The organism is Pseudarthrobacter sp. BIM B-2242 (assembly GCF_014764445.1).
In the GTDB taxonomy this organism is placed as follows: domain Bacteria; phylum Actinomycetota; class Actinomycetes; order Actinomycetales; family Micrococcaceae; genus Arthrobacter; species Arthrobacter luteus_A.
Genome location: NZ_CP061721.1, coordinates 2856928 through 2912985 on the forward strand (window position 1 = coordinate 2856928; position 56058 = coordinate 2912985).

General features: G+C 64.5%; 55 protein-coding genes and 1 tRNA gene (2 of these 56 cut by a window edge). 20 read left to right on the top strand and 36 right to left on the bottom strand.

Going from position 1 to position 56058, the window contains the following annotated elements:
- Together IDT60_RS13090 and IDT60_RS13095 are read left to right on the top strand one after the other, a co-directional pair.
- Positions 1–163 carry the 3' portion of an amino acid ABC transporter permease gene (locus tag IDT60_RS13090; RefSeq protein WP_164198757.1) on the top strand. It extends 488 nt beyond the left edge of the window, so 163 of the gene's 651 nt are visible here — the last part of the coding sequence; the start codon falls outside the window, past its left edge; the stop codon is at positions 161–163.
- Positions 160–1017, top strand: a complete 858-nt coding sequence (locus IDT60_RS13095) for an amino acid ABC transporter permease (RefSeq protein ID WP_164198756.1) — start codon at positions 160–162, stop codon at positions 1015–1017. The genes IDT60_RS13090 and IDT60_RS13095 overlap by 4 nt, the downstream gene beginning before the upstream one ends.
- A gap of 75 nt (positions 1018–1092) precedes the next feature.
- On the opposite strand, the gene IDT60_RS13100 is transcribed toward IDT60_RS13095, so the two are convergent.
- The 3 genes from IDT60_RS13100 to dapE all read right to left on the bottom strand — a co-directional run bounded on the left by IDT60_RS13100 (position 1093) and on the right by dapE (position 4901).
- Positions 1093–2136: an L-idonate 5-dehydrogenase gene (locus tag IDT60_RS13100; RefSeq protein WP_191079373.1), complete on the bottom strand. Its 1044-nt coding sequence runs from the start codon at positions 2134–2136 to the stop codon at positions 1093–1095.
- A gap of 31 nt (positions 2137–2167) precedes the next feature.
- Positions 2168–3574 carry an Nramp family divalent metal transporter gene (locus IDT60_RS13105; protein WP_191079374.1) on the bottom strand — a complete coding sequence of 469 codons (1407 nt, stop codon included), beginning with the start codon at positions 3572–3574 and terminating at the stop codon, positions 2168–2170.
- A gap of 190 nt (positions 3575–3764) precedes the next feature.
- Positions 3765–4901, bottom strand: a complete 1137-nt coding sequence (gene dapE / locus IDT60_RS13110; RefSeq protein WP_191079375.1) for a succinyl-diaminopimelate desuccinylase — start codon at positions 4899–4901, stop codon at positions 3765–3767.
- Positions 4902–4952: 51 nt separating this feature from the next.
- Here dapE and dapD point away from each other — a divergent pair, with 51 nt between their 5' ends.
- Positions 4953–5981 carry a 2,3,4,5-tetrahydropyridine-2,6-dicarboxylate N-succinyltransferase gene (dapD, locus tag IDT60_RS13115; protein WP_191079376.1) on the top strand — a complete coding sequence of 343 codons (1029 nt, stop codon included), beginning with the start codon at positions 4953–4955 and terminating at the stop codon, positions 5979–5981.
- Positions 5982–6027: 46 nt separating this feature from the next.
- On the top strand, positions 6028–6846 hold the full coding sequence (locus IDT60_RS13120) for a hypothetical protein (RefSeq protein WP_191081948.1): 819 nt from the start codon (positions 6028–6030) through the stop codon (positions 6844–6846).
- Positions 6847–6878: 32 nt separating this feature from the next.
- Here IDT60_RS13120 and IDT60_RS13125 read toward each other — a convergent pair whose 3' ends face one another.
- Positions 6879–7490 (bottom strand): hypothetical protein, encoded by a 612-nt coding sequence (locus IDT60_RS13125; protein ID WP_191079377.1) that lies wholly within the window; start codon positions 7488–7490, stop codon positions 6879–6881.
- A 93-nt stretch (positions 7491–7583) separates the two neighbouring features.
- The gene (locus tag IDT60_RS13130; RefSeq protein ID WP_191079378.1) at positions 7584–8195 is read right to left on the bottom strand and encodes a TetR/AcrR family transcriptional regulator; all 612 of its coding nucleotides are present in this window, start codon (positions 8193–8195) and stop codon (positions 7584–7586) included.
- 65 nt (positions 8196–8260) lie between these two features.
- Between IDT60_RS13130 and galE the strand changes: the two genes are divergently transcribed.
- Positions 8261–9274: a UDP-glucose 4-epimerase GalE gene (gene galE / locus IDT60_RS13135; RefSeq protein WP_191079379.1), complete on the top strand. Its 1014-nt coding sequence runs from the start codon at positions 8261–8263 to the stop codon at positions 9272–9274.
- Between the two features lie 69 nt (positions 9275–9343).
- Here galE and IDT60_RS13140 read toward each other — a convergent pair whose 3' ends face one another.
- From IDT60_RS13140 to fdxA, 3 genes are all read right to left on the bottom strand, one after another.
- Positions 9344–10630 carry a citrate synthase gene (locus tag IDT60_RS13140; RefSeq protein WP_164198747.1) on the bottom strand — a complete coding sequence of 429 codons (1287 nt, stop codon included), beginning with the start codon at positions 10628–10630 and terminating at the stop codon, positions 9344–9346.
- Positions 10631–10859: 229 nt separating this feature from the next.
- Positions 10860–11996: a succinyldiaminopimelate transaminase gene (dapC, locus tag IDT60_RS13145; RefSeq protein ID WP_223883716.1), complete on the bottom strand. Its 1137-nt coding sequence runs from the start codon at positions 11994–11996 to the stop codon at positions 10860–10862.
- 13 nt (positions 11997–12009) lie between these two features.
- On the bottom strand, positions 12010–12336 hold the full coding sequence (fdxA, locus tag IDT60_RS13150; protein ID WP_013601705.1) for a ferredoxin: 327 nt from the start codon (positions 12334–12336) through the stop codon (positions 12010–12012).
- 135 nt (positions 12337–12471) lie between these two features.
- On the opposite strand from fdxA, the gene IDT60_RS13155 reads away from it, so the two are divergent.
- Positions 12472–12714, top strand: a complete 243-nt coding sequence (locus tag IDT60_RS13155) for a hypothetical protein (RefSeq protein WP_223883717.1) — start codon at positions 12472–12474, stop codon at positions 12712–12714.
- Between the two features lie 49 nt (positions 12715–12763).
- Here IDT60_RS13155 and IDT60_RS13160 read toward each other — a convergent pair whose 3' ends face one another.
- Together IDT60_RS13160 and typA are read right to left on the bottom strand one after the other, a co-directional pair.
- The gene (locus IDT60_RS13160; protein WP_191079380.1) at positions 12764–13573 is read right to left on the bottom strand and encodes a type IV toxin-antitoxin system AbiEi family antitoxin domain-containing protein; all 810 of its coding nucleotides are present in this window, start codon (positions 13571–13573) and stop codon (positions 12764–12766) included.
- 196 nt (positions 13574–13769) lie between these two features.
- Complete coding sequence (typA, locus tag IDT60_RS13165; RefSeq protein ID WP_164198746.1) at positions 13770–15698, bottom strand: translational GTPase TypA; 1929 nt, start codon at positions 15696–15698, stop codon at positions 13770–13772.
- Between the two features lie 275 nt (positions 15699–15973).
- Between typA and IDT60_RS13170 the strand changes: the two genes are divergently transcribed.
- On the top strand, positions 15974–16822 hold the full coding sequence (locus IDT60_RS13170) for an SGNH/GDSL hydrolase family protein (protein ID WP_191079381.1): 849 nt from the start codon (positions 15974–15976) through the stop codon (positions 16820–16822).
- A gap of 73 nt (positions 16823–16895) precedes the next feature.
- Here IDT60_RS13170 and IDT60_RS13175 read toward each other — a convergent pair whose 3' ends face one another.
- From IDT60_RS13175 to IDT60_RS13195, 5 genes are all read right to left on the bottom strand, one after another.
- Entirely contained in the window at positions 16896–18611 is a 1716-nt protein-coding gene (locus tag IDT60_RS13175; RefSeq protein ID WP_223883718.1) for an ABC transporter ATP-binding protein, read from the bottom strand.
- A gap of 11 nt (positions 18612–18622) precedes the next feature.
- Positions 18623–19573 (bottom strand): ABC transporter permease, encoded by a 951-nt coding sequence (locus IDT60_RS13180; RefSeq protein WP_164198743.1) that lies wholly within the window; start codon positions 19571–19573, stop codon positions 18623–18625.
- The gene (locus tag IDT60_RS13185; RefSeq protein ID WP_164198742.1) at positions 19563–20492 is read right to left on the bottom strand and encodes an ABC transporter permease; all 930 of its coding nucleotides are present in this window, start codon (positions 20490–20492) and stop codon (positions 19563–19565) included. Before IDT60_RS13185 ends, IDT60_RS13180 begins: the two co-directional genes overlap by 11 nt.
- Before the next feature lie 133 nt (positions 20493–20625).
- Positions 20626–22311, bottom strand: a complete 1686-nt coding sequence (locus tag IDT60_RS13190; RefSeq protein WP_191079383.1) for an ABC transporter substrate-binding protein — start codon at positions 22309–22311, stop codon at positions 20626–20628.
- A gap of 278 nt (positions 22312–22589) precedes the next feature.
- Entirely contained in the window at positions 22590–24353 is a 1764-nt protein-coding gene (locus IDT60_RS13195) for an ABC transporter family substrate-binding protein (RefSeq protein ID WP_191079384.1), read from the bottom strand.
- A gap of 179 nt (positions 24354–24532) precedes the next feature.
- On the opposite strand from IDT60_RS13195, the gene IDT60_RS13200 reads away from it, so the two are divergent.
- Complete coding sequence (locus IDT60_RS13200) at positions 24533–25573, top strand: LLM class flavin-dependent oxidoreductase (RefSeq protein WP_191079385.1); 1041 nt, start codon at positions 24533–24535, stop codon at positions 25571–25573.
- 261 nt (positions 25574–25834) lie between these two features.
- On the opposite strand, the gene IDT60_RS13205 is transcribed toward IDT60_RS13200, so the two are convergent.
- Both IDT60_RS13205 and ychF read right to left on the bottom strand, forming a co-directional pair.
- The gene (locus IDT60_RS13205) at positions 25835–26488 is read right to left on the bottom strand and encodes an SDR family oxidoreductase (protein ID WP_191079386.1); all 654 of its coding nucleotides are present in this window, start codon (positions 26486–26488) and stop codon (positions 25835–25837) included.
- Positions 26489–26660: 172 nt separating this feature from the next.
- Positions 26661–27746: a redox-regulated ATPase YchF gene (ychF, locus tag IDT60_RS13210; protein ID WP_191079387.1), complete on the bottom strand. Its 1086-nt coding sequence runs from the start codon at positions 27744–27746 to the stop codon at positions 26661–26663.
- Between the two features lie 152 nt (positions 27747–27898).
- Between ychF and IDT60_RS13215 the strand changes: the two genes are divergently transcribed.
- Positions 27899–29131 carry a DNA recombination protein RmuC gene (locus IDT60_RS13215; RefSeq protein ID WP_191079388.1) on the top strand — a complete coding sequence of 411 codons (1233 nt, stop codon included), beginning with the start codon at positions 27899–27901 and terminating at the stop codon, positions 29129–29131.
- 15 nt (positions 29132–29146) lie between these two features.
- On the opposite strand, the gene IDT60_RS13220 is transcribed toward IDT60_RS13215, so the two are convergent.
- Both IDT60_RS13220 and IDT60_RS13225 read right to left on the bottom strand, forming a co-directional pair.
- On the bottom strand, positions 29147–30226 hold the full coding sequence (locus IDT60_RS13220) for a 4-hydroxy-3-methylbut-2-enyl diphosphate reductase (RefSeq protein WP_191079389.1): 1080 nt from the start codon (positions 30224–30226) through the stop codon (positions 29147–29149).
- Between the two features lie 9 nt (positions 30227–30235).
- The gene (locus IDT60_RS13225) at positions 30236–31087 is read right to left on the bottom strand and encodes a hypothetical protein (protein WP_191079390.1); all 852 of its coding nucleotides are present in this window, start codon (positions 31085–31087) and stop codon (positions 30236–30238) included.
- 221 nt (positions 31088–31308) lie between these two features.
- Between IDT60_RS13225 and xseA the strand changes: the two genes are divergently transcribed.
- Both xseA and IDT60_RS13235 read left to right on the top strand, forming a co-directional pair.
- Positions 31309–32634 (top strand): exodeoxyribonuclease VII large subunit, encoded by a 1326-nt coding sequence (xseA, locus tag IDT60_RS13230; RefSeq protein ID WP_191079391.1) that lies wholly within the window; start codon positions 31309–31311, stop codon positions 32632–32634.
- On the top strand, positions 32615–32833 hold the full coding sequence (locus IDT60_RS13235) for an exodeoxyribonuclease VII small subunit (protein ID WP_191079392.1): 219 nt from the start codon (positions 32615–32617) through the stop codon (positions 32831–32833). The genes xseA and IDT60_RS13235 overlap by 20 nt, the downstream gene beginning before the upstream one ends.
- A 92-nt stretch (positions 32834–32925) precedes the next feature.
- On the opposite strand, the gene IDT60_RS13240 is transcribed toward IDT60_RS13235, so the two are convergent.
- The 6 genes from IDT60_RS13240 to IDT60_RS13265 form a co-directional block, all read right to left on the bottom strand.
- Entirely contained in the window at positions 32926–33780 is an 855-nt protein-coding gene (locus tag IDT60_RS13240; RefSeq protein ID WP_191079393.1) for a polyphosphate kinase 2 family protein, read from the bottom strand.
- Between the two features lie 49 nt (positions 33781–33829).
- Positions 33830–35050: a pyridoxal phosphate-dependent aminotransferase gene (locus IDT60_RS13245; RefSeq protein WP_191079394.1), complete on the bottom strand. Its 1221-nt coding sequence runs from the start codon at positions 35048–35050 to the stop codon at positions 33830–33832.
- A 134-nt stretch (positions 35051–35184) separates the two neighbouring features.
- Complete coding sequence (locus IDT60_RS13250) at positions 35185–36144, bottom strand: ABC transporter substrate-binding protein (protein WP_164198729.1); 960 nt, start codon at positions 36142–36144, stop codon at positions 35185–35187.
- On the bottom strand, positions 36141–36887 hold the full coding sequence (locus IDT60_RS13255; protein ID WP_191079395.1) for an ABC transporter permease: 747 nt from the start codon (positions 36885–36887) through the stop codon (positions 36141–36143). The genes IDT60_RS13250 and IDT60_RS13255 overlap by 4 nt, the downstream gene beginning before the upstream one ends.
- Entirely contained in the window at positions 36884–37594 is a 711-nt protein-coding gene (locus tag IDT60_RS13260; protein ID WP_191079396.1) for an ABC transporter permease, read from the bottom strand. The genes IDT60_RS13255 and IDT60_RS13260 overlap by 4 nt, the downstream gene beginning before the upstream one ends.
- Positions 37594–38682, bottom strand: a complete 1089-nt coding sequence (locus IDT60_RS13265) for an ABC transporter ATP-binding protein (RefSeq protein ID WP_191079397.1) — start codon at positions 38680–38682, stop codon at positions 37594–37596. Before IDT60_RS13265 ends, IDT60_RS13260 begins: the two co-directional genes overlap by 1 nt.
- Before the next feature lie 260 nt (positions 38683–38942).
- Here IDT60_RS13265 and IDT60_RS13270 point away from each other — a divergent pair, with 260 nt between their 5' ends.
- The gene (locus IDT60_RS13270) at positions 38943–39971 is read left to right on the top strand and encodes a pirin family protein (RefSeq protein WP_191079398.1); all 1029 of its coding nucleotides are present in this window, start codon (positions 38943–38945) and stop codon (positions 39969–39971) included.
- Between the two features lie 66 nt (positions 39972–40037).
- Here the strand turns inward: IDT60_RS13270 and IDT60_RS13275 are convergent, their stop codons facing one another.
- Both IDT60_RS13275 and IDT60_RS13280 read right to left on the bottom strand, forming a co-directional pair.
- Positions 40038–41012: an N-acetylglucosamine kinase gene (locus IDT60_RS13275; RefSeq protein WP_191079399.1), complete on the bottom strand. Its 975-nt coding sequence runs from the start codon at positions 41010–41012 to the stop codon at positions 40038–40040.
- 4 nt (positions 41013–41016) lie between these two features.
- The gene (locus IDT60_RS13280) at positions 41017–42039 is read right to left on the bottom strand and encodes a LysR substrate-binding domain-containing protein (RefSeq protein WP_191079400.1); all 1023 of its coding nucleotides are present in this window, start codon (positions 42037–42039) and stop codon (positions 41017–41019) included.
- A gap of 103 nt (positions 42040–42142) precedes the next feature.
- Between IDT60_RS13280 and IDT60_RS13285 the strand changes: the two genes are divergently transcribed.
- Both IDT60_RS13285 and IDT60_RS13290 read left to right on the top strand, forming a co-directional pair.
- A complete protein-coding gene (locus tag IDT60_RS13285; RefSeq protein ID WP_191079401.1) occupies positions 42143–43399 on the top strand; it encodes an MFS transporter in 1257 nt (418 codons plus the stop codon).
- A gap of 167 nt (positions 43400–43566) precedes the next feature.
- Positions 43567–44070, top strand: a complete 504-nt coding sequence (locus tag IDT60_RS13290; RefSeq protein WP_164198722.1) for an Lrp/AsnC family transcriptional regulator — start codon at positions 43567–43569, stop codon at positions 44068–44070.
- 25 nt (positions 44071–44095) lie between these two features.
- Here IDT60_RS13290 and IDT60_RS13295 read toward each other — a convergent pair whose 3' ends face one another.
- Entirely contained in the window at positions 44096–45340 is a 1245-nt protein-coding gene (locus tag IDT60_RS13295) for an MFS transporter (RefSeq protein ID WP_191079402.1), read from the bottom strand.
- A 171-nt stretch (positions 45341–45511) separates the two neighbouring features.
- On the opposite strand from IDT60_RS13295, the gene IDT60_RS13300 reads away from it, so the two are divergent.
- From IDT60_RS13300 to corA, 3 genes are read left to right on the top strand one after another with little or no spacing between them, the layout of a single operon-like run.
- Positions 45512–45997, top strand: coding sequence for an Lrp/AsnC family transcriptional regulator (locus tag IDT60_RS13300; protein WP_191079403.1), 486 nt, complete (start codon positions 45512–45514; stop codon positions 45995–45997).
- 9 nt (positions 45998–46006) lie between these two features.
- Positions 46007–46432 (top strand): DUF1761 domain-containing protein, encoded by a 426-nt coding sequence (locus tag IDT60_RS13305; RefSeq protein ID WP_191079404.1) that lies wholly within the window; start codon positions 46007–46009, stop codon positions 46430–46432.
- A 1-nt stretch (position 46433) separates the two neighbouring features.
- Positions 46434–47429 carry a magnesium/cobalt transporter CorA gene (gene corA, locus IDT60_RS13310; RefSeq protein WP_164198718.1) on the top strand — a complete coding sequence of 332 codons (996 nt, stop codon included), beginning with the start codon at positions 46434–46436 and terminating at the stop codon, positions 47427–47429.
- Positions 47430–47448: 19 nt separating this feature from the next.
- On the opposite strand, the gene IDT60_RS13315 is transcribed toward corA, so the two are convergent.
- From IDT60_RS13315 to IDT60_RS13330, 4 genes are all read right to left on the bottom strand, one after another.
- Complete coding sequence (locus tag IDT60_RS13315; protein WP_191079405.1) at positions 47449–49044, bottom strand: ABC-F family ATP-binding cassette domain-containing protein; 1596 nt, start codon at positions 49042–49044, stop codon at positions 47449–47451.
- Between the two features lie 201 nt (positions 49045–49245).
- Positions 49246–49734 (bottom strand): DUF805 domain-containing protein, encoded by a 489-nt coding sequence (locus tag IDT60_RS13320; RefSeq protein WP_191079406.1) that lies wholly within the window; start codon positions 49732–49734, stop codon positions 49246–49248.
- 149 nt (positions 49735–49883) lie between these two features.
- On the bottom strand, positions 49884–50720 hold the full coding sequence (locus tag IDT60_RS13325) for an alpha/beta fold hydrolase (protein WP_191079407.1): 837 nt from the start codon (positions 50718–50720) through the stop codon (positions 49884–49886).
- A gap of 78 nt (positions 50721–50798) precedes the next feature.
- On the bottom strand, positions 50799–51257 hold the full coding sequence (locus IDT60_RS13330; RefSeq protein WP_223883719.1) for an Lrp/AsnC family transcriptional regulator: 459 nt from the start codon (positions 51255–51257) through the stop codon (positions 50799–50801).
- 171 nt (positions 51258–51428) lie between these two features.
- Here IDT60_RS13330 and IDT60_RS13335 point away from each other — a divergent pair, with 171 nt between their 5' ends.
- The 3 genes from IDT60_RS13335 (at position 51429) to IDT60_RS13345 (ending at position 54135) form a co-directional block, all read left to right on the top strand.
- Complete coding sequence (locus IDT60_RS13335) at positions 51429–52676, top strand: FAD-binding oxidoreductase (protein ID WP_191079409.1); 1248 nt, start codon at positions 51429–51431, stop codon at positions 52674–52676.
- A 213-nt stretch (positions 52677–52889) separates the two neighbouring features.
- Complete coding sequence (locus IDT60_RS13340) at positions 52890–53276, top strand: Hpt domain-containing protein (RefSeq protein WP_191079410.1); 387 nt, start codon at positions 52890–52892, stop codon at positions 53274–53276.
- A gap of 148 nt (positions 53277–53424) precedes the next feature.
- Positions 53425–54135, top strand: coding sequence for a DUF4397 domain-containing protein (locus tag IDT60_RS13345; RefSeq protein ID WP_191079411.1), 711 nt, complete (start codon positions 53425–53427; stop codon positions 54133–54135).
- 111 nt (positions 54136–54246) lie between these two features.
- Here the strand turns inward: IDT60_RS13345 and IDT60_RS13350 are convergent.
- The 4 genes from IDT60_RS13350 to galU all read right to left on the bottom strand — a co-directional run.
- Positions 54247–54319: transfer RNA gene (locus IDT60_RS13350), tRNA-Ala, on the bottom strand.
- Positions 54320–54401: 82 nt separating this feature from the next.
- Positions 54402–55301, bottom strand: a complete 900-nt coding sequence (locus IDT60_RS13355) for a hypothetical protein (RefSeq protein ID WP_191081951.1) — start codon at positions 55299–55301, stop codon at positions 54402–54404.
- A 132-nt stretch (positions 55302–55433) separates the two neighbouring features.
- Positions 55434–56051: a GNAT family N-acetyltransferase gene (locus tag IDT60_RS13360; RefSeq protein WP_191079412.1), complete on the bottom strand. Its 618-nt coding sequence runs from the start codon at positions 56049–56051 to the stop codon at positions 55434–55436.
- Positions 56052–56056: 5 nt separating this feature from the next.
- On the bottom strand, positions 56057–56058 hold a 2-nt sliver of the coding sequence (galU, locus tag IDT60_RS13365) for a UTP--glucose-1-phosphate uridylyltransferase GalU (RefSeq protein ID WP_191079413.1). Its footprint extends 904 nt past the window's final position; just 2 of its 906 coding nucleotides fall inside the window; its start codon lies beyond the right edge, outside the window; only part of the stop codon is in view: it crosses the right edge, with 2 bases visible at positions 56057–56058.

The following is a 56058-nucleotide window of genomic DNA, read 5'->3' on the forward strand; positions in this document are numbered from 1 at the left end:
CTTCGTCCTTGAGCTGTTCGGCTACGGCCGCCAGATGGCCAATGCCAACGGCGACCAGGTCATGGCCGTACTGCTGGGCGTGGCGTTCTTCTATCTGCTCCTCACCGTTCCGCTGGGCATCCTGGCCAGCACGGTGGAACGAAAGGTGGCGATTGCCCGATGACTTCAGTCCTCTACGACGTCCCGGGTCCCAAGGCCCGCCGGGTTTCGCTGATCGGTTCCATCATTGGCACGGTAGTGATCCTCGGCCTGTTGGTATTTATCATCATGACCCTCGCCCAGCAGGGCATCTTCGAAGGCCGCCGCTGGGCCATCTTCACCCGGGGCGATGTCTGGATGCTGCTCGGAAACGGCATCGGGGCGACCCTCAGCGCCGCCGCCATCGCTGCAGTGATTGCCTTTCCGCTCGGCCTGATGCTCTGCCTCCTGCGCATCTCCCTTGTGGCCTGGATCCGGATCCCCACCCGGGTGGTCCTCGAGTTCCTGCGCGGCATGCCCGTTGTCCTGATGATGCTCTTTGTCCTGCTGGTGTTCGGCACCAGCTCGTTCGTCGCGGTGATCGCCGGGCTGGTCCTGTACAACGCCGCCATCTTCGCGGAAATCATCCGCGCGGGCATCCAGTCGCTGCCGAAGGGACAACGTGAAGCCGGCCTGACCATCGGCCTGACCAGCTTCCAGTCCCGGATGCTGATCGAACTGCCGCAGGCTGTGCGCCGGATGATGCCGTCACTGGTTGCCCAGCTGGTGGTTCTCCTGAAGGACACCTCGCTGGGTTACATCGTGGCCTACGGTGAGCTGCTTCGCGCAGTCCAGGTGATGGCGGACTTCCTGGGGAACGCGTTCCTGTTCCCCATCTTCTTCGTCGCCGCCGCGATCTACATTGCGATCAACATCTGTGTTTCACGGATCGCGGTCTGGATCGAACGCCGCGGCTCCACGAAGGCTGCCGGCGGCGTGGCCAAGGCTCCAACCGCCGTCGTTGCACCGGAGCTGCCGGAAGTCCGGGAACCCAAGTAGCACTATCCAACACACAACAAAGGGTCCGCAGCCGCAAGGCTGCGGACCCCTTGTGGTTTCCCCGCAGGCCCGGCGTCAGCCGAGGCGGATCATGACCTTCGAGGATCCGGAAGTCCGGTCCGCAGCGATCTCAAAGCCAGCCAGCGCGTCCTTGAGCGATACCTCATGTGTCATCAGTGGGGAGACATCCACACCACCGGCCATGAGCTCCAGGGCAGCGGAGATTTCGTCGACAAACCGGTACGATCCCCGGTAGTCAATCTCCCGCGTCACGATATTGCCCAGGGCAGCGTTGACCTCGCCCGCAGGGAGGTTACCCACCTGGACCAGAACGCCGCCGCGCCGGACGGCAGCGATGACGCCGCCCAGCGCGCGTGGCGCTCCGGAGGCCTCGATGGCGACGTCGACGTCGGCCGGGAGGACACCGCCATCGGCCGGGTTCACTGTGGCGTCGGCACCCATCCGGCGGGCGATCCCCAGCGCAGCGGCGGACAGGTCCGAGGCCACCACGTGGGCAGCACCACCAGCTTTGGCCGCCGCAACGGCCAGGGCACCGATAGGTCCGCACCCGTTGACCAACACTGTCCTGCCGGTCACGTCACCGGCACGCGCCAGGGCGTGCAGTGCTACACCAAACGGCTCGGCGAGGGCTGCCTGCTTGAGGCTGACGCCGTCCGGAACTACGCGCAGTTGCCCGGGGCGAACGGCGCGGTAGCGACTGAATCCGCCCTGCTCGTGCGGCGCGAACGCGGCGGAGCCAAGGTAGCGGACCTCGGGCCAGAGGTTGCTTCGGTGGGCGGTTTCGGCCGGCACCTGGTGGTGGCCCACCAAAGTTGCCGGATGCACCGTTACCGGTGCGCCGATCCCGATCCCCTGGCGGGCCAGTTCCGACGCCGCTTCTGTTCCGATGGCGGCGATCCTGCCGGCTACCTCATGGCCCAGCACTAGCGGGTCGCGCAGAACCGCAGTGCCTGAGGCGCCGTGCCTCCAATACGCGATATCGGAGCCGCAGATACCGCCCCACTCCATCGCGACGAGAACCTCGCCGGGCCCGCAGACGGGCTCCCTGATTTCTTCGACCCTCAGGTCGTCCTTGCCGTGCACTACAACTGCCTGCATGCCTGTTGTCCTCCCTGCGCCTGCCGGCGAATCAGAATATGTTGACCAGGCCCATAACGCCGACGAAGAAGATGGCCGCTGCGCTGAGGATGAGCATGACAGTGAACGGCTTTCCGTCCTTTACCCGGGGATCGGTTTGGACGCGGGAGAGGTAGATCGTGGCCGCCGCGACGCCCATCAGGAAGACGGCGTTGAGGATACCTGCGAGGACCACGAGGGCAAGGGGCGAGGAAACAACAGTTCCGAAGAGTCCCCACACAACGGGCAGGACGATCATGATCACGCGCATCCAGCGGTCACGCTGTTTCTGGTTGCTCCAGTCAAAGGCACCGAACACAGCCAGGGTGTTGCCAACCTGACGGCCAAGGCTCGGCACATTGGCAACAATGGTTTTGAACAGTGCGATGCCGGCGCCGACCAGGAACACCACGGCGCCCCACTGGCCCACAGTACTGGAGAAAATACTGCCAATGGTGCTCATGACAGCATCGCCCTTGGGCACGATGCCCTGCGGGTGCAGGACAGCCGCGCCGAGCATGTAGAAGGCAGCAGTGGAGACCGTGTAGACAACCCAGGAAACCCAGGCGTCGAGCTTCATCACGGCAATCCAGCCACGGGCACGGTTGGCCCACGCCTCGGAGCCGTCATTCTTGCCGGACCAGGCGGCGTAGCCCTTTTCAACGCACCAGTATGTGTAGGCGGTGATTTCTCCGGCACCCACGCCGGTGAGGCCGAACATGGACAGCGCAATACCCATCGAACCCAAGGCGATCTGGAAACGCATGCCGTCGCCCAGGTCGGCCATGTTCCAGCTGAATTCGGTGCCCTGCAGGGAGAACAGCATAACCACTGCAAAGGCAGTAACGAGGAACACCAGCAAGGTTGAGACGCCCTCGACGACGGTGTACCTGTTGGTCAGGTGGATCGCGATTGCGATCACCACCAGGATGGCCACCCAGCATCCGATGGAGAGGAACGAGTAGGGCTCGCCTCCGATGGGCAGCAGCGAGGAGAATGCGAAGGCCGAAGCACTGATCACGCCTGCCTGGCTGGTAAGGAACTGAACGAACATCAGCAGCACCAGCCAAGCCATCCAGCCGCGCTTGGCGATCTTGGGCGGCACCTCGTTGTAGCCGGTCACGGCCACCTTGCCAGTGGAGATGGACCAGCGGCCCAACTCAATCTGAACCCAGACCTTGATGAACGTGGAGATGAGGACCAACCACAGCAGCATGAAGCCGGCCTGGGCTCCAAGCGCGGTTGCCGTGAGGAGTTCACCGGAGCCCACCACAGCAGCCGATGTGATCATTCCGGGTCCGAGGAATTTGAAGCGGCCCCGCCATGTTGTGGGAGGCTCCTGGATATCCTTTGGATCCAGCGCGTACGGATCGGCGATCTCGCTGGTGGCGTGGGCCGGGCCGGAAGTTGTTATTGACATACGGGTCCTATGAAACGAGCCGGCTGCACCAGCCGGAAGTGGACGGCTCACCGCAGCAGAGAAGTGCCGGAGGTGGGCACCTCGTCGATGAGGAGCCCTTAAGCCTTCGTTAGTGTAATAGGACCTTTGGCAACTTTGACAACCGATTGCCACAACGTGTTGAGATTGCCGTGCCCGGAGGGCCCCCGGGTCAGGCGGCGAGCCAGCTCCGCAGGGCCCGCAGGCACTCCCGGATGGCGTCGGCGTCAACGTGTTCTTCGTCCTTGTGCGCCAGCAGCGGATCACCGGGGCCGAAGTTCACCGCCGGGATTCCCAGTTCGCTGAACCGCGCGACGTCGGTCCAGCCGTATTTCGGTTTGGGCTCGGCTCCCACGGCGGCCACGAAGGACGCGGCCGCGGGGTGGGTGAGTCCCGGGCGCGCGCCGGCCGCAGCATCCGTGCGGACGACATCAAAGCCTTCGAGCAGTTCCCGGACGTGGGCTTCGGCCTGGTCCGGGGACTTGTCCGGCGCGAAACGGTAGTTGATCTCCACCACGCAGCGGTCCGGTATGACGTTGCCGGCCGTGCCTCCATTGATCTTTACCGCGTTGAGGCTCTCCCGGTAATCGAGGCCGTCCACGTTGACGGTCCGGGGTTCGTAGGCCGCCAGCCTGGCCAGGATGGGTGCGGCGGCGTGGATGGCGTTGCTGCCCATCCACGCCCGGGCGGAATGTGCGGCCTCCCCCACGGTGGTGGCTTCGAAGCGGCTGGTGCCGTTGCAGCCGCCTTCAACGGTGCCGTGCGTCGGTTCCAGGAGAATGGCGAAGTCGCCGTCCAGCAGGTGGCCGTGGTTGCGGACCAGGCGGCCCAGCCCGCTCTTCACGGCCTCCACTTCCTCATGGTCATAAAACACGAAGGTGACGTCCCGCACCGGCGACGCGCCGTCGTCGAACATTGTGGCCGCCAGCGCGAGCTGGACTGCGACGCCGCCCTTCATGTCCGTGGCGCCGCGCCCATAGAGGACACCCTCCCCCGGCGTGCCGGACGCCCAGGTGGAAGGTACGGTGCCGCGTGCGCCTTCAGTTACGGGCAGCGGGACCGTGTCCAGGTGCCCCGCGAGGATGACGCGTTCCGCCCGCCCCAGCTCGGTGCGCGCGATGATGGAATCGCCGTCGCGGACCACCCGGAGCTGCGGGATGGCCCGAAGGGCAGCGTCAACGGCGTCCGCCAGCTCCGTCTCGTTCCCGGACACACTGTTGATGTCCATCAGCGCGGCGGTCAGCATGGCAACGTCCTGGCGCAGGTTCAACGTCGCAGCGGTTGGTTCAGGGGCGGTCTCGGCAGTCACGTTGCCAGTCTAGTTCGAACCCTGCGCCCGGCTCTCGCTAGACTGGAGGGCATGACTGAGACCGCTACTTCCGCCGTGCCCGAAGACCAGAACACAACCTCCGAAGACCGCTCCGCCTACGGCTTCGGCCTGGCCACCATCGCCGCTGCCGGAGGAGAAGGCACCGTCCTGGACGTCTGGTTCCCGGCACCGGCCCTGGGCATCGCGGCCGAAAGCCTGCGGGCCGTGGAGAACGCGGACGCAACGCTCCTCCAGCTCGCCGAAGAGGGCACCGACGCGGACCGCGGCACCGAGCAGAAGGTGGTCTTCGTCCAGATCAACCTCGACGAAGCCCCGGCAGACACCGCCGACGCCTACCTTCGCCTGCACCTCCTCTCCCACCGCCTGGCGCGGCCCAACACCATTAACCTGGACGGCATCTTCGGCAAGCTCCCCAACGTGGTCTGGACCAACTTCGGCCCTGCCGCTGTTGAAGGCTTCGAACTGACGCGCGCCAGGCTGCGCCGCCGCGGCGCCGTCACCGTTTACGGGATCGACAAGTTCCCCCGCATGGTGGACTACGTTGTGCCCTCCGGCGTCCGGATTGCCGACGCCGACCGCGTCCGGCTGGGTGCCCACCTCGCCGAAGGCACCACCGTGATGCACGAAGGTTTTGTGAACTTCAATGCCGGCACCCTGGGCACCTCCATGGTGGAAGGCCGCATCTCCGCCGGCGTCGTCACCGGCGACGGCAGCGATGTGGGCGGCGGCGCCTCCATCATGGGCACCTTGTCCGGAGGCGGCAAGGAGCGCATCGCCGTGGGTGAGCGGGTCCTGCTCGGCGCCAACTCCGGCGTCGGGATCAGCATTGGGGATGACTCCGTGGTCGAGGCCGGCCTTTACGTCACCGCCGGCACGCGCGTGCGGGTTCCCGGTCCCAAGGACGAGGTAGGCGAGGACACCACCAAAATCGTCAAGGCAGCAGAACTGTCCGGTGTGCCTAACCTCCTCTTCCGCCGCAATTCCACCACGGGAGCCGTCGAAGCCCTGCCCCGCAAGGGCCAGACCGTGGAACTCAACGACGCCCTCCACGCCAACTAGCCCGTTGGCAGCACGTGGACGTGGTTTCCGGCGCGCCACCGTGCTCCTGCTTACCCTGGCTCTTTTGGCCGGCGCCGTTTATACGGTGATGGCGTTTGTGCAGCGCTCCGAAACCCTCGTGACGGAGCGCTGCACAGCCGACGTCGGGACGCAGCACGCGGAGCTTGCAACGGACCAGGCGGCTAACGCGTCGCTGATCACGGCGGTGGCCGTTCAGCGCGGGCTTCCGCCGCGGGCCGCCAGCATCGCCCTCGCGACGGCCATGCAGGAATCCAAGCTGCGCAACATAGACCATGGAGACCTGGCCGGGCCGGATTCCCGTGGACTGTTCCAGCAGCGCCCGTCGCAGGGGTGGGGAACCACGGAACAGGTCATGGATCCGTACTACGCTGCCAACGCCTTTTACGATGCCCTGGTCAAGATTCCCGGCTATGAGACCCTGGAGATCACCGACGCCGCCCAGCGCGTTCAGCGCTCGGCGTTCCCCACCGCCTACGCCCAGCACGAGGTGATGGGCCGCGCGTTCGCTTCCGCATTGTCCGGGCAGACGCCGGAAGCAATGCAGTGCACACTGCGCGCACCGCAGGAAGCGGGCCAGGCCGGTACTGTCGGGGCGGGACTGGCCCAGGCCTACGGAGCGCTGGGGACTTTCCCGGACGGCGACTCGCTGGTTGTTGAAGCCGGCGGCAGCCAGGCCTGGTCCGTGGCGCACTGGGCCGTTGCCAACGCCAAGGATCTGGCCGTGATGCAGGTGGACGTTGCCGGCCGGAGCTGGCTCCGGGAGGACCAGGCTGGGTGGCAGGCGTCGGACGCGCCGGAGGGCCAGGTCCGGATCACCCTGGCGCCTGGGGGCACCGGGGACTGACCGGCGTCCCGGCGCGTTGTCCGGCAGACGCCTCAGGCGAGGATTTCCACCACAGGCTGGACGTAGCTGCGGAAGAGTTCCGGCTGGGACATCAGGTTGTGGCTCATGATGATCTTGTCCGGCTCCAGGTACCACGCCCGCTGTTCATTCAGCGGCAGTTCAATGATGGTCAGGCTGAAGTCCCGTGCCTCCCGGCCAATCTCCATCAGCCGGTCGTCCACCAGGTCGCCCAACAGCTGGTCCGAGCCGCTCGCGATGCGTTCAGCCTCCAGCCGCGCGTATTCGCTGCGGCGCTCCCGTGCCCACGTCAGGGCGGAACCGAAGTGCGCCTGCAGGACGCGCTGGAGGGCCGGGGAATTGCCGAAGGCTTCAAAGTCCGGCGGGGACAGCTCCGGTGACGTCTGGGGATGCGCCTTGAGCAGCTGTTCCCACCAGGCCTCCCATTCGGTTTTTAGTGCGCTGACTCCGCCGACGTCGGCAGTGAGGTGTGAATGGTCGGCCTGGCGGACCTTGGGCGCGGCATGCGAAAGTGCTGGGTGGCCCGCGCCGTCGAGACCTGCCGCGTCGCGGACGAACAGCGCGATCATCAGGGGTCCGGACGTGTCCGTGGTGATCTGCCAGCCGGAGCCACCTGTGTTGTGCATTCCATCTCCTCCTGTGGCCTGCCTGGGCCGGCTTGGTTGGCCGGTCCGATCCCCCGGTTCCCAGTCTATTCCCGTTGCCAGCGGACGGTAATGTCAGGCGGCAAGGCTCCTGAGGTGCCGGTCCAGCACATCATGGCACATCTGAGCGGTCATCCATTCAGGCTGCAGAAGTGCGTGCATGCAGAGTCCGTCCAGCGTCGCCAGCAGCCGCTCTGCTTCGACCGTCAGCGACTGCTGCCCGTCGCCGTCGTCCCTCACCAGAGCCGTAATAACCTGTCCGACGACGGCGGCCACCTCGCGGTGGCTGCGGTCGGCTTCGGCCGCGAGGAAGGGCCGGATCCTGGCGGCGTTCTTGAAGGCCATCCAGACACACGCATCCACGGCGCGCTCTTCGTCCAGCGGCAGGAATTCACCCAGGAGAGTTAAAACAGCGTTGTGCCGGGCGTCCGATCCCGTTTCGCTCGCCGCCATCTCCGGCAGGGCTGCGGTGAGCCGTGCCAGGATCCGGTCCACGACGGCGGCGAAGGAAAACCTGAGCAGCTCGTCACTGCCGGCAAAGTAGTGCCGGACGGAACCGACGGCCAGCCCGGCCTCATCGGCCACCTCGCGCAGGGACGCCCGTTCCAGCCCGTCCACGGCAATGATCCGGAAGACAGCATCAACAATCTCGGCACGGCGGGCTACGGCATCAACAATTTTGGGCACCCTTATTATTTAGCACACCCGTGCTGGAATCTATCCATCGGCGGAATTGGGATAGCGTGGGAGGCATGAAAATTCTGGTCACAGGTGGCACCGGGTACATCGGCTCGCACACTGTTTTGTCCCTGCAGGAAGCCGGTCACGACGTTGTGGTGATCGACAATCTGGTGAACTCCAGCGAAGAATCGCTGCGGCGTGTTGCCGAGCTCAGCGGCAAGACCGCCGACTTCCACAACGTGGACCTCGTGGACGAGGCCGCGGTGGAAAAAGTGTTCGCCGGTCAGTCGATCGACGCCGTCATCCACTTCGCCGGCCTCAAAGCCGTGGGCGAGTCCGTGCGCGAACCGCTCAAGTACTACTACAACAACCTCGTGGGCACGCTGAACCTGATCCGGGTCATGGACCGCCACGACGTTCGTTCCATCGTCTTCAGCTCCTCCGCCACCGTCTACGGCGAGCACAACCCCGTCCCCTATGTGGAGAAAATGGAAATCGGCGCCAACAACCCGTACGGCCGCACCAAGGAACAGATCGAGGACATCCTCGCGGACCTGGGCGCCGCGGACAGCCGCTGGCACATCGCCCTGCTGCGCTACTTCAATCCCGTGGGCGCTCACCCGTCCGGCCGCATCGGCGAGGATCCCCAGGGCGTCCCCAACAACCTGGTGCCGTTCATCGCGCAGGTGGCCGTTGGGCGCCGCGAAAAGCTGATGGTGTTCGGCGGCGACTACGACACGCCTGACGGCACGTGTCTGCGCGACTACATCCACGTCGTCGACCTCGCCGAAGGCCACGTCGCCGCACTGAACCACGTCGCGGACCGCACCGGCGTCTTCCGGTGGAACCTTGGGTCCGGCAAGGGCTCCTCCGTCCTGGAGGTCCTGCGGTCCTTCGAGAAGGCCGTGGGGCAGCCCATCCCGTACGAGATCACCGAACGCCGCGCCGGTGACCTCCCGGCCTTCTGGGCGGACGCCACCTCGGCCCTGGCAGACCTCAGCTGGTCCACCACCAAGACCGTTGACGAAATGTGCGAGGACCACTGGCGCTGGCAGAAAAACAACCCCCAGGGCTACAACGCCTGAAGCACGACAGCGGCCGGCCACCTTCGCGAAGAAGGTGACCGGCCGCCGTCGTTAGTCAGTCAGATCGGGTCAGCGGACCGGGTAGTCGCGCTCCGGCTCGCCGATGTAGAGCTGGCGCGGGCGGCCGATCTTGGTGTTGGGATCGCTGATCATTTCACGCCACTGGGCGATCCAGCCCGGCAGGCGGCCGATGGCAAACAGCACGGTGAACATCTTCTCCGGGAAGCCCATGGCCTTGTAGATCAGGCCGGTGTAGAAGTCCACATTCGGGTAGAGCTTGCGCTGGATGAAGTAGTCATCGTTCAGCGCCTTCTCTTCCAAGCGCAGGGCGATCTCCAGGAGTTCGTCGTTGCCGCCGAGCTTGCTGAGGATCTCGTGGGCCGTGGCCTTGACGATCTTGGCGCGCGGATCGTAGTTCTTGTAGACGCGGTGTCCGAAGCCCATGAGACGGACGCCGTCTTCCTTGTTCTTGACCTTCTCCATGTAATCCTCGGGCTTGGTGCCGTCGGCCTGGATCTGGCGGAGCATCTTGAGGACCGCTTCGTTGGCGCCGCCGTGGGCGGGGCCGAAGAGGGCGTTGATGCCGGCGGAGACCGAGGCGAAGAGGTTCGCGTTGGAGGAGCCCACCAGGCGCACCGTGGAGGTGGAGCAGTTCTGCTCGTGGTCCGCGTGAAGGATCAGCAGCAGGTCCAGGGCCTTGGCAATTACCGGGTCCACCTCGTACTGCTCTGCCGGCAGGCCGAAGCTGAGGCGCATGAAGTTTTCCACGAGGTTGTGGGAGTTGTCCGGGTACAGCATCGGCTGGCCGATGGACTTCTTGTGCGCATAGGCAGCGATGACCGGCATCTTGGCCATGAGGCGGATGGTGGAAACTTCCACCTGCTCGGCGTTGAACGGGTCCAGGGAGTCCTGGTAGAACGTGGACAGCGCCGACACGGCCGACGACAGCACAGGCATCGGGTGGGCGTCGCGCGGGAAGCCGCTGAAGAAGCCCTTGAGCTCTTCGTGCAGCAGGGTGTGGCGGCGGATCTTCTGGTCGAACTCTTCCAGCTCCGTGGGGCTGGGCAGGTTGCCGTAGATCAGGAGGTAGGAAACTTCGAGGAAGCTGGAGTGCTGCGCCAACTGCTCGATGGGATACCCGCGGTAGCGCAGGATGCCCGCATCGCCGTCGATGTAGGTGATCGCAGAGGTGGTTGCTGCGGTGTTCATGAAGCCGGGGTCAAAGGTGACTGCGCCCGTCTGCTTCAGGAGCTTGGAAACGTCGTAGCCTTCGTTTCCTTCAACAACCTGGATGCGCGGGAGCTTGAGCTCGCCCCCTGCATGGTGCAGGGTTGCGCTGTTGTTGGTCTCAGTCATGGAGTCCCCTTCATGAGGCGTCTGGGCCTCTGTCGAAAGCTTGATCCAACATCCGGTGAGCCGCGCACGGGTCCTGTTCCTTCAGGATTCCAACGCACGGGCTGCCTTCTTGTAGAAAGCCACCATTGATAGTCACTTAAAAAGTACCGCCCACATGGCAGGTGTCACTAATCGGCGGCCGTCGAAGTCCCCACAAAACCGGGCGTTTGTGGTACGAGTCACACGATTGTTACGGCGCTGCGGCCAGCCGGGCCACTGCCGCGTCAATCCGCTCGTCGGTTCCGGTGAGGGCGACGCGCACGTAACCGTTGCCGGTTTCGCCATAAAAGACGCCCGGTCCCACCACAATGCCAAGGTCCGCCAAGCGCGCCACGGTCTCCCACGTGCCTTCCCCGGCGGTGCACCAGAGGTACAGTCCGGCGTCGGAATCCTTGATTTCCAGCCCGAAGCGCTGCAGCGCGGGCACCAGTCGTTCACGCCGTCCCCTGTAAAGGTCCTTCTGGGCCAGGACATGGGTATCGTCACCCAGCGCAACGCGCATGGCTTCCTGGACGGGGTACGGCACAATCATGCCGGCGTGCTTGCGGCTGTTCACGAGGTTGGCCATGATGGCGGGGTCGCCGGCAACGAAGGCTGCACGGTAGCCCGCAACGTTGGACTGCTTGCTGAGCGAATAAACCGCCAGCAGGCCTTCATGGGAGCCGCCGGCAACACGGGGATCCAGGACGCTGGGAACCGGATCGCCTCCACGCTGCACGTCCCAGGCACCCCAGCCGAGCTCGGCGTAGCACTCATCCGATGCCACCACCGCGCCGAGTTCGCGTGCCTGCGCCACCAGCGTCTTGAGCGACCCAACGTCGCGTACGCTTCCGGTGGGGTTCCCCGGGGAGTTGACCCAGATGAGGCGCACCCTGGCGCGGGTGTCGGCGTCGAGCTCGTCCAGGTGGTCAGTGGCCACGGACGTGGCACCGGCCAGCGTTGCCCCGATGTCATAGGTGGGGTACGCCACCTTGGGGCGGACCACAACGTCGCCCGGCTTAAGTCCGAGCAGGAGCGGCAGCCACGCCACCAGTTCCTTGGAACCAACCGTCGGCATAACGTTCTTCGGGTCCAGGCCGGGGACACCACGGCGGCGGTCGAACCACGCCGCAATGGCTTCCCGGAGTCCGGCCGTACCGTGCACCGTAGGGTATCCGGGCGCGTCAGCGGCGGCTTTGAGGGCCTCCTGGATCAGGGCCGGCGTAGGGTCCACAGGCGTGCCGATGGAGAGGTTGACCGCCCGGCCAGGATACTCGGAAGCCTTGGCGAGGTACGGGGCCATGGCCTCCCACGGATAGTCGGGCAGGCTCAGGCCAAAAGAGGTCACCGGGTTGCCCGGCTCAGTGGTCTTGGTTCTGCGGCGGCAGGGCGGCAATCATCGGGTGGTCCTTGCCCGTGTTGCCAATCTTCGCGGCGCCGCCGGGTGAGCCCAGGTCATCGAAGAATTCGACGTTGGCCTTGTAGTAATCGGCCCATTCCTCGGGAGTGTCATCTTCGTAGTAGATGGCCTCAACCGGGCACACAGGCTCGCAGGCACCACAGTCGACGCACTCATCGGGGTGGATGTACAGCGAACGCTCACCCTCGTAGATGCAGTCGACCGGGCACTCCTCAATACATGCCTTGTCCTTGACATCTACACACGGCTGCGCGATTACGTACGTCACGTCCCTTGCCTCTCCACGTTGTTTCCGGCGACCGCCGGCACTTGAATCCGGCACATAATCCGGACTGTTGACTTCTGAGCTTATTATCCCCCAGCCCGTTCCCGCGAACCTAGCGGGCCGCCTTAGTATGAACTGGTGAGTCCCGCCCAGCCTACGCCCCGCGAATTCCTGGCCGCCGCCACGCCCGGAACCCGGGTTGTGGTCCGCTACCGGATCGACGGCGGGCTGACGGACGCGCTGGGCCATCTGGTGGCCACGGACGACGGCGAGTGCACAGTCAGGACGCGGAAGGCCGACGTCGTGATCCCCCTGGACCTCGTGGTCGCCGCGAAGGAAGTCCCACCCGCCCCCGAGCGGCGCCGGCCGTCTGCGCAGTAGCGGCGCCGGTCGCTGCGCAGGGACCTCCCGGGCACACGGAGCGGGGGTGTCAACGCGCAGAGCGGCACGTTGCAAGGGCCTGATGCACCATCCGCACGAACTCCCCCGGCTGGCTGAGCAGCATTTCGAAGGTCACCCTGAGCGTGGGGACACCCCGGACAACGGTAACGTTCCATCGCCGCCTGTCCTCCCTGTACGCTGACCGCGTGCTGTGGTGGGCGTATCCGTCCGTCTCAATACCCAGCATCCCATCAACGAGAAGGTCCAGGTGGCCCATCCCCGGAATGTTGACCTGCAGCTCGACCGTGAGCCCCGCATCTTCCAACAAATACCGGGCCATCGTCTCGATTATGGACCCGGATTGAGGCCGGATCCTTGCCACCAGGCCCAGAATGCTCTTTTCACGTAGCGCCGGAAACCGTTCCCTGAGGGCCGGAAGTTGAACCAGCCCCTTCTTCACCGCAGATTCCGCGATGGTCAAGGCCTCAAGCGGCGGCAGGCAGCGGAGCGCTTGGCACACAATATCCAGGGAAGTCAACGGAATGTTGCTTCGATGGACCACGCACCCAACTATGGGCCTGCCGTGCCGCGCGGCCAGATGCGGCAGGTGGGGAGCCCGGACAACCCACAACCCCGCTTCCGCTGCAGCCGTGACACAGCCGGGGACTGCGTAATAACGCCCGGCGTGGATGCGCCAGGGGGCGGCGTCGGGCAGCGCGTAAACGCCCCGGGCCACCCGTTGGATCGACGCATCGAGCACGCCGGCTTCAATGTTCCGGCGGGAGACTCCGGCCTGCCGCAGTGAACTTGAACTGGCGACGCCGCCCAGGGCAGCCAGCGCATCGGTAAGGGTTCGCATGGTTGCATACTGCCGTGCGCCAAGGCCCGGACGCAGCAACGGGGGCTGCTATGTGGACAACCCGTGAGTGCCACGACGCACGGCATGAGCGCGCCGGGAGCGTTCCTGCGCATCGGAACCAGGCTTCAGCTCGCAGCCGGAACGCAAGAATGCCACCGGCGCGGTGCCGGTGGCATTCTTGGGAAACTCCGGGTGGTTAGACCTTGGCGCGGGCGCGGTTGGCCTTTGCACGCTCGTTGGTGTCCAGGATGAGCTTGCGGATACGGATGGACTCCGGGGTCACCTCGACGCACTCGTCTTCGCGGGCGAATTCGAGGGATTCTTCGAGGGTCAGGTCGCGCGGCGGCGTGAGGTTCTCGAAGGTGTCCGAGGAAGCGGCACGCATGTTGGTGAGCTTCTTTTCCTTGGTGATGTTCACGTCCATGTCGTCAGCACGGGAGTTCTCGCCGACGATCATGCCCTCGTAGACCTCGGAGGTGGGCTTGACGAAGAACGAGCCACGTTCCTGCAGGTTGATCATGGCGAACGGCGTCACCACACCGGCACGGTCCGCGATCATCGAACCGTTGGTACGGTATTCGATCGGGCCGGCCCAGGGCTCGTAGCCCTCGGCGATGGATGCCGCGATACCGGCGCCACGGGTGTCCGTGAGGAACTTGGTGCGGAAACCGATCAGGCCACGGGCCGGGACGATGAATTCCATCCGGCACCAGCCGGTACCGTGGTTAGCCATGTTGGTCATGCGGCCCTTGCGGGCTGCCATCAGCTGGGTCACGGCGCCGAGGTACTCTTCGGGCACGTCGATGGTCATGTGCTCCATCGGCTCGTGGATCTTGCCGTCGATGGTCTTGGTGACCACCTGGGGCTTGCCGACGGTCAGTTCGAAGCCTTCGCGGCGCATCTGCTCCACGAGGATGGCCAGCGCGAGCTCACCGCGGCCCTGGACCTCCCAGGCGTCAGGACGCTCGGTGGGCAGGACTTTGAGGGAGACGTTACCGATCAGTTCCTTGTCCAGGCGGTCCTTCACCTGGCGGGCCGTGACCTTGGCGCCCTTGACCTTGCCGGCCAGCGGCGAGGTGTTGATACCGATGGTCATGGAGATCGCGGGATCGTCCACGGTGATCAGCGGCAGCGGCTGCGGGTTGTCGACGTCGGTGAGGGTCTCACCGATGGTGATTTCCTCGATGCCGGCGACGGCGACGATCTCGCCGGGACCGGCGGACTCGGCCGGAACGCGGTCCAGGGCCTTGGTGGCCAGCAGTTCGGTGATCTTGACGTTCTTGAGCTCGCCATTGGCGCGTGCCCAGGCAACGGTCTGGCCCTTGCGCAGGGTGCCGTTGTAGATGCGCAGCAGGGCGAGACGGCCCAGGAACGGCGAGGCGTCAAGGTTCGTCACGTGTGCCTGCAGCACGCCGTTCGGGTTGTACGTCGGGGCCGGGATGTGCTCGATGATGGTCTTGAACAGCGGCTCAAGGTCCTCGTTTTCCGGAGCGGAGCCGTCGGCGGGCTGGTCCAGGGACGCGCGGCCCACCTTGGCGGCGGCGTAAACGACGGGAACTTCGAGGATCTTGTCCAGGTCAAGGTCCGGAACTTCGTCGGCAAGGTCCGAGGCGAGGCCCAGGAGCAGGTCCATGGACTCGTGGACAACTTCCTCGATGCGCGCATCGGGACGGTCCGTCTTGTTCACCAGGAGGATGACCGGCAGGTGCGCGGCCAGGGCCTTGCGCAGCACGAAGCGGGTCTGGGGCAGCGGGCCCTCGGAAGCATCAACGAGCAGCACAACGCCGTCAACCATGGACAGGCCGCGCTCCACCTCGCCACCGAAGTCGGCGTGGCCGGGGGTGTCGATGACGTTGATGGTGATGGTCTCGCCGTTGGAGGACGGTCCGTTGTAGGCCACCGTGGTGTTCTTGGCCAGGATGGTGATGCCCTTTTCGCGCTCCAGGTCACCGGAGTCCATCACACGGTCTTCGAGGTGGTTGTGTTCGGCAAAGGAGTTGGTCTGCTTGAGCATGGCGTCGACCAGGGTGGTCTTGCCGTGGTCAACGTGGGCCACGATCGCGACGTTGCGCAGGTCACTGCGCGATGCAGTGGCTACCGCAGTGTTGGTGGTGGTTTCAGACATGCGTTATTGCTCGATTCAGTGGGTAAGCTGTACGTATCGCCGCATGTCCAACCGGAGTCCACGACGGATTGGCCCATTAACACAGGGCGCCTTCCATTAGTCTAATCGCTGCCATCTAAAAGCGCCTAAAAATCGCACAGCCATCCGGTCGGACGTTGCGTCGGATCGACGTGGCGCACCGGCTGCGACACCGATTCCCTGTGATCAAAGTCACTGGATTTTCCTGGGCTGATGCAGCATCATGGCTGTGACACTTCAAGCCCGGAGAACTACTGATGCGAAAAGCCTCGGCTCTGTCCTGCTTAGTCGCATCGGGAATCGCCGCAGGCGTCCTCCTCACCGGCTGCGGGCAGCCACCTGCGCCACCAGCGTCGTCCACCATCCAGGCTGCCGCGCCCGGGGCCGGGGCGCCGGCTGTCGTGGCCGGGCCCGGGGCGGCCGGTGGCGCGCCAGGGCGGTCCATATCTCCGGGGACGGATCCGGAGCTCCTGGCGGCAGGTTCTGTTTTTCGGAACCCGGCCAGCGGCCGGGACGAAGTGATCGTGCCGGACATGCGCCATACCGCCCTCCTGATCGGTGATTCCCAATCCGAACCCGCTGACGGGTGGCCCCGGCTCGGCCTTGCCTCCGTGGGCTACAAAGTCCACTTCTGCGGGCTCGGCGGAACCGGGTATGTGGCCGACAACGGCAAGACCGGGAATTATCTTGATGCGCTCCTCCGGGGTGACTGGAAGCTGCCCTACGGGACACCTGCGCTGATTGTCATCCAGGGCGGCGGCAACGATGCCGCCCGCGGGGCGACGGACGCACAGATCGTGGCCAACGCCGAGCGCCTGATCGGCGTGCTGAAGGAGCGGTATCCGGGCGCGAGGTTCGCCATGATCGGAACACTGGCGCGGGGAGCCAGCCATGGCGGCGGGCGCAGGACCCAGGTGGATGCACTGCTTGGTACCGTCGCCGCCAGGCAAGGCATCCCGTTCGTCGGCGTCGGCGACTGGCTGACTACATACAATCTCGCCGGGAACCTGGCAGACTCCGTCCACATGGACTCCGCCGGCCGCAAAACCCTGGGCGGACTGCTCGGGTCCCGGCTTCGGCAATTGCAGCTCGTGCCGGTTCCTTAAATGGAGGATGGAGCCGGAACCCCGCAGGGTTTGGCTCCATCCTCTGTTTAACCGGTGCCAGAACCCGGTCCTGTCAGGCCACCTCGGGCGGCAGCATCAGGCGGGCACCGGGAATAGCGTTGAGCAGTGCTTTGGTGTAGTCCTGCTGCGGGGAATCAAAGACGTCATCAGTGGAACCGGTCTCAACCAGCTTTCCCTTTTCCATGACACAGACATGGTCCGCGATCTGCCGGACCACCGCCAGGTCATGGGTAATAAAGAGATAGGTAAGGCCAAGGTTCGACTGCAGGTCCGCAAGCAGGTTCAGCACCTGGGCCTGGACCAGCACGTCAAGGGCAGAAACGGCTTCGTCGCAGATGATCACTTCCGGGTCCAGTGCCAGGGCCCGCGCAATGGCGACGCGCTGGCGCTGGCCGCCGGAAAGTTCATTGGGATACCGCCGCATTGTGGATTGCGGCAGCGCCACCTGGTCGAGCAGTTCCCGGACCTTCTTCTCCCGGCTCGCCTTGTTTCCCACCTTATGGGTGCGCAGGGGCTCTTCGATGGTCCGGAAGATGTTGTACATCGGGTCCAGCGAGCCGTACGGATCCTGGAAAATCGGCTGTACACGGCGCCGGAAGGCGAAGATCTCTTTCCTGTTCAGCGTGGACGTGTCCACGCCGTCGAAAATGATCTTGCCGGATGTGGGAGGCAGAAGGTTCAGCACCATCTGGGCAACCGTGGACTTGCCCGAACCGGACTCCCCCACAATCGCCGTGGTGGTTCCCCGCTTGACGCTGAAGGAGACCTTGTCCACGGCAGTGAAATCCGTTGCCCGTCCCACTCCGGACCGGAGTTTGAAGACCTTGGTCAGGTCCTGGATCTGCAGGACCTCGTCCGGCAGGTCTTTCTCCACGACGGCTTCAGTGGGGGCAAGGAGCTCGTCCGTTTCGATGCCGAGGTCCTTCGCCACCTGGATGCGGCGGGAAGCCAGGGACGGCGCCGAGGACACCAACCGCTGGGTGTACGGGTGGCGCGGGTTGCGCAGGAGTTCGAGTGACGGTCCCGCCTCAACCACCTGGCCGCGGTACATCACCACCACCTTGTCGGCACGTTCGGCCGCGAGGCCAAGATCGTGCGTGATCAGGAGAACGGATGTTCCCAGTTCGGCGGTCATGCTCTCCAGGTGATCGAGGATCTGCCGCTGCACCGTCACGTCCAGTGCGGATGTGGGCTCGTCGGCGATGAGCAGCCTCGGCTGGCAGGACAGGCCGATGGCGATCAGGGCGCGCTGACGCATGCCGCCGGAGAACTCGTGGGGATACTGCTTGGCGCGACGGTGGGCATCCGGCAGGCCGGCCTGAGCCAGCACCTTGGCAATGTCCTCGGGACCGCTGGGCTGGCCGTTGGCCCTCAGCGTTTCCTTGACCTGATATCCGATTTTCCACACGGGGTTCAGGTTGGACATCGGATCCTGCGGGACCATGCCGATGGTGTTGCCGCGAAGCTCGATCATCCGCTTCTCGGAGGCATTGGAGATGTCTTCGCCGTCGAGCAGGATCTGCCCGCCGGATACCCGGCCATTGCCGGGAAGGAGGCCGATGGCCGCCAGGGCTGTTGTGGATTTGCCCGAACCGGACTCACCCACAATTGCCACCGTTTCGCCCGGCATGATGGTGAGGTGTGCGTTGCGCACCGCCTTGACCTCACCGCCGCTGGTGTCAAAGGTGATGGCGAGGTCCCTGATTTCAAGCAATGGCCGGTCGGCAGGTGTTCCTGCCTCGTTGAAACTGACGTCAGACGTTGTCATGTATGCATCCTTCATCGCTGGCGGCTCTTCGGGTCAAGAGCATCGCGCAGGGCATCCCCCAGCATGATGAAGCTCAAGACTGTAACGGACAGGGCGGCAGCAGGGTAGAGCAGGATCGTCGGGTTGGTGCGGATCGAGGTCTGGGCCGCGGCGATGTCATTTCCCCAGGACATGATGCTGCCGGGCAGCCCGATCCCTAGGAAGGACAGGGTGGCTTCGGCCACGATGAACACACCGAGCTCCATGGTGGCCAGGACGATGATGGGTGCCAGTGCGTTGGGCAGGACGTGCCGGACCAGGGATCCGATCGATGAGACACCCAGCGAACGGGCTGCCATCACGAAATCCGCGTTCCGTACTTCGATCACTGCGCCGCGGGTGATGCGGGCCATTTGCGGCCAGCCGAGCACAACGATCACCATCACAACCGTCAGGACGCCACGGTTTTCCCGGAAGATCGGGAGCTGCGTGATGACCAGCGCACCAAGAATGAGCGGGAGGGCGAAGAAGATATCACCAAGGCGGGCAATCACGGCGTCAACCCAGCCGCCGTAGAATCCGGCCAGTGCACCAAGGGTCACACCAATGATCAGCACACACAGGACGGACAGGACGCCAACCGTGATGGACGCCTGGGTTCCGTGGATCATGCGGGAGTAGATGTCACAGCCCTGGAAGGTGAATCCCAGCGGGTGGCCCGCAGACGGTGCGCCGTTGGAGTTGGCCAGCTGGCAGCCGTTGTTGGGCTCCACCTGCGTGAACAGGCCCGGGAATGCAGCCACGATGATCAACAGGACGATCATGATGGAGGAAATGATAAACAGCGGACGACGGCGGAGCTTCCGCCACGCGTCGGCCCACAGGCTTAGCGGTGCTTCGTCCGTCTTGACAGCATCGGTCGCCAGGAGCGGGGTTTCCTCTACCGGGGCGACAAAATGTTCGATTGCGCGGTTACTTTTCATAGCGGATCCTCGGGTCAAGCCAGGCATAGAGCAGATCGACCAACAGGTTGGCGATCACAAAAACGAGTACCAGGACACTCACAATTGCCACGATGGTGGGGCCTTCGCTGCGGATGATGGCCTGGTAGAGCTTCTGGCCAACACCGGGCACATTGAAGATGAACTCCGTGACGATCGCGCCGCCCATCAGTCCGCCGAGGTTGGCTCCCAGGTACGTGACAACCGGAATCATCGAGTTGCGCAGAATGTGGGTGATCACCACACGCGGACGGGACAGGCCTTTGGCTGTGGCTGTCCGGACGTAGTCGGCATTCATGTTTTCGATGACGGAAGCGCGGGTCAGGCGGAGGACGTAGGCGAAGGAAACCAGGCCCAGCACCGTGGCCGGGAGGATCAGGTTTCCCCAGTCTGCGTTCGCCCCGACGGTCGGCTTGGCCCAGCCCAGCTGGACGCCCACCAACAGCTGCAGGACAAAACCAAGGACGAATGTGGGGATGGCGATAACCACGAGCGAGGCCACCAGCACAGTGGCATCGAAGATCTTGCCTTTACGGAGGCCGGCAACCAGGCCGAAGGCGATTCCGAAGACGGCCTGGATGATGAGGGCTTCCACCGCCAGCATGGCTGTCACGGGAAAGATCCGGCCAAGGGTCGCAGCGATGGGCTGGCCGGTGAAGTCGACGCCCAGATTGAAAGTGAAGAGGTTCTTCAGGAACAGCGCGTACTGGATGTAGAAAGGCTGGTCGAGGTTGTATTGCTGGCGTATCGCCGCAATAACGGCTTCGCTGGGAGGCCGGTCGCCGAAGAGCGCGCGGACGGGGTCGCCGGGAAGGGCAAAGACCATGAAGTAGACGAGCAGCGTGGTCCCCAGGAACACGGGGATGACCTGCAACAGGCGGCGGAGGATGTACTGGATCACAGCAGGTCCTCGGCGGCGGATAGGTGATGGAACGGAATCATTGCGAACAGCTTCCTGCCGGTGTCAATGCTATGGGGGCCCGGCCCATAGGCCGGACCCCCATTAGCTTTTTGAGTTGGACGGGTTCAGAGGACTACTTGGCGGTGATGTTGTAGTACTGCAGAACACCGTTCCAGCCGGAGTCCACGTTGGTGACGTTCTGGCTCCAGACCGCCTGACGTGCGGAGTACCAGAGCGGCAGGTTGGGGAGATCCTGGAACAGGATTTCCTGTGCCTCGGTGAACTTGGCGTTGGCGTCGTCCGTGGACTTGGCGGCCAGGCCTTCGTTGAGGAGCTTGTCGAACTCGGGGTTCGAGTATTCCTCGTAGTTGGCGCTGGCGCCGGTCTTCAGGAGCGGGCCCAGGAAGTTGTACAGCGAGGGGTAGTCGGCCTGCCAGCCTGCACGGGTGAAGCCGGGGAGGGTCTTGGCAGTGCGCAGGTTGAGGATTTCGGCGAACTTGGCGAATGCCTGGCCCTCAGCCTTGATACCCAGGTTGTTCTTCAGGTTGTTGGCAACGGCGTCGATCCATTCTTTGTTGCCGCCATCGGTGTTGTACGCCAGCTGAAGGGTCTTGTCGGCCGGCCACGGGCTGATGGCGTCTGCCTTGGCCCATGTTTCCTTGGCCTTGGCAGCATCGAACTTCAGGACCTCGGAGCCTTCAACGTTGTCGTTGTAGCCATCCACAGCCGGGGAGGTGAAGTCCTTGGCCGGGATGCGGGTGCCGTTGAAGATGACCTTGGTGATCTCGTCGCGGTTGATCGCCATGGAGATGGCCTGGCGGCGCAGCTTGCCGGCTTCACCGGTGAACTCCGGCAGGTAGGACGGGATGTTCAGCGTGGAGTTGCCTGCGTACGGCTTGTTCAGGTGGTTATCCGGGAAGTCCGTGGTGTAGGTCTGCAGCGCGTTGGTGGGCAGCACATCCGTGACGTCAAGGTTGTTGGCCTGGATGTCCGTGTAAGCCGGGGCAGGATCGGTGTAGAACTTGAAGGTCACGCCGCCGTTCTTGGCCTCGCGGGTGCCCTTGTAATCAGCGTTCTTGACCAGTTCGATCTGGCTGTCATGCTGCCATGCGCCTTCTTTGGCCATCTTGTACGGGCCGTTGCCCACGGGGTTTTCGCCGTAAGCCTTGGGATCCGCCAGTGCTGCGGAGGGCAGCGGCATAAAGGCGGAGTAGCCCAGGCGCAGGGGCCAGTCGGCCTCCGGCTGGCTCAGCTTGACCTCAATGGTGGTGTCGTCCTTCAGCACCAGGCCGGACAGGGTCTGGGCGGTAGGCGCGGGGGTCTCAACTTCCTTGCCGTCGGCACCGGTGCTCTTAGTGGTGGCGCTGACATCGGCGTAGCCTTCGACCGAATCGAAGAAGCTGCTGTTGCCCTGTGCGTTGGTGCTGAGTGCAGCAAAGTTCCAGGCGTCCACGAAGCTCTTGGCGGTGACTTCCTCACCGTTGGTGAACTTGGTCCCGCTCTTGACCTTGATGGTGTAGTTCTGGCCATCGGGGGATTCGATGGACTCAGCCAGCGCGTTGACCGACTTGCCGCTGGGGTCGTAGCTGGTGAGGCCCTCGAACAGGAGTTCAACCACGCGGCCGCCGTACACCTCATTGGTGTTGGCCGGCAGCAACGGGTGCTGCGGTTCGTTGCTGTACGCGGTGATGACCTTATTGGGGTCACCTGCTGATTCGCTGGCACCGTCATTGCTGCCGCCTCCAGCGCCGCAGCCGGTCAGGGCAAGGGCAGCGATCGCCACCATGCCGAGTGCTTTGGAAGTGCGCGTGAAACGCATTCCGCCTCCTATGAGTTGTGGGAGAAGTTCCGGGGAAGTCGTTTGCCCCCCCCGGCACGCCCGTCACAGGTTCAGACTGTGACGCAGCGCATATACGAGTAGCCTAGCCGCACAAAGTCCAAATACTGGTACACCGTTGCCAAACCGTAATCAGTTAATCGTCAGTAACTAGCCTGAACCCGGAAGTTGCGCAAGTCACATGCTACTCGCTAGTAGGAGCACGGCGAAATCGAGCTTCCGGCCATGTTTCATGGGCGTTTCCCCGGCCTGTCAAAGCCCTATTTAAGGCGCCACTCCCACACATTCCACCACACACCGAGGGGACCTGAACTGGGCTTGATTCCGGCGACGCGGGGGCTGAACGCGACCGCTCCTGTGGTCTGGTAAAGCGGCAGGCCGTAGGCGCTCTCCCACACCCGTTTGTCGATGTCAGCCATCAGTTCGTCCTGTTTTGCCAGGTCCGGCGTGCCGGCCAGCTGCTCCATGGCATTGTCAGCCTCGGCGTCGGAAAACGCGTTGAAGTTGCTGCCGCCGCCGGTCTTGAAGATCTGCGGGACGCGGCTGACGCCGACGCTGGGGCCGACCCAGCCGAGGATGGCAGCATCGTAGGACCCGGCGCTGAGCGCCGCCGCCCAGTCCGCATTGCCAAGACCCGCGTCTTCTACGGTGAAGCCCGCAAGGCGCGCCGAGTCCCGGATCAGCGAAAAGGCCCGCGCACGGTTCGGATTGTCCCTGTTGTACAGGACCCGGATGGTAGGGGCAGCACCGCGCAGCTGAGACCGGGCCCCCTGGATATCCACTTCTGCATATTTCGCGGAACCGTTGTCTTTCACCGTCTCCGCGTACTTGGGATGCGACGGCAGGAAGACGTGCGAGTCCAACGGCTTCACGTCCGTTGCCGGTTCCCCCACCGCGTCTTCTGCGATCTCCTGCCTTGGAACTGTCTTAAGGAAGGCTTCGCGAACGGCCTTGTCAGCGAACGGGCCGGAGAACTTCAGATCGAGATGGTCGTATCCTGACTGGCTGTACTGCTCCACAGTATTGCCCTGGGTGGCCAGTTGCTCGAAGAGGCCCTCGGCAGCGGCGGACGGCTGCGGGGCAATGATGTCCGCCCGGCCTGCGCTTAGCGCTGCGGCTGCTGCCGGGACGTCCCCGGTGAACTGGACAGTGACCTCGTCAAGGTATGGCTCGGCTCCCCATACGTAGTCCCTGTTCCGGACCAGCCTGATCGAGGTGTCCGGCACGATGTCCCTGACAATGTACGGGCCGCTGGAGAGATACATTGCCGGGTCCTGAGGCAGGGTCTTCGTGTCGAAGCCGGAGTTCCAGAAATCGCTGACGCGCTTCAGCGGGGCGTTGACTGCAGGTTCGTCGGCGTCGCCGCGCGGCGAATCCTGAATCAGCTCAATGAGGTCATCTTCGTCGTTGAGGCCGCTTTTGGTGGCCACCACGTGGGCCGGGAGTCCGACGTCGAACGCCACTTCCCAGTCCGCGTACGGGGCGGCGTACTCGAGGGTGATGGAACGGCCGTCACTTCCGGTCTCCGGGAGGCCGGTCGCGGCGAGGCCGGACGTGTCAGAAGCGGCGGAAAAATACTTTGTGCCGGTGCCCGCCCGGGCGTCGGCGTCGTCGAAGTAGCCTGAACCGGCAGCCCAGGCGAGGAGGAGGTCCCCTGTGTCGATTGCTTCGCCGTCAGACCATTTCACACCCTCGTTAACGGTGTATTTAACCTTCAGCGGCCTGTCGGAAACCTTTTCGATACGGCCGAACTTCTCATTGCGGATCACCTGTTCGGTGTTGTCCACGTAGTAGAACCCCGAATGGGTGATGTGGCCGATCTTTGTGTTGATGTCCGTGTTGCCGGCGGCACTGAACGGGTTGAAGGAGGTGAAGGCGTTCACCTCGGCCACCGTTGCGCTCCCACCGCGCTTGGTTTCCCCGACTGCAACCGGCGCCGCTCCGCCGCCGCCGGAGCATCCTGAGATGACCAGGGCCGCCGCAGCCGCCCCGGTGATGAGCTGAATCAGTCGCCTCAGCGGCATGCCGTCTCCTCCTTTGCCATTTCCGGAACCAGACCGGCGGAACCTACCCCAAATACGCGCACGACGTTGAATCTCCTTGTTTTCCTTGAATTCTAGTGGTTCCGGGATGCTTCCAAGGAGCAGGCTCCGGCCCCGCATATCATGAGGATCATCCGCTCGCCGATCCCTGAGGGAAGCCAATGCCCCACTCTTCACAGCCGTTACGCAAGCTTGGATTTCTCACCATTGGGCTGTTTGATCCGGCGGATCCGGCCGCGGGGCACGAGTCGACGCTGCAGGTCATCGAACTGGGCGAGCGGCTCGGATTCGACAGCGCCTGGCTGCGCCACCGCCACCTGCAGTTCGGAATCTCCTCCCCCGTTGCGGTTATGGCCGCAGCCAGCCAGCGCACGTCCCGGATAGAGCTTGGAACAGCCGTGACCCCGATGGGCTGGGAAAACCCATTGCGGCTCGCGGAGGATCTGGCCACTGTGGATCTGCTTGCCGGCGGACGCCTCAATCCGGGGCTGAGCGTGGGCGAACCTATGCACTATGACACAGTCAAGCACGAGTTGTACCCGGACTCCGCAGAGCTGGAGGACTTCAGCTACGCACGGGTGGATCGGCTGGCCCGTTTAATTGCCGGGGAACCGGTCCGGGAGTTTTCCGGAAAGCAAGGTGTCGTCGAAGAATTCTCCAACCGCATCGAGCCGCATTCCCCCGGCCTGCGTGATCGGCTCTGGTACGGGGCAGCGAGCTATAAATCGGCCATTTGGGCAGGGGCGAACGGATTCAATCTGCTCTCCAGCAGTGTGATCTTTCCGGAAGCCAATCAGGAACCGGCGTTTGCCGCCATCCAGCAGTCCCAGATCCGCGCCTACCGTGCAGCTGCGGCCGCCTCAGCACAAGGGAACGGAGGAGCCCGGGTCTCTCAGGGCCTGGTGGTGATCCCCACTGATTCGGCGTCAGCGACACAGCGGGAAAAGTACCAGCGATACGTCGATGAGCGCACGCCCCGCACCCGCGCGCCGCAGGGGCCCAAAAGGATGCTCTTCGCCCCTGATCTCATCGGCACCAGCGAGCAGATCGCGGAACAGCTCTACGCACACGCAGGGTTCCAGGAGGTCGACGAAGTAGCGTTCGCGCTGCCCTTCAGCTTCGACCACGATGACTACGTCCAGATCCTCACCGACATCGCCACCACATTGGGCCCTGCCCTGGGGTGGACCCCGGCGGGTTGAAAACCGCGCCCCGGCCGGGCCGAGACGCGATTTTAGAAGACGGGACTAGACGTTGAAGCGGAGCTCCACCACGTTCCGCCACGGAGCAACCTCTGCAGTTACTTCGTGACCAATTCCTCACTGCCGGGCTCAGATCCGCCAGCCGCTTCGAGTCGGTTCCGACGCAGGGCAAGGTGGCTTCGACTCCCCTGCCGTCCGCAATGAACCCACTTCGGGATCCATTAGCTTCGTTAGCGCACAATGACAGGACCTTGGCCGAGCCTAGAAGGCCGTGCTGGGTAGATCCTTCTCGCCATCGACGATCGCGGTGATAATCCGCGCTGCAACCACGTCCGGATCCAGCCCCGCTCCGAATCGCGGCGCTGACCCGGCGATCGGATGCTCGGAGAGCGCGGTACCAGTGTGACCTGGGCGGGCGTCCAGGATTCGGATGCCCGCGCGGCGATACTCGCGCGCCGCTGCGACGACGAAGGACGCAAGCCCAGCCTTCGACGCCGAGTAGGCCGCCAGACCAGCCACGGGTGCCTCGGCAACAACGCCGCTCAGTGTGACCACAAAAGGTTCCCGGCCCTCACGTGCCGAGGCCGCGAGGTAGGGCTGGCTCTGGGTAATGAGCTGGATCGGACTGATCGTGTTCACAGCGAAGAGTTCGTCCACCGTGGTGGGTTCAAGGTCAGATGCGGCGCCGAAAGCGACGACCCCGGACGCCACGACCAGCCCGTCGAGGCGTCCGTGCTGCGCATTTGTGGCTTCCAGGACTTCCCGGATCACGGAGGGTTCGCGCAGATCGTACCCAGCAGACTTTGACGACCGGGCGACGATAGCGCCGGCGCTCTCCAGTTGAGCGGCGATGCGCGAACCGAGTCCGCCAGTGGCGCCGACCACCAGAACAACCGCACCCTGAAGAGTCATCATGGGTAGATCCTAGGTCACGCGCTGCAGGCAACCCCGCGCGGCTCGGTTTCCAGAGGCTGGACGGATGCGGTACTCCTCTGCCCGGAGTTCTCCGCATCGAAAACCTCAAGCCGTCCGTAACCTGTCCTTGCGCACTTCTTGCCCTGCGCCAAAGAGATCAACAGGTCAGAAGCTATACATTAAATCTAAACTCCACCACATCGCCGTCGGCCATCACGTATTCCTTGCCTTCAATCCGCACCTTGCCGCGAGACTTGGCTTCAGCCATGGAGCCGGCCTCGATGAGGTCGTTGAAGGAAACCACTTCGGCCTTGATGAAGCCGCGCTGGAAGTCGGAGTGGATCACGCCGGCGGCCTGCGGTGCGGTGTCGCCCTGGTGGATGGTCCAGGCGCGGGTTTCCTTGGGACCTGCCGTGAGGTAGGTCTGCAGGCCCAGCGTGTGGAAGCCCACGCGGGCCAGCTGGTCGAGGCCTGACTCATCCTGGCCGTTCATTTCCAGCATCTCGCGGGCCTCTTCCTCATCCAGCTCCACGAGGTCGGACTCGAGCTTTGCGTCGAGGAAGATAGCGTCCGCCGGGGCGACCAGTGCCCGCAGTTCGTCCTGCTTCTCCGGGCTGCCCAGGATGCCTTCGTCAGCGTTGAAGACGTAGATGAACGGCTTGGCGGTCAGGAGGCTGAGCTCCTTGAGGTGCTCCATCTCCAGCTTGTCGCTCTTGACCGAAGAGAAAATGGTGTCGCCGCGTTCCAGGACCGCCTGGGCTGCCTTGATGGCTGCCAGCTCGGCGGCTTCCCGTTTCTTGATCTTGACTTCTTTTTCGATCCGGGGAATGGCATTTTCGATGGTCTGGAGGTCAGCCAGGATCAGCTCGGTGTTGATGGTCTCCATGTCCGAGCGGGGATCCACCTTGCCGTCCACGTGGATGACATCGGGGTCATCGAACACGCGGACCACCTGGGCGATGGCCTCGGCCTCGCGGATGTTGGCGAGGAACTTGTTGCCCAGGCCCTCGCCCTCGGACGCGCCCTTCACGATGCCGGCGATGTCCACGAAGGACACCGGTGCGGGCAACAGGCGCTGGGAGCCGAAGATCTCCGCGAGCTTCTGGAGCCGGGGATCCGGCAGGTTCACGACGCCGACATTGGGTTCGATGGTGGCGAACGGATAGTTCGCCGCCAGGACCTGGTTGCGGGTCAGTGCGTTGAAGAGAGTTGATTTGCCGACGTTGGGCAGTCCGACGATGCCAATAGTAAGAGCCACGGACATTGATTCTACCGGTTATGCGGCACCCGGGCCCCAACAGGTCCACCAGCAGTGTGCGGATGCCGCAGCGGACGCTGCGGCGGGCGCCGGAACACCCGGCGGATATGTCGCTTCCATAAAATGTCAGAGCGCCATGCCACAGTGAGGCTATGGATGCTTTTGCCCTGATTCTTGCCCTGTTCATGCTGCTGCTCGGCGCCCTCGCCGGTGCCGCCGCCACCTACCTGATCCTTCGCCGGCGCAGCAATGCGTTGGAAGAGGATTTCGACGCCGTCTCTGCCCGCCTTTCGGAGGTGAACGCGCACTTCGCAGCGGCCGACGCCGAGCGCCGGCTTCTCGGCGCCCAGAACCGGGAGCTTGGTGAGTCACGCAGCCAGGACGGCAGCGTGCTGCGTGCCCTCGCTCCGGTTGCGGAGAAGCTGACTGCGGTACAGCAGCAGGTGGCGCTGCTGGAGCGCGACCGCCTCGAGCAGTACGGCCAACTGGCACAGCAGCTGCAGGAGGCCCGGCACTCCGATGCCCAGCTGATCCGGTCAACCCATGCCCTTGAATCCGCCCTGCGCTCCAACAGCGCCCGCGGCCAGTGGGGCGAGGTGCAGCTGCGCCGCGTGGTCGAAGCGTCCGGAATGCTGAAGCACGTCGATTTCCTGGAGCAGGTCCACAGCGCCGGCGGCGACTCAACCATCCGGCCCGACCTCGTGGTCCAGCTGCCGGGCGAGAAGCAGCTGGTGGTTGACGCGAAGGTTCCCCTGTCCTCCTATCTCGAGGCGCAGGAACTCGGTTCAGAATCAGGTCCGGACCACACCAGCCTCAACGGTCAGGGTGCTGCCAGGAACAACGTTTCCCGGCAGGCGCTGCTCGCAGCCCACTCGAAGGCCCTGCGTGCCCACGTGGACGCGCTCAGCAACAAGAAGTACTGGGACATTCCCGGCAACTCCCCCGAGCTGGTGATCTGCTTCCTGCCCGCGGAATCCATCCTGGCTGCGGCGCTGATGGCAGATGCGACGCTCCTGGACCATGCGCTTTCACGGAACGTGGTGCTGGCCTCGCCCAGCACGCTGTTGGCTGTGCTGAAATCGGTCGCTTTCACGTGGCGCCAGGATGTGCTGACGGACAGCGCACGCGAACTGTTTGACCTCGCCCGCCAGCTGTACGAACGCATGGGGACCCTGGGCGAGAACGTGGGGAAGCTGGGTTCGTCGCTGAAGTCCTCGGTGGACCGCTATAACTCCATGGTGGGCACGCTCGAGGCACGGATCCTGCCCACTGCCCGCAAGCTCAACGCCATGGAGGAGTCAGGACTGCTGACCCCCGCAGCGCTCGAGGTGACGCCGCGTTCGCTGGCTGCCCCCGAACTGCAGCAGGACAACGAGGCCGCCTAACGGCGGGGCGGCCGGTCAGTCGCGGGACCGGCGCCCGCCGAGGGCGCGGCTGACATCGCCGGCCTCCTTCAGCGTTGCCCGCAGTTCCTTGGGCAACGAGAACAGGAGGTCCTCTTCTGCGGTCACAACTTCTTCCACCGCGCCATAGCCGTAGTCGGCCAGCAGGCGCAGGACGTCGGTGACCAGGACTTCGGGAACGGAGGCTCCGGACGTGACACCCACAGTGGCGACGCCCTCAAACCAGGCCTCGTCCACTTCGTTGGCGAAATCCACGCGGTAGGACGCCTTGGCGCCGTACTCCAGGGCAACCTCGACCAGCCGGACCGAGTTAGAGGAATTGGCTGACCCCACCACAATGACCAGATCGGCCTGCGGCGAGATCTTCTTGATGGCCACCTGACGGTTGGTGGTGGCATAGCAGATGTCGTCGCTGGGCGGATCCTGCAGCGTCGGGAAACGCTCCTTCAGCAACCGGACGGTTTCCATGGTCTCGTCCACGCTCAGCGTTGTCTGGGACAGCCAGATGACCTTTTCCGGATCCCTGACGGTGACCTTGTCCACTTCGTGGGGGCCGTTGATGATCTGGATGTGTTCCGGGGCTTCGCCGGCGGTTCCTTCGACTTCCTCGTGACCGTCGTGACCGATCAGCAGGATGTCGAAGTCGTCCTTGGCGAACCTGACCGCTTCCTTGTGGACCTTGGTCACCAGGGGGCAGGTGGCATCGATGGTGCGCAGGCCACGGTCCTCGGCGGACTGGACGACTGCGGGCGATACACCGTGGGCCGAGAAGATGACAAGGGCGCCTTCCGGTACCTCGTCCGTCTCGTCCACAAAAATGGCGCCCTGCGCCTCGAGCGAGCTGACCACGTGGACGTTATGCACGATCTGCTTGCGGACATAGACGGGCGGGCCATAGTGTTCCAATGCCTTTTCCACGGCGATCACAGCCCTGTCCACGCCGGCGCAGTAGCCGCGCGGAGCAGCGAGGAGGACTCGCTTGGGGCCCGACACCGGGGATGCTGCGAGTACTTCCTCAGGTGAGCGCCGCCTTCGCGGGACAGTTGGCATCGAAAGGGAAACTGCGGAGGAAGTCATGCCTCCATGCTACCGGTTGGGGTGTCGCTGTCCCGGCGAGGCGACCCTGGTCACAAAGCCCGCCACCAGGAGCAACCCGCCAACAACGAGGGTGCCCGTGACCCAGGATCCGAAGCTGGTGGAAGCCGCCGCCACGAATGCCTCCTTGAACATGTCCGCAATCCCGTTTCCGCTTGCTGTTCCCAGCACGGCATCGCGCGCCATGCTGGAGCTTAGGGTCCAGACTGCGGCCAGCAGCAAGGCACCAAAGCCAACACTGACCAGCACTGCCCACCGACGGCGGGCGGCCACGAGCGCAAGCGCAAACGCGATGCCTGCCCCTACGGCGAGCGGGTACCCCAGAGGAGCGTACGCTGTCACTCGCTCGATCAGCTGGCGCTGGTCCGACTGCCCGACATTGATCAGCGTCTGCTCCGGCGGATCGAGCGGGAGTCCCGTTTGGCCTGAGAGCTCTTCCGTCGCCAAGGCCACGAGGGGTGCCACATCCAGGGTCAGGGACGAGGACGTATCCGCTTCAGGAGGCAGCGACGCCGGATCGGCAAAACTAAGCCGGTGGCTCTTACGGAGCGTCTCCTCCCATGCTGCCGGGTACCCGGGCAGGCCGGTCAGCTTACCGGCAGCGGCCTCCAGCACCGGCCTGACCAGGCCGGCCAGGGCGTCGGGGATGCCACCGGTGTCGATGGTGCCCACCGTGGCCACCGCAAGCCGCTGCTGGAACCCGGCGTCCTGCCCCAGCGGTGCGGCAAGCGCCACGAAGCCGTCCTCCTGGACAATATTGCGGTCAGCCCAGATCGCCGGAATGGCCACGGCGGAAAGCAGGAGACCCAGGACGGCGGCCAGGGCAGAGACAAAGGTGCGCAAAAAAACAGGTCCTCACTGGTTGGCGTCGGCAAAGCCATCATAGGGCTGGTTACCGGACAACGGATGTCAGCCCCGGGTGGTACAGCTTATGGATAAGGTTGAATGACCGCCGCCATTCACGTGAATGAAAGCCGCCATCCTGCCCTACCCAAACGTCGTCCCTGCACCTGCCGAACAAAGGACCACCATGCCGCCAGCCACAGTTTCCGGGGGCAGCGCGCATGTCTGAACAGGCTGCCCTGCCAGGCACTGCTGCCACCACGCTGCCTGCCACCGCCGCTGAAACGACGCCCGACAATCCCTGGCCGTTGCAGCTGCTGTCCCAAAAACTCAAGGTCCATATCGACCGCGCACCGGCGGCCTGGGTGGAGGGCCAGGTCATTGAGATGAACCGCCGCGGCGGCAACGCCTACCTGACGCTCCGGGACGTGGACGCCGAGGTTTCCCTGCCTGCCTCCGTCTGGACGAAAGTCCTTGACCGCCAGAACATGCCGCTGGAGCGCGGTTCCCGCGTCGTTGCCCTGCTCAAGCCGGAGTTCTGGCTGAAGACCGGCCGCCTCAACATGCAGGTCAGGGACATCAGGCCCGTTGGCCTCGGCGACCTTCTGGCACGGATCGAACGGCTCCGGCAGGCTCTCGCCGCGGAAGGGCTTTTTGCCGACTCGCGGAAGAAGCCGTTGCCGCTCCTCCCCCATCGGATCGGTCTCATCACAGGACGGGATTCGGACGCCAAAAAGGACGTCCTTCAAAATGCTGCCCTCCGCTGGCCCGCCGTCGAGTTCGAGATCCGGGAGGTCGCCGTCCAAGGGAACACAGCCGTATCCCAGATTGTCCGCGCCCTCCGGGAGCTGGATGGCCGCCCGGACGTGGACGTCATCGTCATCGCCCGGGGCGGCGGCGCCCTGGAGGACCTGCTGCCGTTCAACAGCGAAGAACTGATCAGGGCCGTGGCGGCTGCCGCCACGCCTGTCGTCAGTGCCATTGGGCACGAGGCAGACAGGCCACTGCTCGACGACGTTGCCGACCTCCGCGCGTCCACGCCCACCGATGCTGCCAAGAGGATCGTGCCTGACGTAGCCGAGGAACTGTCGAATGTCCTTCAGGCCCGGGAACACCTGCGCCGCTGCATCGGCAGGTTGGTGGACCGGGAGACGGACCGGCTCGCCTCACTCCATACGCGGCCTGTCCTGGCCAGCCCCGAAGGTATGGTGACGGTACGTGCTGAGGAAATTGAGCGTCTCCTGAGGCGCTCCTCCGCGGCCGTCAGCTCAACGGTAGTGCGGGCTGCTGACCAGTTGGTCCACCTGCAGGCCCAGGTGCGCGCCCTGTCCCCGCAAAAAACCCTGGACCGCGGCTACGCCGTGGTGGAACTCGCGGACGGCCGGCCGGCCCGGCCCACAGAGCCTGCAGGCCATGCCGTGGTCCGCGAGCCTTCAGAGGCCCCTGCCGGAACCGCCTTGTCCGTCCGGGTGGCCCACGGCCGGTTCGGAGCAACATCCACCGGCGAACTCACACAAGGAGAAGCACATGCCCGAGTCGAAGACTGACCCCGAAATCGAAGCCCTCAGCTATGAGGAAGCCCGCGAGCAGCTGGTCCAGGTAGTGGGCAAACTCGAGGCCGGCGGTGCCAGCCTCGAAGAATCCCTGGCGCTGTGGGAACGCGGGGAAGCGCTGGCCAAGCGGTGCGAGGAATGGCTGGAGGGTGCCCGGAAACGCCTCGCCGCAGCCCGCGACCAGCCGCTCTGACCTGTTCCCCGCGGGGCCCGCTTCCCTGCTCCGCCCGGGGTCCCGCTAGGCGTGCGTCCCTGCTACGCCTGGACCGCATCCCGGATCACCGGTCAGGACCTCTGGACGAGCTCGCGCTCCACGCCGACGTCGAAGTCCGCTTTGGGCCACTGGAGGTGAAGGTCCTTAAAGGCGGCGAGCAGCAGCTGCTGGACGGCGATCCGGGCGAACCACTTCTTATTGGCGGGGATCACATGCCAGGGGGCCGCCTCGGTGTTCGTGTTGTCAATGGCGGCCTGGTAGGCCGCCATGTAGTCCGCCCAGAAGGCCCGTTCGGTCAGGTCACCGCGGCTGTACTTCCAGTGCTTGGCCGGGTCATCCAGGCGGGCAGTAAGCCGTGCTTTCTGTTCGTCCTTGCTGATGTTGAGCATCACTTTGACGATCTTGGTGCCGGAGTCCGTCATCCGGGCCTCAAATTCGTTGATGGCCACGTACCGGCGCTTCAGCTCTTCCGGAGAAGCCCAGCCATGGACACGGTGGATGAGGACGTCTTCGTAGTGGGACCGGTCAAAAACACCCACCATGCCGGCTGCCGGGACTTCCTTCTCAACGCGCCAGAGGAAGTCATAGGACTTCTCCTCCTCAGTGGGAGCTTTGAAGGCCTTGAACTGAACCCCCTGCGGATCCATCGCCGCCATGACGTGTTTGACGATCCCGCCTTTGCCGGCGGTGTCCATCGCCTGCAGGATCAGCAGGATCCGCTTGTTTCCGCCGAACCTGGACTCGGCGAACAGTTGCTCCTGAAACTGGGCCAGTTTGTCGTCCAGGTCCGCCAGGAGTGCCTGCCCGTCCACTTTGTTGCCCGCGAAGCCCGGGGTGGCATCCGGGTCAACATCTGCCAGGACAAAGCCACCCCCGGCCTTCAGCGTCAAGGACGGATGCTCTTTGAACTCAACCAGGCCGGCCATGGGATTCCTTTGTCCGCAGTGTCCGCGCCAACAGGCGCGTCACCACAGGCTAGTTCCCTTTGTACCTGCTCAGGAAGTCCCCCATGCGGTTGATGGCCTCCTCAAGGTCCTTCACCAGGGGCAGGGTGACCATCCGGAAGTGGTCGGGGCGGACCCAGTTGAAGGCCCGGCCGTGCGAGACAAGGATTTTCTGCTCACGGAGCAGATCCAGGACGAACTTCTCGTCGTCGCGGATGTGGTAAACCTCGGGATCCAGCTTCGGGAAAAGGTACATCGCACCCCTGGCCTGCTGTGTGCTGACCCCGGGAATGGCGTTGAGCATGTCGTAGGCCTTGTTGCGCTGCTCGAGCAGGCGGCCTCCCGGCAGGATCAGGTCGTTGATGCTCTGGTAGCCGCCGAGCGCAGTCTGGATGGCGTGCTGGGCCGGGACGTTTGCACACAGGCGCATATTGGCGAGCAGGCTAATGCCCTCCAAGTAGTCTGCAGCATCCTTTTTCGGCCCTGAGATGGCCATCCAGCCTGCACGGTAGCCGCAGACACGGTAGGCCTTCGAGAGTCCGCTGAAGGTTAGGCAAAGGACATCGTCGCCAGTGAGTCCGGCCAGGTTGATGTGCACGGCGTCCTCGTAGAGGATCTTCTCGTAGATCTCGTCGGCAAAGATCACCAGGCCGTGCTTTTCGGCGAGCGACACGATCTTCTTCAGGGTCTCTGCCGGGTAAACAGCACCGGTGGGGTTGTTGGGGTTGATCACCACAATGCCCTTGGTGCGGGGGGTGATCTTTGCTTCCATGTCCTCGAGGTCCGGCTGCCAGCCTGACTCCTCATCGCAGAGGTAGTGGACGGGCTTGCCGCCTGCGAGGGCAACGGATGCGGTCCACAGCGGGTAGTCAGGCGTCGGGATCAGCACTTCGTCTCCGGCGTCCAGCAGCGCCATCAGGGACATGGTGATGAGTTCACTGACGCCGTTGCCCAGGTAGATATCGTCTACGTGGATGTTCTGGATCCCGCGGGTCTGGTAGTACTGCGAGACCGCCGTGCGGGCGGAGAATATTCCGCGCGAGTCGCTGTAACCCTGGGCGTGCGGCAGGTGGCGGATCATGTCCACCAGGATGGCGTCCGGGGCTTCGAATCCGAACGGTGCCGGGTTTCCGATGTTCAGTTTGAGGATCCGGTGACCCTCCGCCTCCATTTGCTGGGCGGCCTGAAGAATCGGTCCACGGATGTCGTAAAGGACGTTGCGAAGCTTAGTGGACTGCTTGAATTCTGCCATCCATCAAATATGCCACAGGAAGGATGTACTTCAGTTGAGACCTCGGACACAGAAGAGCAGGCAACGGACGACGGCGGCTGCCGGACTTTGTGGGTCCGGCAGCCGCCGTCGTAGTCACCTAAAAAGGCCTGGCGCTACTTGACGATGCCCTTATCCTTCAGCCACGTGGCAGCAGCGTCTTTGGGGTTCTGCTTCTGGCTGCCGCTGACAGCGCGGTTGAGGTTCACCAGGTCCTCGGTGGTGAGGATCTTCGAGACTGCATTGAGGGCTTCCTTGGCCTTGTCGGTCATTTTTGCCGTGTTGTACAGCGGCAGGACCTGCTGGGCCTTGAAGTTGTTCTTTGGATCTTCCAGCACCACCAGGTCGTTGTCGGCGATGGACGGCGTGGTGGTGTAAATGTCCGCCACCTGCACATCATCGGTCAACAGGGCCTGCAGGGTCAGGTTGCCGCCGCCGTCGCTGAACGGCTTCAGGGCCTTCAGTTCACAGCCATAGTTGGCTTTGAGCCCCGGGAAGCCATAAGCCCGCGTTTCGAACGTCGCCGGCGCCGCCATGGTCAGGTCCTTGCAGACCTTGGCAAGGTCCTCGATGGACTTCAGCTGGTACTTCTCCGCTGTGGCCTTGGTGACCACCATGGCGTCCTTGGACTCTGCCTTGGATGCCTCCAGGACGGCCAGTCCCGCCGGCAGCTTTTCCGGCAGCGCCTTGTAAATGTCCTCGGCCGAGACCTCGGCAGCCTCCGGATCAACGTGCGACAGCAGGTTGCCGGAGTAATCCGGGACCAGGTCGACCGACCCGTCCTGGACAGCCTTGAAGTAGATTTCCCGGGCCCCGATATTGGGTTTGGTGGTGGCGGTGATGCCTGCGGCGCCCAGGGCGCCGGCGTAGATTTCCGCCACGATCTGGCTTTCAGGGAAGTCAGCAGAGCCGACAATCAGCGAGCCGCCCCCGGTGCCGCCGCTTGTGGCGCTGGTGCTGGGGGTGGCCAGCGGATCGCCGCCGCCGCATGCTGTCAGTGCCACGGCAAGGCCGACGCCGGCGGCCAGGCCTGCCAGTCCCCGGCGGGTCAGCGTGGTCCGGATGTTGTCTTTCATGGAGTGCCTCCTTGAACAGCAGCTGGCGCGGGCGCGGCAGCTGGGAGATCAGCGGTGGCCGTCCGGCCACCGCGGGGATCGGTTTTAAGGCCCGGGGAAAGAACTGTTCTTTGCACCGCAGCCAGGATCAGGTCAATAACGATGGCCAGCCCGGCGATAAGCAAGGACCCGGCCAGCATGCGCGGGAAGTCCTGCAGGACCAGCCCGTCAAACAGGTAGCGGCCCAGCCCGCCCAGGGGCAGGTATGCCACCACGGACACTGTGGCGATAACTTGAAGCACGGCAGTCCGGAGACCGCCGAACATGACCTGCAGGCCGTTGGGCAGCTCGACGCGGAAAAGTATCTGCAGCTCCGTCATGCCCATGGCCCGGGCCGCGTCCACCACGGCCCTGTCGACGCTGGCGATACCTGCGTATGTTCCTGCGAGGAGCGGCGGCACTGTAAGGATCACCAGTGCCCAGACCGGCGGCCACAGGCTGGTCCCGGCAAGCAGGGCGAAAAGCACCAGCAGGCCCAAAGTCGGCAGTGCGCGGAGCGCGCCCGCCACAGCAACGGCTACCACGCGGCCGCGCCCGGTGTGCCCTATATAGAGGCCCACGGGAACCGCGATGGCTGCCGCTATCACCAGGACCAGCCCGCTGTACTGGAGGTGCTCCAGCAACCGGACCGGGATGCCGGAACTGCCGGTCCAGTGGCTGGGATCGGCAAGCCAGCCGAGGGTTTCCGTGAAAACGTTGCTCATGAGCCGGCCCCCGCGTGCACGTTGGCATCGACAACATAACGTGCGCTGACGGGCACGGACGGGCCTGCCGCTTTCGCGGCGCGGGTCCACGGTGTCAGCAGCCGCTCAAGCAGGACCAGCACCGCATCCATCAGCAGCGCCAGCAGCAGGATGGCCACAATCCCCACCACCACTTCGGTCACGAAGTTCCGCTGCAGGCCGTCAGTAAACAGCATCCCGAGGTTGCCAACGCCCAGGAGCGCAGCAACGCTCACCAGGGAGATATTGCTGACGGAGACGACTCGGAGCCCGGCAAACATCACCGGGAGGGAAAGCGGCAGGTCGATCTGGACAAAGCGGAGCCAGGGTTTGTAGCCCATGGCGGTCGCGGCCTGCCGGAGGTCCTCTTCAACAGAGTCGAAGGCATCAAGGGCGGCGCGCACCAGCAGCGCCACCGCGTAGATGGTCAGCGCAACAATGACATTGAGGGGATCCAGGATCCGAGTGGCAAGGATGGAAGGCAGGATGATGAACAGCGCCAGCGACGGGATGGTGTACAGCAACGAACTGGCCGTGACCACCACTGACCGCAGCACCGGATGGACCCGTGCAAACTGGGCCAGCGGAATGGAGATCAGCAGCCCCAGGACCATGGGCACCAGTGCAAGCACAATATGCTGCCCGGCCCGTTCCAGGACCATGCCGCTGTTTGCCAGGAACCACTCCATCAGAGAGCAGCCTGCCTGACCTGGCGGGCCGCTTCAATGACGGCCAGGACTTCCTGTGCGCGGATGGCGCCCAGGACCCGGCCTTCCCCATCCACTGCTACGCCTTGGCCGGAAGGAGAGGACAACGCTGAATCAAGGGCCCGCCGCAGGGAGTCACCGGGGTGGAAAAGGGATCCACCGGGGATCAGGTCGGTGTCGGTTCCGGGCCGTGCCCAGCCCAGCGGCCGCATGTCCGCATCCACCACAAGCTGCCAGTCCGACACCGCGTCGGGATCGCCGTCGAACTGCCCGGCACGGGACACAAGTGTCGGCACCGGGTGGATTGCCACGGCGTCGGACGCGGTGAACCCGAGGTGACGGAAGCCGCGGTCCCGCCCGACGAAGGAGGCCACGAAGTCATTGGCCGGTGCACGCAGGATTTCCTCGGGTGTGGCGTACTGGGCCAGCTTGCCGCCGACGGCGAACACCGCCACCTTGTCGCCCAGAATGGTTGCTTCGTCGATATCGTGTGTCACGAAGACGATGGTCTTGGCGAGGTCCTGCTGCAGCCGCAGGAGTTCCTGCTGCAGCTCGTCGCGCACCACCGGATCCACGGCGCTGAAGGGTTCGTCCATCAGCAGGATGGGAGGGTCAGCTGCGAGCGCCCGTGCCACGCCGACGCGCTGCTGCTGGCCGCCGGAGAGCTGGGACGGGTACCGCTTGCCGAGCGCTGAAGCCAGCCCGACGACGTCGAGAAGTTCAGTTGCACGCTTGCGGGCCTCCGCCTTGGAGACACCGTTGAGCCGGGGCACCGTGGCGATGTTGTCCAGCACGGAGCGGTGCGGCATCAGTCCCGAGGACTGCATGACGTAGCCCATGGACCGGCGCAGCTCGGCGGCAGGAACGGTGGTGACGTCCCGTCCGTCCACGGTAATGACCCCGGATGTCGGCTCGACCATACGGTTGATCATCCGGAGCGACGTGGTTTTGCCGCAGCCCGAGGGCCCCACAAAAACGGTGATCGACCCTTTGTCGATTGACATGGTGAGCTGGTCCACGGCAGGATGCCCGCCCTGATACTGCTTGGTAACGCTCTGGAACTCAATCATGGCTGGGGTCCATTCCCGGACGTACCTGTTCTGTTGGACGGCATCGGACGGTGGAGATGGGGGGTCGTAAGCTCGCTGATAATTACCGTAGCGCAATCAGTTCCCAGCGTAACCAGAATCGGCCGCCATTCCGGGCAAGCGAATCCCTACTGTAACCATTCGTGGCCGGGCCCTCCCGGGATGGGTCCCGGCGCCGACCTGCATGGGCTGGCGCGGCTCCGGCGCTGACACCTCACCCGAACCGGTCCTAGAGTGGGAGGGTGACGAACTTGGAAGTGGCACCAGCAGAGGAACTATGTCCGCCCGCCGCAGCTGACGGGACGTCAGGCCCTTGCCTTCAGCTGTGGCCCCAGCGTGAAGTTCCGCTGGGCGGTGTACGGGCCATGAATGTCCAGCGCACCCTCCCGCAGCGCGGCCTGCCCACTATCGGTGCGTGGTGCTTCCTGGACAGTTTCGGACCGGACCGCACCGCCATGTCAGTACTCCCCCACCCGCACACCGGACTGCAGACGGTCACCTGGCCGCTCGCGGGGACCATCCGGCACCGGGACAGCGTGGGCAGCGACGTGGTGGTCCGGCCCGGGGAACTGAACATCATGACCGCCGGGCGCGGCGTTTCGCACTCCGAGTTTGCGGTCCTGCCGGATCCCGACGACGGCGGGCTGCTGCCGCTGCAGAGGGGACTTCAGCTCTGGGTTGCGCTGCCTGACGGTGAACGCCACCGGGAGCCCGCGTTCGAGCAGCACCGGGATCTGCCGACGGCAACAGGGCCGGGCTTCACTGCCACCGTGATGGTGGGCGAATTCGCGGGTGCCGTATCACCGGCCACCATGTATTCCCCTATCGTGGGGGCCGAGGTTTCCTGCGAGGGCCGGGTGGACCTGCCCCTGGACGCGGACTTCGAACATGCCGTCCTGGTGCTCGACGGCGGGCTGACGCTGGACGGGCAGGACGTTCCGCCAGGTCCGCTGGGCTACCTGGGCGCGGGACGGTCGGCGCTCGTCCTGGACGCCCTGCCGGGCACACGGTTCCTCCTCATCGGCGGCGAGCCGTTCCAGGAGGAGCTGCTGATGTGGTGGAACTTCGTGGGCCGCACCCATGATGAGGTGGAGCAGGCCCGCGAGGATTGGGAAGCGCAGGCGGCGCTGGCCGACGATGAGGCCCGGGGGGCCCGCTACGGGCTTGTCGAAGGACACGGACCTGATGCAGGCGCCGAAGCGGGCCGTATCCCGGCTCCCCCGATGCCGGCAGTCAGGCTCGCCCCGAGGCGGCGGTCACCCGGTCCCTGACAGGACCGCAGAACCGGACAGGCACCTTAGGAACCGGACAGGCACCTTAGGAACCGGACAGGCCCTTCACGAACCGGACGGATCCTTGACCAGTTGCAGGACGCCAAACACCGGATCCCTGTCGAGGACGCTGACGTCGGTGATGCCGGCAGCCGCGAGGTACTTCCGGAAGGCATCCTGAAGCGGGACCACATTCATGCCCAGCCCGCTGCCCAGGATGACCGGGCCCTCGATTCCCAGTTTCCGGAGTGCCTGCGAGGCGAGATCCGCGAGATCCTTGCCGGCCTGGTCGAGCAGCACCTGGCTGGCTTCGTGCCCTGCAGCGGCTGCATCCACCACCAGGCGGGCCTGCTGGGCCCAGAACCGGCGGCCGGTCTCCGGGGAGTGGAAGAGTGCGATCAGCCTGTTGGGGTGGTCAACTCCGCAGGCTGCAAGCAGCGCGGCCGTGAGCTGATCGACCGGGAGCCCCTGGTTCATACGGCGCAGGCTGTGCCTGACCGCCTCACGGCCCAGCCAGTATCCGCTCCCCTCATCACCGAGCAGGTAGCCCCAGCCTCCGGCCCGGGCCTCCTCCCCTGCACCATTCCGGCCCCAGGCCGCAGAACCCGTCCCGGCAATCACGGCAACACCGGTGCTGGCGCCGCCGGCCGCGAGCAGCAGCCTCGAATCATGGACCACCGTGACTTTTGCGCCCGGCACATGAGGCTCGATCAGCGCAGCGAGGGCGGCAGCGTCGTCGTCGGTATCGATGCCCCCCGCTCCCGCATACACCTGCGACACGCTGCCGCCGCCGATCCGGGCGAACAGGTCGGCGAGGTTCAACGCCGCTTGCTCGGGGGTTACGTTCTGGACGTTGGCGCTGCCGGCTGACTGGTCCGCCACGGCCACGCCATCCTCGAACCGGACGCCGCGCGTCTTGGTGCCGCCGATGTCCAGGCCGATGATGATGCCCGCCACGGAGGGGGAAACTGGTTTGGTCCCGCCGCCGTCGTCGGGCTGGATTCCGGAAGATGAGGCCTGGGAGTGCTCGGTATCAGTCACGTCCTCAGCCTACTGAAAGGCCGTCGCCGTGTCCCACGCGCCCGGCAACCTGCGAGCGCGCTGCCACCAGGCCTGCCAGCAGCCCGGGCCCTTCCTGCAGGACCAGCTCCCGGAAATGCCTCACGGGATCAGGTTCCGCATCCGGACCTGGCTTCCGGCGGCGCCACCCGAGCCCGATTTCGCGATACGCCAGGCCCGATTCCAAGGCAACCTCAACCCAGCCAAGATTTCCCGTCTCGGGGCTGACATGACGCCCCGGCCCGTTGCCGCCGGGTGGCAGGATGCTGACGCCAAGCCCCGCGGAAACAAGGCCGCGGGCGGTGTGGGTGTCCTGGCTTTCGAAAGCGATCCTGGGGCGGAATCCGGCTTCACGGAACAGCGCGTCGGTCAGCGAACGCATGCCGTACCCCGGCTCCAGCGCCACGAAGGGATCCCGGCGGATGTCCTGGAGCCCCGCCTTTTTCCGGCCTGCCAGGGGGTGGCCATGGTGCACCACCAGGCGGAGCGGCTCCCGGTACAGTGCCGCGGAGGCTATGGTGCCGCTGGCCGCAGGCACAGGGGCCGTCAGCACAAGGTCCGACTGTCCCGACGCAAGTTCCGCGAGGCAGGCATCCCGGGACCCCTGCCGGAGGGTGAAGCCCGCTTCCGGATGGCGGCTGCGGAACGCGCTGATGAGCAGCGGCAGGGTGGCCTCGCCGAAGGTGTGCTGAAAGGACACGGAGACCTTCCCCCGCACGACGTCCGATTCGTGCCGGACGAGGTCCAGCCCGGCCTGGAATTCCGTCAGGGCCGAGTCGATGTAAGGCAGCAGGGTCCGGGCGGCTGCAGTAAGGCGCACGCCCCGTCCGTCCCGGATGAGCAATTCAGTTCCGACGACGGCGCTTGCCCTGGACAGCGCCCGGCTCACCGTGGACTGGGGTACTCCGAGCAGTTCGGCCGTTTCCGTGACGTGCTGCGTGCGGCCCAGCTCGGCAAGGATGGGCAGCAACGGCAGGAGCCTGGCCAACTGCTGATGATCGGTGAGCATGCGTCCACCCTTCCGGCGCTCAATGCAAACGTTCCGTATCTGCTATCAATTCTACCTAAAGTATGCATTGGAAGCATGGGTTGTAACTGCCTACCCTTGAGGTATGCCACATAATGCCGCCGCGCCCGGTTCCACCGCGGTCCACCGGAATAGCTGGGAAGGCCACCCCAAAGGCTCCGCCGCCTACGGCAAGATCCTGGCCGGGCTGGCCTTCGCGGGGGTAGCGACGTTCGCCCAGTTGTACTCCACCCAGGCGGTCCTGCCACTCATTGCCACCGATCTCCACATCACGGCGGCAGAGGCAGCGCTGACCATCTCGCTCGCCACAGTAGGCCTGGCAGTCACCGTCATTCCCTGGTCCTTCCTCGCGGACAGGATAGGCCGGGTCAAAGCCATGACCTGGGGCATATCGGCAGCAACAGTTCTGGGACTCGTGGTCCCGCTGGCCCCCAGTTTCGGCATGCTGCTCGCCCTCCGGCTGCTGGAGGGAATGGCCCTGGGCGGAATCCCGGCGATCGCCATCGCCTACCTGAACGAGGAAGTGAACCGCGCGCATGCTGCCATGGCGGCCGGCAGCTACGTTGCCGGCACCACCCTGGGCGGATTGGCCGGCAGGCTCGTGGCAGGCCCGGCAGGTGAGCTGTGGGGCTGGCGGACTGCCGCCCTGGCAGTGTCCTTGCTGGCAACGGTATCTGCCGTCCTTTTCCTGATCCTGATTCCCAAGGCCAGAGGGTTCACCGCCACGAAAGCTGCCGGGCTCCGCGGCGCCTTCGCCACGCTCGGCGGCCACCTGCGCAACCCCCGGCTCTTGGCCCTCTACGTCCAGGCATTCCTGATGATGGGCGGCTTTGTGGCCGTCTATAACTACCTGGGCTTCCGCCTGTCCGCCGAACCCTTTCTGCTGCCGGCAACCCTGATCAGCCTCATCTTTCTCGCCTACCTGTCCGGAACCCTTACCTCGCGGTGGGCGGGCGGGCTGACGGCACGCTTTGGCCGGCGGACCGTCCTGCTGGCGGGCCTCGTCCTGATGGCGGCGGGTCTGGCCCTGACGCTCACGCAGTTGCTCGCCCTGATCCTGGCAGGCCTGGTGATCTTCACCGGCGGGTTCTTTGCCGCCCACAGCATCGGGTCAGGGTGGACCGGCAGCATTGCCACAACCGGCCGCGCCCAGGCGGCATCCCTGTACAACCTTGCGTACTATCTGGGCTCAAGTGTCATCGGCTGGGCCGGCGGCCTTGTTTTCCAGGCCTGGGGCTGGACGGCACTCGGCTTGGCCATCGTGGTCCTGGCAGGCATCACGGCGGTGACAGTCGCCGTCGTACATCCCCCCAGGAAAAGTGAGACGCCCGCCCCGCTCTGACGGACTCCGGCGCAGAGCCGCGGCTGTTCACGAAATGCTCACTCGCAGAACAATCCGCCAGGAAAACGGCCCTGCCCGTGGCGATTATTCGGCCAAACGGCTCGAGCGGAGGTGATGGGACGTAATCAGGCGTCTAGGATGAACTCAAGGACACTTGAGGAGATCCCATGAGCACCAACCCCAAAAACATCCGGCCGGGCAGCCACTTCGAACCGCTGGACGCCATTGATGAGCGGCTTCTGGCCGCCTTGGTGGACGATGCCAGGATCTCTAACAAACAGCTCGCTGAACTGGTGGGCATCGCCCCGTCCACCGCGCTGATGCGGACCCGCGCCCTGTCCGAGCGCGGCATCGTGCAGGGCTTTGAAGCCAAGCTCAGCCTCTCGGCAATCGGCAGGTCGGTCCAGGCCCTCGTGGCTGTCCGGCTCCGGGCCCACGACCGGGACCAGATCGATCGTTTTACCGCACGCGTGCCGCACCTGCCAGCGGTTCTCTCCACGTTCCACACATCAGGTTCCGTGGACTACCTGCTGCATATCGCCGTCGGAAGCACCGAGGACCTGAGGGACTGGGTGCTCGACAACCTCGCCACCGACCCCGTGGTGGGCCACACCGAAACCACCCTCGTCTTCGAGCACATCCAGGGCAACCACGGCCCGCTGCCGGAGTAGGCAGCCACAGCCGGGCACAACTCCGCTAGGCAGTCCGCTGGCGCCGGGCGGTCCTGAAGGTGAGGGCGGCGAGCGTCAGCGCCGCTGCACAGCACACCAGGACAAAGGCCAACACCGCTGCCTGCAGCCCGAACGCTGAGGTTGCCCATCCCAGCCCGATGACCGGTACCGCGCTGCCCAGGTACGTGATGACGTAGACCGTGCTGATGACCTGCGCATGGTGCGAAACCTCCACCTTGGCCGCCACGTCGTTGAAAACGGTGCGAAAGGCGACGCCCTGCCCCAGGCCGGCACAGACGCTGGCCGCCACCAGCAGCGGCAGGCTGCGCCACGACGCTGCTGCCGCCAGCAGCAGGACGGAGATCCCCAGGACCGCCAGACCGGCCGGAACCACGAAGCGGCCCCGCACCGCCATCAGCTGGCTCAGCGCCGAAGCCCCGAGCGTCATCCCTGCCAGGGCGCCGATCACCGGACGCGAGCCCGTATCCACGATCTGGGCAAAGTAGCCGGGTGCCAGCGACAGGCAGAAACCAAATACGGAAAAGCTCAGGAAGCCGACACCGGCTGCAAGCCAGAACGCGCCCCGGGCCTCAGTGGACACCGATGGCCGGCGTGGAGCCAGGACCAGGATGGGCCGCGGTCCGGCAGGTGGCCTGATGGCAGGCCGGGCGTTCAACAGGAACAGCGGCACAAGCATTCCGGCCAGCACCACCGAGTGAACGTAGTACGGCGCGGTGGTGGGTCCCGGCAGCAGGGAAAGCAGGCCGCCGATGACGGGGCCTGCCGCCACGCCGCCTGCCGTCGCCAGCAGCGTAAAACGGGACGCCCATTCCGGGCGGGACGGCAGCAGCTCCCGCAAGGCGGCAGCACTGGCGCCGGTGGCCAGGGCAACTGCTACACCCTGCATCGCCCGGCCGGCCGACAGCGCCAGGAGGGTCTCCGCCTGTGAGAACACCCAGCCTCCTGCCAGGCCTGCGAGGACGGCCAGGATAAGGGCGGCCCGCCTGCCGATATGATCCGACCAGTGGCCGGCCAGCATCAGCGTGGCCACCAGTGCCAGGACATAGCTGGCAAACGCCGCCGTAACCCCGAGCGGTGAGAGTCCCAGGTTTGCCTGGAGCAGCGGATAGAGGGGTGTGGCCAGGTTTGCACCCACCAGCAGCAGGGAGATGACGGCGCCGGCCATCACCAGCCGTGCGGTGGTGGATGCGTTCCAGCCCCGGCGACCGGCGGTAACCGGGCGCATGCGGAGTTCACTGAAAACTGTCATTCGCTCTGCCTTGGCATCTGCCGGAACGGGAAACTCCTTGTGGGACGCCGCTCCGAGGGTAAATAGGGATAACCAAATTCTGGGCCAATCCTGCTGGATAAAGCTGTTCCTTATGAAAGAATTGAGCAAAACAGTCAAGAAGTTAGAGCGCTGCTAGCCGAAAGCAACAATTTGAATAGTCTGGACCCCACTGATCTGAAGATCCTGCTGGAACTCATCCGCGATCCCCGCCTCCAGATCGGTGAAATCGCCGAGGCGCTGGGCATAGCCCGCAACACAGCGCAGTCGCGCGTCAGGCGCCTGCTCCGCGCCGGCGTACTCCACAGCGGCGGACGCGAGGTGGACCTCGCGGCGGTGGGCTACGACGTCGTCGCGTTCGTCACCATCGAGGTGACCCACCGGGAGCTGGACGGAGTGGTGGCGGCCCTCCGCCTGCTGCCGCAGGTTTTGGAGGTTCACGAGATTTCCGGCAGGGGCGACGTCTGGTGCCGGGTGGTGGCCACCGACACGCATAACCTGCAGTCCGCGCTCCGCCAGATCCTCCGCATCAAGGGTGTTATCCGGACCGAGACGGTGCTGGCGCTCCACACGCACATTCCCTACCGGACCGAGCCGCTCATCAGCCGCCTCGCTCAGGCTTTACCGGGCAAAGGCTAGGATTCGAGGATGGATTGGCTCTCACACATTTCACAGATCAACTGGCTCGCCGTACTTTTAGCCTTCGTTTCGACCATGCTCATCGGCTTTGTCTGGTACATGCCTGCAGTCCTGGGTAATCGGTGGATGGCAGCCATTGGCAAGACTGAAGAGGACCTCAAGAACATCGAGGGCGGCCCGGGAATCTGGGTTCCCATGATGGTGGCCGCCGCGCTGACCGCAGTCCTGCTTGCTGTGCTGATCAGCAAGCTCGGACTGGACACTGCCGTGGCAGGCGGCCTTTTCGCCCTGGTGCTGGCACTGGTGTTCCGCGCCGGCGGCCATGTCATCCACAACGGGTTCGCCGGAAGGCCAGCGGCCGTTACGTTTATTGATTCCGGGCACGACGTGCTCGCCATGACGGTGGCCGGTGCCATTATCGGAGCCATGTCCTGACGTGACCATCATCGATAACGCCGTATACGTGGATGGCGTCCGCAGTGCTGAACCGGAGAATCTCGAACAGACCTTCGAGGTGCTCGCCCACCATGGCGGGATGGCATGGATCGGGCTGTACAGGCCCACGGCGACGGAGATGGCAGCGGTCGCCGCCGAATTCGGACTGCATGACCTCGCGGTGGAGGACGCCATTTCAGCGCACCAGCGCCCCAAGCTGGAGCGCTATCCGGACCACCTGTTCACCGTTCTCCGTCCGGCCCGGTACTTGGATGCGACCGAAACCGTGGAGTTCGGGGAGCTGCACATCTTCACCGGCAAGAACTATGTCGTCACCATCCGCCATGCCGAAACGGCAGGGGTGGCCCGGGTGCGGCGCCGTCTGGAAGACCGCCCGGACCTGCTCCGGCACGGTCCCGAAGCCGTCCTGTATGCCCTGCTGGACATGGTGGTGGATGACTACGCGCCGGTTGTTGCCGGGCTGGAAAACGATATCGACGAGATTGAAGACCAACTGTTCAGCGGCGACAGCACAGTCTCACGCCGGATCTATGAACTGGCGCGTGAAGTCATCCAGTTCCAGCGCGCCATCCATCCCCTGCCGGAGATGATGCACCAACTTAAGCGCGGCTTCGAAAAGTATGGGGTGAATTCCGAGCTGCAACACAGCCTGCGGGACGTGGAGGACCACGTGGCCCGGGTCATTTCCCGTGCCGACTCCTTCCGCGACCTGCTGCAGAACGCCCTCACACTGGACGGGACGCTGACTGCCAACCGCCAGAACGAGGCCGGCGCTGAACAGAACGAACAGGTCAAGAAGATCTCGTCCTGGGCGGCGATCTTCTTCGCGCCGTCCATTGTGGCGGGGATATACGGCATGAATTTCGAACACATGCCCGAACTCCACTGGACTGCCGGCTACCCCTTCGCCATCGGCCTGATGGCAGGTACCGCCGCCCTGATGTACATCATCTTCAAGAAGAAGGGCTGGCTCTGACCCGGCTGGACTCCAGGAGTCAGCTGGCCTGCAGGGCGACGGCGCCGTGGCCCGACTCGGCAGCACTGAAAACAAGCCGGCGGTTGGCAATCTTGTCCGTGAAGAAGCGGTCGTGACTGACCACCACCACCGCGCCCGGGAAATGCAGCAGTGCGCGCTCCATAACCTGGGTGCTGGAGAGGTCGAGGTGGTTGGTGGGCTCATCAAGCAGGAGTACGGAGGCGCCCGAGAGCAGGCACTGGGCCATGGCCACCCGGGCACGCTGGCCACCCGAAAGGTTGCCGATCCGCTGCTTGAGGTCTGCTTCGGAGAACTGGAACATCGCCAGGAACCTGTTGACGGACTTTTTCGTCGCCGTCAGGGCCAGGCTGTCCGGCATCGCGTTGACCGCATGGGTGACGGTATCGGCGTCGTCCAGTTCGGCCAGGACCTGGTTGTAGGAGACCATTCCCGCACCTTTGGCCCATGCCACGGTGCCCGAGTCTGCCGGTTCCTCGCCCGTCAGCGCGCGGAGCAGTGTGGTCTTGCCGCTGCCGTTGGCCCCGATGACGGCGATCCTGTGGCCCCGCCCGATTTCGAAACTGAGGCCGCTGAACAGTGTCCTGCCGCCGTAGGCCTTACTCAGTGATTCCACGCGGCACAGGACGTCTTTGACGTAGAGGCCTCCATAGATCTCCGTGATGATCTGGTCAACGGGCCGGGGCGTCCTGCTCTTCTTGATCCTGGCAAGCTGGTTTGCCAGTCCCTTGCCGGCTGCCTTGGCTGCCTCGCGGCGGTCGGAAATGCCCTCTGCCTCGAAGGCAAGCAGTTCGGACTCATGCACAAACTGGCTCTCAAGGCTCTTGAGCCGGAACTGCTTGGCCACCACGTACTCGGCAAAATTCCCCGGGTACTCATGCAGGTGGAAGTTCTCCACCTCGATGATCCGGGTGACAACGGAGTCCAGGAACTTCCGGTCATGCGAGACGATGATCGCGGCACCCTTAAACGTCCGGAACCAGCCTTCCAGCCATTCGACGCCGGCCACGTCCAGGTAGTTCGTGGGTTCATCCAGCAGCAGCACGTCCGGGGCTTCGAGCAGGATCTTTGCCAGGGCGGCCCGGTTGCGCCAGCCGCCGGACAGTTCGTCGATGGCGCAGGTGCGGTGATGGTCGCTGAATCCCAGGGTAGTCAGGACTTTGTCGATGCTGCGTGCGTAGTCCCAGCCATCGAGCCGGTCCATGGCCTCAAAGAGCTCTGACTGGCGGTGGATCAGCTCATCCAGGCGGGCGGCGTCGGAGGAGTCAGCGGCGATGGTTTCATCTATATGGGCCAGCTCGGCTTCGATCTGCTTGACGTGGGCGAACAGTCCGTCCAGGACCTCCAGGATGGTGGATTCGCCGTTGAGCTCCGAGAACTGGGAAAAGTAGGCTGTCCTGGTTCCGAGCTCGACGGCGACTGTTCCGGCATCGGGGGCAATCTGGCCCTGGATCAGCTTGAGGATGGTGGACTTGCCGGATCCGTTCTTCCCGATCAGCCCCACCCTGTCTCCGGCCTCAAGTTTGAAGAAGGCTTCGCGGAGTACCTGGGTGTTGTCGAAGCTGACGTTGACGTCATTCAGCCGGATCAAACTCATCGGTGCTGTCCAATCCAGTCTTGGTAGTGGCGGCAGGCCAGCGATTCGGCCGCATCCACTCTCTCATGAAACCGGTGCCCGCCTTGGCCCGACCGCACGTTCCCGCAATCGGCCCTCAGGGCGCAGCACAAAGGGCCCGTCATATGACGGGCCCTCTGGCGTTGCTTAGTGGTGCCAGCTATGGCTGGACCGGAAGTGCTCTTAGTAGCCGGCGGGCCGGTCGAACCGCTGTCCGGCCGGGTTGGACGGCAGAATCATGAAAACCAGGACAGCAATCGCACCCAGGAAGGGGATCAGCAGAAGCAGGAGCAGCCAGCCACTGAAGTTTCCGTCGTGCAGCCTGCGCACTGACAGCGCCAGTGAGGGAACCAACGTGGCCAGGCCCCAGATTCCCAGCAGTACGTATCCGAAGATGGCAGCCGGGCCGAAGTCCGGGGTGCTGCTGAGGCTCGAAGTGGTTGTGCCCAATCCGATGATGATGTTCAGGACGATGCTGACGGCGACTGCGGCCAGGGTCCACCACCAGTATTCGCTCCTGCTTGCCCGGCCTGAGAACGTAGCGTACTTCGTGAAGAAGCGCTTGGCGGCTACCGGGAACGATGCACCGTAGTGCGGTGCCCAGAGAGGCGGCTCGCCGGCCGGCATGGTCTGCGGCGGCGTCTGCTGTTGCGGGTATTGCGGATAGCTCAAGGTTCCCCCAGTTAATTTGATGTATGAGACGGGCCTATCCTATGCTGCGGCACCGCCAAAATTCCATCCGATGGATAAACTCCGGCTGAATTCTTTACTGAGACCACAAGGCTTGCTTCCGGGCGGCGGAACTCCGGACCGGTCGCGCCTCACCGATCGGCCCAGCCGGTGGGCGGGGGCGCATCCAGGAACGTGATGACGACGTCGCGTACGAGGCCGGTCCGCGCAAGCCCGAAGAAGTGCGTTGTGCCCGGGAAAACTGCCAGTTGCGATGCGGGCACACCCTCGAAGTCGCCGTTCACGTCTCCGCCGCGCAGTTGGAGAAACTTTACTGCGTGGTCGAGCCTGACCATGTCACAGTCACCCACGGTGATGAGCGTCGGTGCGGCGATCCCGCGGATCTCGTCGTCGCTCCATCCGCTTTCACCCGCCCCGTAGCGGGCGAGTTTGTCGAGCAGGCCCTGCAGGTGCCCGCGATCGGGGTGCGGCGACACGGCGAGATAGCGTTCTTCCATCGGTGTGCCCGCGATCATATCCACCGTCATCTCCGCCACCGCTTCAGCATTTCCGCCGCGCTCCCCCTCCGGCCGGAACGACACGGACGACACGATGAGCTTCCGCACGAGTTCCGGGTGGTTGATCGCCAGGTCCAGAGCGACCGCACCGCCGACGCTGAAGCCGAACACGTCCACGTTGTCGACACCAAGGTGCCCAAGAAGCCCAATGACATCGGACGCCAGGTGGTGGGTTCCCAGCGGCCGATCGATGTCGTTGGTGCGTCCGTGCCCTTGGAAGTCCGTGGCGATGACCCGCCGACCCTCCGAAAGGCTCGGGATGAGAGAGCCGAACTGCTGCCCGATGTCGAAGAGCCCGCCGTGCAGGAGCAACAGCGGGGTACCGCCCTCGCCGTGCAGCTCGTAGTACATCTGGAGCCCGTTGACCCGGGCGTAGCCGGTTTCGGTTGCCGCTGCTGTCAGGTCGGTCATGTCCGGGCCTCCTTTGGCCTGCGCGTGGGCTTCAATCCTGACACTGCACGTGGTGCAGCGGCCAGCTACTCCAGGCGCTCAAGCAGTGAGGGAACTGTCGGCGCGTCGCAAGTATTCAAAGATCACGGTGGTATTCGTGCCGGCCACTTCCGGCCTGAGGCTGAGGTTGTCGGCCACCAGTGCACGGAGCACGGCTGAATCCGCGACGGCGACATGGATGAGGAAGTCCCGGTCCCCGGTGACGAAGAAGATGCTCTCCACCGCGGGGAGTCCGGCCAGGTAGTTTTCGAACCTGGTGAGGTTGGCCCGCGCGTGGGCCTGCAGCCGGATGGCGATCAGGGCCTGAAGTCCGCGCCCTACCGCCGCCGGATCCACGTCCGCATGGAAGCCACGGATGACGCCCCGCTCCTGAAGGGAGCGGATGCGGCCGTGGCATGTGGAGGGGGCGATGCCGGCTGCCGCGGCAATGGCGTTGTTCGGCGTCCGCGCGTCGGCCTGCAGCATCTGGACGATGAGGTGGTCCGTTTCGTCCAGCACGGCCGGCCGAGCGTTGTTCGGACCACGAGTCAAAACTCCGCCAGTATTTGAATCAATTGGCATAAAGCAAGCATTCCTTAGAATCATCGCCGAATCAATTGAGCTTCTTTTTATTATTCTTCACACTGGTGCCAATGCCAGGTGGCATAAGTCATGGTGAGGGAGAGTCGAATGTATTCACGCGCACAGTCGCCGCGCACCGCCGTCGTTGTCGGTGCTGGAATGGTTGGCCTGGCTACGGCCTGGCATCTGCAGGAACGCGGCATCGAGGTGACAGTCCTGGATCGCTCGGGCGTCGGCGCCGGCGCTTCGTGGGGAAACGCCGGCTGGCTCACGCCGGGCATGGCCATGCCGCTCGCGGATCCGACACTGTGGTCCTATGCCCCGAAGGCGCTGCTCGATGCCACTGCCCCGCTGCACATCCCGGCCCGACTGGATCCGAAGCTGTGGGCATTCCTGGCCCGTTTCGGCCTCCATGCCACTGCTAAGGCCTGGAGGAAGGCCATGGCAGCCCTGACGCCGATCGACCGGATGGCCCTGGACGCGTTCGATGAACTGACTTCCAGCGGCGTGGACGCATGGACCCGCAAGGGACCCTTCATCATCGGATTCGAGGGAGAAAAAGAAAGCGGGCCGTTCATCCACGAGATCCAGCAGGTGGAGAAAGCCGGCCAGAGGGTACCCCTTACACGGCTGGACAACCCGCAAGTCAAGGTGCCCCAGCTCTCGGCCGGCGTCTCAACGGTCTACGAGATGGACGAACAGCGCTTCATCGAACCCGGGCCATTCGTTCAGGCGCTGGCAGATGCCGTGCAGGCCCGGGGCGGAAAGATCCTGAGCGGGATGGACGTACGATCACTGCGTCACGGACCGAACGGGATTTCCGTCGAGAGTTACGGACAGGAACCGGTTAACGCCGACGTCGTGGTGCTGGCCACCGGTGCCTGGCTTCCGGCGCTGGCCAAACCGCTCGGAGTGAAGACCCGGATCCAGGCCGGACGTGGCTATTCCTTCAGCGTCGCGACCGACCAGCCCGCCGAGTTCCCCATTTATTTCCCGGCCCGCCGCGTAGCGTGCACGCCATATCAGGGGCGGCTTCGGATTGCCGGGACCATGGAGTTCCGCGGCCCGGACGAGCCGCTGCAGACGGGACGCATCGATGCCATCCTGGCTTCGGTACGGCCGCTGTTCACCAACATGGACCTGGAGAACCTGGAGGACATTTGGGTGGGCGCTCGCCCCGTCACACCCGACGGGCTGCCGGTTGTCGGCGCCACCCGTTCCCCCGGTGTTTACGTTGCCGGCGGTCACGGAATGTGGGGCATCGTGCTTGGTCCGGCCACCGGCAAACTGCTGGCCGAGCAGATCGCCACCGGCCACATCCCTGAGGCGATCCGCCCCTTCGACCCGCTCCGGTAACTGTCAGCCCGGTATGTCCGCTGTCCCGTCCCGGCACTGTGCCGGGACGCCGGCCAAAGCCCGGCAGCCACGCCTCCGGCTGTGCAATGAGCTGGACGCGCGGCTGCGGGAAATTCGAGTACCGGCTACTCGTGCGCTCACCCGCCCTGCCTCGTATCGTCAATAAAAAGTCCTGGGGGACGTTGACGGTGAAAACGATTCTCGGGATGGATTATGGGCGGCAATGCCTTGCCACTGCTGGACCCCGCGGTTTTGGACAGACTGCGGGAGGGGCTCGATGACGATGGCGGAGTGTGGAAGGTGTTCATCCACAACTTCATCACTCTCCTGCCAACCCGGCTCCAGAAACTCCGGCTTGCCCTGACTACCGGGGATCTGAGCGGCGCCCTGGATGCTGTGCTCAGCCTCAAGACCTCCAGCCAGATGGTCGGGGCCGAACGCCTGGCGGAGCTTGCGGCGGGGTTGGAGCGTTCCATCCGGCTCGACACCCGCCACGCTGAACCGGAGAGGCTGCTGCCCCGGCTTGCGGCGGACCATCTCCCCCGGATCACGCGATGCAGCCGCCAGACCACAGACCTGCTGCTGAAATACCTGTCATAAACGACGGCGTGATCTTCTGGTTGGCGAGCCAACAAACTCCCGCCAAAAAAGAATTCATGACGTGCATCCACAAGGGGCGCTCCGCCGGTAGTACAGGTGTCAGCACAAGCACAGCCCGTCCCCCGGGCGTCCCTATGAGGAGTTTGAAATGCGCAAAACAACCTACGCCGCCGGAGCACTGTCGCTCGCCGCCGCACTGGCCTTCGCTGCTCCAGCCCAGGCCGGCGGCTGGCACCACCACGGCGATGACCCGGCCAAGCTCTCGGTCCTGCACGGTGTGCCCGGCCTGACCGTGGACGTCTGGGTGGACGGCAACCTCACACTCAATAACTTCGAGCCCGGAGACTTGGCCGGTCCGCTGGAACTTGAAGCCGGCGACTACGAGATCGCCATCACCGCCTCGGACGCCACCAGCGCGGACAACCCGGCGATCGGACCGGTCACCGTTGAACTCGAGGAGGGCAAGAACTACACCGCGGCAGCCCACCTCGACGCTGATGGCGCTCCCACAGCCACACTCTTCACTAACGACACCAGGGCTCCCCGCAACGACAACAAAGGCAAGCTGACGGTCAGGCACATAGCCGCAGCCCCGGCAGTCGACGTCCTGGCCGGGGATACGGCAGTAATTGAGGACCTCAGCAATCCTGACGAGGCCACCCTGAGGCTGAAGGCCGGAACAGTTTCGGCCTCCGTCGCCGCAGCGGGGACCACCGCCCCGGTCATCGGGCCGGCCGACTTCACGGTTGAGGGCGGCAAAAACACGATCGTGTACGCCTGGGGAAGCCTGGCAGATGGCACCCTGGCCACCACGGTCCAAGTTGTTGACTCCGAGAAGCAAGGGCGTGGCCGCCACTAACAACGGCGTGCGCAGTAACTGGCTGCGCCGGCACTCGCCGGCATTTACAGCGGGGACACCTACGGGTGGCCCCGCTGTTTGTGCGCCACCCGGGATGACGCAAGGAATTTGTGGAGCTAAGGAGATTCGAACTCCTGACCTCTTCGATGCGAACGAAGCGCTCTACCAACTGAGCTATAGCCCCGGAACAGCCTGAGTCCCGGAAGGAACGGCAGGGCCGGTTGAACTTAGGCTACAAATATTCCCTGCCCATTACCAATTGAGAATCAGGCGCGACGGCGCTGCAGGACGTCGTCGAGGTTGCTGAGGGCGCTCTGCGCCTTCGTCAGGGGCTTGTCGGCAGGTGCGGCAGCCGGTGCGGTTGCGGGTGCGCCCTGCTTCAGGGACGGCTTGCCCGTGGCCTTCGGCGCTTCAGGCAGGTCAAGCGGCCGGGGCGCCGGACGCTCGGCCTTCGCGGCCTCGACGTAGACGGGCTTCGGCACGTCAACAGGTTCCCACGTAGTTTCAGCAGGCTTTTCGGCGGCTGCAGCGCTGGTATCCCCCGCCGCAACAGCGACAGCCAAAGCCGCTTCCCGGAGTTCCATGGCGGTCAGGGGTTTTGGCTTGGGCTGGTGCGCTTCAGCGTCGAAGAGCCGGCTTTCCGGCCGGGCGGCCGGCTGTGGCGTGGCCACGGCCGGCGTGACAGGAGACTGGCGGCGCACGGGAGCGCTCATAGCGGCGCGGAAGGCGGCGTTCATTTTGGCCTTGCGGTCACGCACAGCCAGGAAACGCAGCAACGCCACAGCAAAAACAGTAATGGCCAGCCCGGTGACGGGCAGCCATGCCGTCCCAAGTCCGAAGAGCAGCAGAACGCCCGACACAAAGGCAGTCAGCAGTGCGACAACTCCAACGAGGGCGATGCCAGTTCGGCCATATCGGATCCGGAACCCGCCTGTCGTCGCACGGCCGGCTGTTTCGGCTGCGGTTCCTGGGCTCTTCCTGATATCCATGGCTTTCTCCTGCTGGGCGGTGATGTTCATGACCGTCCCGGCTCTCGGGTCCGATGATTCAACAGCTGGGACGTCCGCGAAATACTCGCCGGCGGCCTGGGCCTGGTGCCGGCGGTTTCGCAGGACGTACGGCGCTACCCATACGATCCAGAGCACGACGGCAACCACAAGGATCACTGAGCTGCTGAGGGGGATGTCCACAATCAAAACCGTATGAGCATTCGACCGGCCGCAGCGGCATTAGCCTCGGTGTGTCGCGGGCAACGTGGCAAATCAATGGATTTATGACTCCGGAAGGGCCCTTGCAGGTCAGGACCGGGCCGCAAGCCACCGGTTCAGCAAACCCTCCGGCACTTCCTCCGCCGTCAGGGCAAAAGACCTGTGATCAGCCCATTCCCCATTGATATGAAGGAAGCGCGGCCGGTAGCCTTCATCGCGGAAGCCCAGCTTTTCAACGACCCGCAGGCTGGGACCATTCTCAGGCCGGATGTTGATCTCCATCCGGTGCAGGCCCAGCGCCTGGAAGCAATGATCCGTGGCCAGGGCCACGGCGGTAGGCGCAATGCCATGACCTGCCCGGGCCTGGTCAACCCAATACCCCAGCGTTGCCATCATGGCGGAGCCCCACACAATCGATGAGACAGTCAGCTGGCCCACGATGACCGGTGACGCCGAGCGCGGCGTGCGTTCGGCGATAAGAAACGGCAAGGCGGTGCCCTGGGCGGCCTGAATTTTTAGGGACCGAACCATTTGCCGGTAATCCGGAAGGACGCCGCCGGGGGCCGGGTTGGAAGCTTCCCATGGTGCCAGCCAGTCCCGGTTGCGTGACCGGACCTCGGTCCATTCCCTCTTGTCCCGGTACCTGATGGGACGCAGGACCAGGTCACCGCACTCCAAGGTTGTGGGCCAGATGGGTCCGGAACGCACGGCAGCT

Excerpts from the sequence above, each read along its gene's own strand:
- IDT60_RS13335 (WP_191079409.1), top strand. The coding sequence starts at position 51,429 with ATGTATTCACGCGCACAGTCGCCGCGCACCGCCGTCGTTGTCGGTGCT.
- IDT60_RS13195 (WP_191079384.1), bottom strand. The coding sequence starts at position 24,353 with ATGCCGCTGAGGCGACTGATTCAGCTCATCACCGGGGCGGCTGCGGCG.
- IDT60_RS13290 (WP_164198722.1), top strand. The coding sequence starts at position 43,567 with ATGAGCACCAACCCCAAAAACATCCGGCCGGGCAGCCACTTCGAACCG.
- galE (WP_191079379.1), top strand. The coding sequence starts at position 8,261 with ATGAAAATTCTGGTCACAGGTGGCACCGGGTACATCGGCTCGCACACT.
- IDT60_RS13255 (WP_191079395.1), bottom strand. The coding sequence starts at position 36,887 with ATGAGCAACGTTTTCACGGAAACCCTCGGCTGGCTTGCCGATCCCAGC.
- IDT60_RS13170 (WP_191079381.1), top strand. The coding sequence starts at position 15,974 with ATGCGAAAAGCCTCGGCTCTGTCCTGCTTAGTCGCATCGGGAATCGCC.
- IDT60_RS13105 (WP_191079374.1), bottom strand. The coding sequence starts at position 3,574 with ATGTCAATAACAACTTCCGGCCCGGCCCACGCCACCAGCGAGATCGCC.
- IDT60_RS13265 (WP_191079397.1), bottom strand. The coding sequence starts at position 38,682 with ATGATTGAGTTCCAGAGCGTTACCAAGCAGTATCAGGGCGGGCATCCT.
- IDT60_RS13220 (WP_191079389.1), bottom strand. The coding sequence starts at position 30,226 with ATGACTTCCTCCGCAGTTTCCCTTTCGATGCCAACTGTCCCGCGAAGG.
- dapD (WP_191079376.1), top strand. The coding sequence starts at position 4,953 with ATGACTGAGACCGCTACTTCCGCCGTGCCCGAAGACCAGAACACAACC.
- IDT60_RS13125 (WP_191079377.1), bottom strand. The coding sequence starts at position 7,490 with ATGCACAACACAGGTGGCTCCGGCTGGCAGATCACCACGGACACGTCC.
- IDT60_RS13250 (WP_164198729.1), bottom strand. The coding sequence starts at position 36,144 with ATGAAAGACAACATCCGGACCACGCTGACCCGCCGGGGACTGGCAGGC.
- IDT60_RS13215 (WP_191079388.1), top strand. The coding sequence starts at position 27,899 with ATGGATGCTTTTGCCCTGATTCTTGCCCTGTTCATGCTGCTGCTCGGC.
- IDT60_RS13140 (WP_164198747.1), bottom strand. The coding sequence starts at position 10,630 with ATGACTGAGACCAACAACAGCGCAACCCTGCACCATGCAGGGGGCGAG.
- IDT60_RS13245 (WP_191079394.1), bottom strand. The coding sequence starts at position 35,050 with ATGGCAGAATTCAAGCAGTCCACTAAGCTTCGCAACGTCCTTTACGAC.
- IDT60_RS13200 (WP_191079385.1), top strand. The coding sequence starts at position 24,533 with ATGCCCCACTCTTCACAGCCGTTACGCAAGCTTGGATTTCTCACCATT.
- IDT60_RS13180 (WP_164198743.1), bottom strand. The coding sequence starts at position 19,573 with ATGAAAAGTAACCGCGCAATCGAACATTTTGTCGCCCCGGTAGAGGAA.
- IDT60_RS13205 (WP_191079386.1), bottom strand. The coding sequence starts at position 26,488 with ATGATGACTCTTCAGGGTGCGGTTGTTCTGGTGGTCGGCGCCACTGGC.
- typA (WP_164198746.1), bottom strand. The coding sequence starts at position 15,698 with ATGTCTGAAACCACCACCAACACTGCGGTAGCCACTGCATCGCGCAGT.
- IDT60_RS13325 (WP_191079407.1), bottom strand. The coding sequence starts at position 50,720 with ATGACCGACCTGACAGCAGCGGCAACCGAAACCGGCTACGCCCGGGTC.
- IDT60_RS13100 (WP_191079373.1), bottom strand. The coding sequence starts at position 2,136 with ATGCAGGCAGTTGTAGTGCACGGCAAGGACGACCTGAGGGTCGAAGAA.
- IDT60_RS13340 (WP_191079410.1), top strand. The coding sequence starts at position 52,890 with ATGGGCGGCAATGCCTTGCCACTGCTGGACCCCGCGGTTTTGGACAGA.
- IDT60_RS13235 (WP_191079392.1), top strand. The coding sequence starts at position 32,615 with ATGCCCGAGTCGAAGACTGACCCCGAAATCGAAGCCCTCAGCTATGAG.
- IDT60_RS13285 (WP_191079401.1), top strand. The coding sequence starts at position 42,143 with ATGCCACATAATGCCGCCGCGCCCGGTTCCACCGCGGTCCACCGGAAT.
- IDT60_RS13295 (WP_191079402.1), bottom strand. The coding sequence starts at position 45,340 with ATGACAGTTTTCAGTGAACTCCGCATGCGCCCGGTTACCGCCGGTCGC.
- IDT60_RS13160 (WP_191079380.1), bottom strand. The coding sequence starts at position 13,573 with ATGCGAACCCTTACCGATGCGCTGGCTGCCCTGGGCGGCGTCGCCAGT.
- IDT60_RS13190 (WP_191079383.1), bottom strand. The coding sequence starts at position 22,311 with ATGCGTTTCACGCGCACTTCCAAAGCACTCGGCATGGTGGCGATCGCT.
- IDT60_RS13345 (WP_191079411.1), top strand. The coding sequence starts at position 53,425 with ATGCGCAAAACAACCTACGCCGCCGGAGCACTGTCGCTCGCCGCCGCA.
- IDT60_RS13095 (WP_164198756.1), top strand. The coding sequence starts at position 160 with ATGACTTCAGTCCTCTACGACGTCCCGGGTCCCAAGGCCCGCCGGGTT.
- IDT60_RS13315 (WP_191079405.1), bottom strand. The coding sequence starts at position 49,044 with ATGAGTTTGATCCGGCTGAATGACGTCAACGTCAGCTTCGACAACACC.
- IDT60_RS13305 (WP_191079404.1), top strand. The coding sequence starts at position 46,007 with ATGGATTGGCTCTCACACATTTCACAGATCAACTGGCTCGCCGTACTT.
- IDT60_RS13260 (WP_191079396.1), bottom strand. The coding sequence starts at position 37,594 with ATGGAGTGGTTCCTGGCAAACAGCGGCATGGTCCTGGAACGGGCCGGG.
- IDT60_RS13175 (WP_223883718.1), bottom strand. The coding sequence starts at position 18,611 with ATGACAACGTCTGACGTCAGTTTCAACGAGGCAGGAACACCTGCCGAC.
- xseA (WP_191079391.1), top strand. The coding sequence starts at position 31,309 with ATGTCTGAACAGGCTGCCCTGCCAGGCACTGCTGCCACCACGCTGCCT.
- IDT60_RS13280 (WP_191079400.1), bottom strand. The coding sequence starts at position 42,039 with ATGCTCACCGATCATCAGCAGTTGGCCAGGCTCCTGCCGTTGCTGCCC.
- IDT60_RS13240 (WP_191079393.1), bottom strand. The coding sequence starts at position 33,780 with ATGGCCGGCCTGGTTGAGTTCAAAGAGCATCCGTCCTTGACGCTGAAG.